This is a genomic window from Acinetobacter sichuanensis (genome assembly GCF_003024515.2).
Lineage (GTDB): Bacteria > Pseudomonadota > Gammaproteobacteria > Pseudomonadales > Moraxellaceae > Acinetobacter > Acinetobacter sichuanensis.
Window position 1 is genome coordinate 1 of record NZ_PYIX02000034.1, and the last position, 49977, is coordinate 49977.

General features: G+C 38.3%; 45 protein-coding genes, 2 tRNA genes and 1 riboswitch. Of the genes, 17 read left to right on the top strand and 30 right to left on the bottom strand.

What is annotated here, in order from left to right; translation table 11 throughout:
• Positions 1-77 precede the first annotated feature (77 nt).
• A complete protein-coding gene (locus tag C9E89_RS16460) occupies positions 78-515 on the top strand; it encodes a hypothetical protein (protein WP_107009471.1) in 438 nt (145 codons plus the stop codon).
• A gap of 19 nt (positions 516-534) precedes the next feature.
• On the opposite strand, the gene C9E89_RS16465 is transcribed toward C9E89_RS16460, so the two are convergent.
• From C9E89_RS16465 to C9E89_RS16495, 7 genes are all read right to left on the bottom strand, one after another.
• Positions 535-795, bottom strand: coding sequence for a hypothetical protein (locus tag C9E89_RS16465; RefSeq protein WP_107009470.1), 261 nt, complete (start codon positions 793-795; stop codon positions 535-537).
• Entirely contained in the window at positions 779-1144 is a 366-nt protein-coding gene (locus C9E89_RS16470; RefSeq protein ID WP_107009469.1) for a YkgJ family cysteine cluster protein, read from the bottom strand. Before C9E89_RS16470 ends, C9E89_RS16465 begins: the two co-directional genes overlap by 17 nt.
• A gap of 224 nt (positions 1145-1368) precedes the next feature.
• Positions 1369-2166, bottom strand: coding sequence for an oxygen-binding di-iron domain-containing protein (locus C9E89_RS16475; protein ID WP_107009468.1), 798 nt, complete (start codon positions 2164-2166; stop codon positions 1369-1371).
• 176 nt (positions 2167-2342) lie between these two features.
• Complete coding sequence (locus C9E89_RS16480) at positions 2343-2921, bottom strand: TMEM165/GDT1 family protein (protein ID WP_107009467.1); 579 nt, start codon at positions 2919-2921, stop codon at positions 2343-2345.
• Positions 2922-3009: 88 nt separating this feature from the next.
• Positions 3010-3153: riboswitch (yybP-ykoY riboswitch) on the bottom strand.
• Between the two features lie 123 nt (positions 3154-3276).
• Entirely contained in the window at positions 3277-5229 is a 1953-nt protein-coding gene (locus C9E89_RS16485) for a 2-oxo acid dehydrogenase subunit E2 (protein ID WP_107009466.1), read from the bottom strand.
• Positions 5230-5231: 2 nt separating this feature from the next.
• Positions 5232-7934 carry a pyruvate dehydrogenase (acetyl-transferring), homodimeric type gene (gene aceE / locus C9E89_RS16490; protein WP_107009465.1) on the bottom strand — a complete coding sequence of 901 codons (2703 nt, stop codon included), beginning with the start codon at positions 7932-7934 and terminating at the stop codon, positions 5232-5234.
• Between the two features lie 238 nt (positions 7935-8172).
• On the bottom strand, positions 8173-8901 hold the full coding sequence (locus C9E89_RS16495; RefSeq protein ID WP_107009464.1) for a M23 family metallopeptidase: 729 nt from the start codon (positions 8899-8901) through the stop codon (positions 8173-8175).
• A 106-nt stretch (positions 8902-9007) separates the two neighbouring features.
• On the opposite strand from C9E89_RS16495, the gene C9E89_RS16500 reads away from it, so the two are divergent.
• Positions 9008-9448, top strand: coding sequence for a DUF721 domain-containing protein (locus C9E89_RS16500; RefSeq protein WP_107009463.1), 441 nt, complete (start codon positions 9008-9010; stop codon positions 9446-9448).
• 97 nt (positions 9449-9545) lie between these two features.
• On the opposite strand, the gene lpxC is transcribed toward C9E89_RS16500, so the two are convergent.
• The 7 genes from lpxC to murG all read right to left on the bottom strand — a co-directional run bounded on the left by lpxC (position 9546) and on the right by murG (position 17683).
• Positions 9546-10448: a UDP-3-O-acyl-N-acetylglucosamine deacetylase gene (lpxC, locus tag C9E89_RS16505; protein ID WP_107009462.1), complete on the bottom strand. Its 903-nt coding sequence runs from the start codon at positions 10446-10448 to the stop codon at positions 9546-9548.
• A 125-nt stretch (positions 10449-10573) separates the two neighbouring features.
• Entirely contained in the window at positions 10574-11755 is a 1182-nt protein-coding gene (gene ftsZ / locus C9E89_RS16510; RefSeq protein ID WP_107009461.1) for a cell division protein FtsZ, read from the bottom strand.
• Between the two features lie 163 nt (positions 11756-11918).
• On the bottom strand, positions 11919-13181 hold the full coding sequence (ftsA, locus tag C9E89_RS16515) for a cell division protein FtsA (RefSeq protein WP_107009460.1): 1263 nt from the start codon (positions 13179-13181) through the stop codon (positions 11919-11921).
• Positions 13182-13244: 63 nt separating this feature from the next.
• Positions 13245-14099, bottom strand: coding sequence for a cell division protein FtsQ/DivIB (locus C9E89_RS16520; RefSeq protein WP_107009459.1), 855 nt, complete (start codon positions 14097-14099; stop codon positions 13245-13247).
• 4 nt (positions 14100-14103) lie between these two features.
• Positions 14104-15033, bottom strand: coding sequence for a D-alanine--D-alanine ligase (locus C9E89_RS16525; protein WP_107009458.1), 930 nt, complete (start codon positions 15031-15033; stop codon positions 14104-14106).
• Positions 15034-15123: 90 nt separating this feature from the next.
• Positions 15124-16572 (bottom strand): UDP-N-acetylmuramate--L-alanine ligase, encoded by a 1449-nt coding sequence (murC, locus tag C9E89_RS16530; protein ID WP_107009457.1) that lies wholly within the window; start codon positions 16570-16572, stop codon positions 15124-15126.
• A gap of 13 nt (positions 16573-16585) precedes the next feature.
• The gene (gene murG, locus C9E89_RS16535) at positions 16586-17683 is read right to left on the bottom strand and encodes an undecaprenyldiphospho-muramoylpentapeptide beta-N-acetylglucosaminyltransferase (RefSeq protein WP_107009456.1); all 1098 of its coding nucleotides are present in this window, start codon (positions 17681-17683) and stop codon (positions 16586-16588) included.
• A gap of 355 nt (positions 17684-18038) precedes the next feature.
• On the opposite strand from murG, the gene C9E89_RS16540 reads away from it, so the two are divergent.
• Positions 18039-19232: an MFS transporter gene (locus tag C9E89_RS16540; protein WP_107009455.1), complete on the top strand. Its 1194-nt coding sequence runs from the start codon at positions 18039-18041 to the stop codon at positions 19230-19232.
• Positions 19233-19307: 75 nt separating this feature from the next.
• Here the strand turns inward: C9E89_RS16540 and gshB are convergent, their stop codons facing one another.
• Positions 19308-20246, bottom strand: a complete 939-nt coding sequence (gshB, locus tag C9E89_RS16545; protein ID WP_107009454.1) for a glutathione synthase — start codon at positions 20244-20246, stop codon at positions 19308-19310.
• A gap of 115 nt (positions 20247-20361) precedes the next feature.
• Here gshB and C9E89_RS16550 point away from each other — a divergent pair, with 115 nt between their 5' ends.
• Entirely contained in the window at positions 20362-20592 is a 231-nt protein-coding gene (locus C9E89_RS16550) for a DUF3565 domain-containing protein (protein ID WP_107009453.1), read from the top strand.
• 59 nt (positions 20593-20651) lie between these two features.
• Here the strand turns inward: C9E89_RS16550 and C9E89_RS16555 are convergent, their stop codons facing one another.
• A complete protein-coding gene (locus C9E89_RS16555) occupies positions 20652-22100 on the bottom strand; it encodes an NAD-dependent succinate-semialdehyde dehydrogenase (protein WP_107009452.1) in 1449 nt (482 codons plus the stop codon).
• Positions 22097-23380 (bottom strand): 4-aminobutyrate--2-oxoglutarate transaminase, encoded by a 1284-nt coding sequence (gene gabT / locus C9E89_RS16560; RefSeq protein ID WP_107009451.1) that lies wholly within the window; start codon positions 23378-23380, stop codon positions 22097-22099. Before gabT ends, C9E89_RS16555 begins: the two co-directional genes overlap by 4 nt.
• 411 nt (positions 23381-23791) lie before the next feature.
• Between gabT and C9E89_RS16565 the strand changes: the two genes are divergently transcribed.
• From C9E89_RS16565 to pdxR, 7 genes are all read left to right on the top strand, one after another.
• The gene (locus C9E89_RS16565) at positions 23792-25222 is read left to right on the top strand and encodes a gamma-aminobutyraldehyde dehydrogenase (protein ID WP_107009450.1); all 1431 of its coding nucleotides are present in this window, start codon (positions 23792-23794) and stop codon (positions 25220-25222) included.
• Positions 25223-25406: 184 nt separating this feature from the next.
• On the top strand, positions 25407-26177 hold the full coding sequence (locus tag C9E89_RS16570; protein WP_107009449.1) for a nuclear transport factor 2 family protein: 771 nt from the start codon (positions 25407-25409) through the stop codon (positions 26175-26177).
• 57 nt (positions 26178-26234) lie between these two features.
• Positions 26235-26954, top strand: coding sequence for a FadR/GntR family transcriptional regulator (locus tag C9E89_RS16575; protein WP_107009448.1), 720 nt, complete (start codon positions 26235-26237; stop codon positions 26952-26954).
• 63 nt (positions 26955-27017) lie between these two features.
• Positions 27018-27722, top strand: coding sequence for a cache domain-containing protein (locus C9E89_RS16580; protein ID WP_107009447.1), 705 nt, complete (start codon positions 27018-27020; stop codon positions 27720-27722).
• 171 nt (positions 27723-27893) lie between these two features.
• Entirely contained in the window at positions 27894-29225 is a 1332-nt protein-coding gene (locus C9E89_RS16585; RefSeq protein WP_107009446.1) for an APC family permease, read from the top strand.
• Between the two features lie 21 nt (positions 29226-29246).
• On the top strand, positions 29247-30695 hold the full coding sequence (locus C9E89_RS16590; RefSeq protein ID WP_107009445.1) for an NAD(P)/FAD-dependent oxidoreductase: 1449 nt from the start codon (positions 29247-29249) through the stop codon (positions 30693-30695).
• A 182-nt stretch (positions 30696-30877) separates the two neighbouring features.
• On the top strand, positions 30878-32371 hold the full coding sequence (pdxR, locus tag C9E89_RS16595) for a MocR-like pyridoxine biosynthesis transcription factor PdxR (protein ID WP_107009444.1): 1494 nt from the start codon (positions 30878-30880) through the stop codon (positions 32369-32371).
• Positions 32372-32432: 61 nt separating this feature from the next.
• Here the strand turns inward: pdxR and C9E89_RS16600 are convergent, their stop codons facing one another.
• Entirely contained in the window at positions 32433-33860 is a 1428-nt protein-coding gene (locus C9E89_RS16600) for an amino acid permease (protein WP_107009443.1), read from the bottom strand.
• A gap of 639 nt (positions 33861-34499) precedes the next feature.
• Positions 34500-36068 carry a glutamine-hydrolyzing GMP synthase gene (gene guaA, locus C9E89_RS16605; RefSeq protein ID WP_107009442.1) on the bottom strand — a complete coding sequence of 523 codons (1569 nt, stop codon included), beginning with the start codon at positions 36066-36068 and terminating at the stop codon, positions 34500-34502.
• A gap of 192 nt (positions 36069-36260) precedes the next feature.
• On the opposite strand from guaA, the gene C9E89_RS16610 reads away from it, so the two are divergent.
• Entirely contained in the window at positions 36261-36743 is a 483-nt protein-coding gene (locus tag C9E89_RS16610) for a hypothetical protein (protein WP_107009441.1), read from the top strand.
• Positions 36744-36801: 58 nt separating this feature from the next.
• Here C9E89_RS16610 and C9E89_RS16615 read toward each other — a convergent pair whose 3' ends face one another.
• Positions 36802-37218 (bottom strand): DoxX family protein, encoded by a 417-nt coding sequence (locus C9E89_RS16615; protein WP_107009440.1) that lies wholly within the window; start codon positions 37216-37218, stop codon positions 36802-36804.
• Between the two features lie 195 nt (positions 37219-37413).
• Between C9E89_RS16615 and C9E89_RS16620 the strand changes: the two genes are divergently transcribed.
• The gene (locus C9E89_RS16620; RefSeq protein ID WP_107009439.1) at positions 37414-38052 is read left to right on the top strand and encodes a DedA family protein; all 639 of its coding nucleotides are present in this window, start codon (positions 37414-37416) and stop codon (positions 38050-38052) included.
• On the opposite strand, the gene C9E89_RS16625 is transcribed toward C9E89_RS16620, so the two are convergent.
• The 5 genes from C9E89_RS16625 to C9E89_RS16645 form a co-directional block, all read right to left on the bottom strand.
• On the bottom strand, positions 38049-38639 hold the full coding sequence (locus C9E89_RS16625; RefSeq protein ID WP_107009438.1) for a LysE family translocator: 591 nt from the start codon (positions 38637-38639) through the stop codon (positions 38049-38051). The two genes, C9E89_RS16620 and C9E89_RS16625, sit on opposite strands and share 4 nt — an antisense overlap.
• 211 nt (positions 38640-38850) lie before the next feature.
• The gene (locus C9E89_RS16630) at positions 38851-39258 is read right to left on the bottom strand and encodes a hypothetical protein (RefSeq protein ID WP_107009437.1); all 408 of its coding nucleotides are present in this window, start codon (positions 39256-39258) and stop codon (positions 38851-38853) included.
• Positions 39259-39272: 14 nt separating this feature from the next.
• Positions 39273-40109, bottom strand: coding sequence for a ParA family protein (locus tag C9E89_RS16635; RefSeq protein WP_107009436.1), 837 nt, complete (start codon positions 40107-40109; stop codon positions 39273-39275).
• Positions 40110-40190: 81 nt separating this feature from the next.
• Entirely contained in the window at positions 40191-40583 is a 393-nt protein-coding gene (locus C9E89_RS16640) for a SirB2 family protein (protein WP_107009435.1), read from the bottom strand.
• Positions 40584-40591: 8 nt separating this feature from the next.
• A complete protein-coding gene (locus C9E89_RS16645) occupies positions 40592-40900 on the bottom strand; it encodes a BolA family protein (protein ID WP_107009434.1) in 309 nt (102 codons plus the stop codon).
• Between the two features lie 239 nt (positions 40901-41139).
• Here C9E89_RS16645 and C9E89_RS16650 point away from each other — a divergent pair.
• A tRNA-Gly gene (locus tag C9E89_RS16650) sits at positions 41140-41212 on the top strand.
• A 47-nt stretch (positions 41213-41259) separates the two neighbouring features.
• Positions 41260-41335 (top strand) — tRNA-Gly (locus C9E89_RS16655).
• A 330-nt stretch (positions 41336-41665) separates the two neighbouring features.
• On the opposite strand, the gene C9E89_RS16660 is transcribed toward C9E89_RS16655, so the two are convergent.
• Positions 41666-42850: an acyl-CoA dehydrogenase family protein gene (locus tag C9E89_RS16660; RefSeq protein WP_107009433.1), complete on the bottom strand. Its 1185-nt coding sequence runs from the start codon at positions 42848-42850 to the stop codon at positions 41666-41668.
• A 188-nt stretch (positions 42851-43038) separates the two neighbouring features.
• Here C9E89_RS16660 and C9E89_RS16665 point away from each other — a divergent pair, with 188 nt between their 5' ends.
• Positions 43039-43614, top strand: coding sequence for a hypothetical protein (locus C9E89_RS16665; protein WP_107009432.1), 576 nt, complete (start codon positions 43039-43041; stop codon positions 43612-43614).
• 66 nt (positions 43615-43680) lie between these two features.
• Here C9E89_RS16665 and acs read toward each other — a convergent pair whose 3' ends face one another.
• Positions 43681-45630 carry an acetate--CoA ligase gene (gene acs / locus C9E89_RS16670; RefSeq protein WP_107009431.1) on the bottom strand — a complete coding sequence of 650 codons (1950 nt, stop codon included), beginning with the start codon at positions 45628-45630 and terminating at the stop codon, positions 43681-43683.
• A gap of 532 nt (positions 45631-46162) precedes the next feature.
• On the opposite strand from acs, the gene C9E89_RS16675 reads away from it, so the two are divergent.
• Complete coding sequence (locus tag C9E89_RS16675) at positions 46163-47146, top strand: mechanosensitive ion channel family protein (protein WP_107009430.1); 984 nt, start codon at positions 46163-46165, stop codon at positions 47144-47146.
• On the opposite strand, the gene C9E89_RS16680 is transcribed toward C9E89_RS16675, so the two are convergent.
• From C9E89_RS16680 to C9E89_RS16690, 3 genes are all read right to left on the bottom strand, one after another.
• Entirely contained in the window at positions 47120-47833 is a 714-nt protein-coding gene (locus C9E89_RS16680) for a 16S rRNA (uracil(1498)-N(3))-methyltransferase (RefSeq protein WP_107009429.1), read from the bottom strand. The two genes, C9E89_RS16675 and C9E89_RS16680, sit on opposite strands and share 27 nt — an antisense overlap.
• 86 nt (positions 47834-47919) lie before the next feature.
• On the bottom strand, positions 47920-49200 hold the full coding sequence (locus tag C9E89_RS16685; RefSeq protein ID WP_107009428.1) for a 3-deoxy-D-manno-octulosonic acid transferase: 1281 nt from the start codon (positions 49198-49200) through the stop codon (positions 47920-47922).
• Positions 49201-49337: 137 nt separating this feature from the next.
• Positions 49338-49976, bottom strand: coding sequence for a glutathione S-transferase family protein (locus tag C9E89_RS16690; RefSeq protein WP_107009427.1), 639 nt, complete (start codon positions 49974-49976; stop codon positions 49338-49340).
• Between the last annotated feature and the right edge of the window lies 1 nt (position 49977).

Consider the following 49977-nt stretch of genomic DNA (forward strand, 5'->3'; position numbering starts at 1 on the left):
CATCTATTGTGAAAAAAAATTTAACTCTTATACTGTGCAAAAATTCAAAATAAATAATCTCAAGAGGTAAATTATAAATGCGTAATAATATTGCACTTTTAATATTTATTTTTTCACTTCCCGCAATCGGTCTGTATGGTTTATATATTGTTCTTGAAACTTATAGTTTATTTATACCCGATATATTTTTCTCAAATGGAAAAACCCCAATACTTAGTTCTCCTATTTCATCTATCTTCAAACTTTTTGTACATTTTTGTGGGATTGCAACGTGGATCTTGATTATTCCGATGGTAAAAACATGGTGCAATAACACTATTGTTAATAGAAAAATACTAACGATATTTACTGCAACACTATGCATCGGTTTATCACCGTTTTATCCCTACATGTATTCTGAATGGAGTGCTGGTCTAATTATTGCTATGCCTACAATTATCTTTGGTATCTATCTAATTACTTGGCATATGAATGATCATACTAATGAAAAAAATCCTCCCTCATCAATAATCTAAATACTCAATGTTATTCACATTACAAAAAAACTGACCCATTGAAAACAGAAAACAGTTTACTTTTAAGCACATAGGCACATGCCACTTCATACCTTTTGGAATCATAAAGAATGAGCCTTAAATCAACAAAACGATATTGAACATTCAATATTTTAGCTGTTTCTATTTCACTCATTAACCGATTATTTTTTGCTAAGGCAAAGTCACTGGTCAAATACACATCATCTGCAAGCAAATTAAAAGTCATCAAAAGACCTAATCCTTTAACAAACTTGGTCATAACCATCATCATTACTTGGTAATACAGGTTCAATTTCAACCAATGGAATTAAACCATGTGCAGAACGTGCTTTATTACACTGTGCATCACCTGCTTGAACTTCTTTACAGCTTGAACTGCGTTGTTCATACATTGTGCAACTCACTTGTTGCCCAATTTCACCTGACAACATCACACAACGTGGATTTTTTTGATTGGTACCTTTCATACATGAATAGACAGGCGTTAATTCATCTACCACGCCTTCAGGCATAATTTCACCTTCTGCCCAATAAAATGAAACCCTGAAAAAGGCGCAACACGCCCCACAGCTTAAGCACGCATCCTGTGCTGAGATTTGAGACAACATATTTTTAAAATTCTCGCGGTCAAAAAAACCTCCTTCATTTTTTAGTCATGAAAGAGGTTTCAAAAAATAAATCAGAGTTTTTACAACACATCAAAAAGTGGCGATCTATCCCGTTTTAAACAAATATAGATCACAACTCAAATGAGGAAAAAATCCATTGTGTAATACAAATCCTAATTATTTTTTTTCTTCAACTCAATATTTTTTTCTAATTTTTTGTTCATTTATTGTGGGTATGAAAATACCATTTCATCCATCAAATCTATGCCACATTGCAAATTTTCAATCCAATCCAAAAACTCATTAATCATCTTTTTACCTACAAAAGGCGTTCCATGTTGCGGCACGATCATTTCAATATCCATTTGACGCACCATTTTCACCCAAAGACGAATCACACGATTTGAACACATATAACGCTGATGAAAACCTTTCATTGTGGGAATATGTGCTGCAAAATTATCAATGGGTTTCGAAGCATCTTTCACCATAGATGCCCCCATATCACCAGAAAATAAAATTTTGGAAATTGGATCATAAAATTGAAAGTTTCCAACCGAATGTAAAAAATGTGCAGGCACAGCAATAATTTGACATTCGCCTAAAGAAATCGCAGCTCCTTGATCAGGTAACTCAACTAAGCGCTCTAACCAACCACCTTTCATACGATCACTCATAAATGCAGAGTTTAAATGTGGTAAAAAACGTGCCCATAATTTTGAAGCAACCACTTTGGCATCGGTATAGACCAACCAACGCGGCATAGAGGTAATAATGTCAGGGTCTTGATGCGATGCCATGACATAATCAAGGTTTTGTAAACGTGTATATTTATTGAGTTCCATGGTGAGTGGAACATAAGTCAAATCACCCCCCGGATCTAAAACCGCAGCACGCTCATGATCAAGAATCAGAAATTGATTGGCTTGTACCCCCTCTCCTTTCACCAAACTGGTAAAACTAATACATTTATGCGTACCGTTATCAAACAGCACTTGCGATGTTGTACGATCCAAAGCCATATCCAACCCCAAAAAATTCTTTAAATAAAATCGTTTTTTAATTTAATATTCACAATATAAGTAGTTTAACAAAGTTACAATACATACACATAAAAATTTTATGGATTTATTTTTATTTTAAATTTTCCAAAAAAAAGCTCAAACTTAATTGAGCTTTTAATCTATTCATTTTTAAATTAGAAGAAATAATGTTGTACCAATGCAGCAACACCAATCACCAAGAAAATTAATGCACCAATTTTATGAATTAATGAAATTGGAAGTTTATCTGCCAATTTATTACCAATAAATACTGCAGGTGCATTCACTAACATAATCCCGATGGTTGTACCTAATGTCACCCAACCAATACTGTCAAAACGCGCAGCTAAAGCAACAGTCGCAATTTGGGTTTTATCGCCAATTTCAGCCAGAAAGAACAACACAAATGTTGCGCCAAAAACACCATATTTTTGCCATTTATTAATACTTTCAGATTCATCATCCAACTCATCTGGAATCAGCATCCAAGCTGCCATCGCAATAAAACCAAGAGAAACAATCCACAACAAAACAGTTGGACTTAAAACAGTGGTAATCCATTGTCCAAGTACAGCAGAAACACCATGATTCACCACAGTTGCTAGAAAAATAGCGATAAGAATCGGTACAGGTTTACGAAAACGTGCAGCAAGTAATAATGCAAGGAGTTGGGTTTTATCACCCATTTCTGATAAGGCAACAACCACTAAAGAAATAAGAAAGGCACTAAACATGTCATATTCTCTGGCTAGCAATATTTACCGATGACTTACCCCTCCTGCTAGCCTAGATGAATAGTTGCCTATTCAATGCAGAGTGATAAATCAAAGGTCTTGCCAACAAAAGAAACTGAATCTTCAGTTAAATTGGTTCTTTGCTATGATGACCATGTTCTGTTGAACAATTATGTTGACCATCACCTATTCACAAAAATGTGAATAGCGGCTACTCCCCAATGAAGTGTATTGCTATATTAATCTGCTTCTGTTTTATTTTCAATGAAATTCAGCTAAAGCGATTTTTCTTGAGTATACCTATAAAAAAACCTTGCCGAAGCAAGGTTTTTTTTATTGATTTTTAAGGCTGAAATTACAGCAAAATATTACGAATATCTGCTAATAGCTTGGTCAATTTGTTAGTAAAACGTGCTGCATCCGCACCATTAATCACACGGTGATCATAAGACAATGACAACGGTAACATCAGTTTTGGATCAAAACCTTCACCATTCCATACAGGTTGCATGGTCGCAGGTGAAATGCCCAAAATTGCCACTTGAGGCCAGTTCACTAACGGTGTAAATGCTGTACCACCAATAGAACCTAAGCTGGTAATAGTAAAGTTCGCACCCTGTAAGTCTTTTGGTGAAAGTTTCTTATCACGGGCTTTTTTACTGAGTTCACCCAGTTCAATCGCAATTTGCTTAATTGATTTTTGATCAGGATTACGCAGCACAGGAACAGTAAGACCGTCAGGTGTTGCAACAGCAATGCCCATATGGATTTCGTTACGTAATACAACTGACTTTTGATCATCCGCCAAATGACCTGCAAAGTATGGTTCTTCTTTCAACAGGAATGCCACCGCTTTAGCAATGAATGCCAAAATCGTCAGGCTGATACCATCTTGTTTAAATTTACCTTTGAGTTCACCACGCCAAGCTTCAAGCTCAGTGATATCTGCCAAGTCAAACTGAGTCACTTGTGGAATGAAATTATTCAATGACAACTGTGGTACAGACACTTGCTGTAAACGAGTCATTGGTGCAATTTCACTGCCACCAAATGCACTAAAGTCTGGTAATGCTGGCAAACCTGAAGCAACAGGAGCAGCCACTGTCTGAGCTGCTTGTGGCGTTGTCAATTTCACTTTCACAAATGCGAAAACGTCTTCCTTCATGACACGTTCATGTGGACCTGAAGCTTTTACTTCCGCTAATACCACACCTAATTCACGTGCAAGTTTACGTACTGCTGGACCTGCATAGACTTTGGAATTGGCTGCATTTTGTTCTTTGCTTAACTTATCTGCGCTGTGTGTTGCTGATGCTGTTTGAACAGGAACAACTGCTTTCTGTGCTTCAACTTTAGCAGGCGCTGCTACAGATGCTTGTGCAACAGGTGCAACAGCTTGACCTTCAGCCTCAATGGTCACTAAAGCAATACCTTCAGATACATTTTGCCCCAAAGTGACATGAATGGCTTTAATGGTACCTGCTGTTGTACTCGGTACTTCTACCGTTGCTTTGTCTGATTCAACCACAATGATGCTTTGGTCTTTCTCAACCTTGTCACCTACTGCAACTAAAATCTCAGCCACCGCTGCTTTATCTACACCCAAGTCAGGAACTGCGATTTCAACAGCACCTTTTGGCGCTGCTGCCACAGGTGCAGCAACTTCAACTTTAGCAGTTTCAACCACAGGAGCCGTAGCTGGTGCAGCCACAACTTCATCTGCGACAGGTGTAGCTGATGCAGTTTTCACTTTCAGTAATACAACACCTTCTTTAACACTATCGCCAACTTGGATGATCACAGCGTCAACAATACCTGCAACAGTACTTGGTACTTCAACAGTCGCTTTGTCTGACTCAACCACCACAATGCTGTCATCTAAAGCAATTTCATCACCAACAGCAACTAAAATTTCAGATACTGTGGCTTTTTCAACACCAATATCAGGCACTTGAACATCAACCACTTGCGAAGATATAGCTGCTACAGGTGTTTCAACAGTTTCTGATTTCACTTCAGCAGCAACGGCTTGTGTTGCTGTTTCTACTGGTGCTGTTTCAGCAACAGGCGCTGCCGTTTGACCTTCAACCGCTAATTCGATCAGCACAGCCCCTTCAGCGACTTCATCGCCTTGCTGAACTAAAATACTTTTCACCACACCTGCTGAAGTGCTTGGCACTTCAACAGAGGCTTTGTCAGATTCTAACAATACAATACTGTCATCGACAGCAATCGTATCACCCACTTTGACCAAAATTTCAGCCACTGTGGCTTTATCTACGCCAATATCAGGAGTCGTAATGTGCATAATTAGTTCTCCTCTTTATAGTCAGCAACAGCATTGACTGAAGGTGTTGCTTGAGGTGCCCAAGCCACAGGACGGTCGGTTTCTAGTTCAAAGCTAACAATTGCATCTTTCACTAAACGAGGATTTACTTCGCCTTCATCGGCAAGTTTCTTCAAGGTTGCGACAACAATATGAGCTGCATCAACACCAAAGTAACTACGTAATTTTGCACGTGTATCAGAACGACCATAACCATCTGTACCTAATGCCACGAATGGGCGGTTATCAGGTAAATATGCACGAACTTGTTCACTATAAGCACGCATATGATCCGTTGCAGATACGATAATACCTTTAGTATCACGTAATTGTTCAGTAATCCATGCTTCCTTCTGTTCTTCAGTCATTGGATGTAAGCGGTTATACTCTTCACATGCCATACCATCACGTGCCAATTCGTTGAAGCTTGTTACACTCCATACGTTTGCATGAATTTGATATTCTTCACGTAAAATTTTCGCTGCTTTAATCACTTCACGTAAAATGACACCTGAACCCATCAACTGCACAATAGCTTTGTCATCTTTTTCAAATAAGTACATACCACGCTTAATGCCTTCTTCGGCATTTGCAGGAATCGCAGGATGTTCGTAGTTTTCATTCATCACAGTTAAGTAATAGAACACACGCTCTTGGTTGACATACATGCGTTTTAAACCATCATGCACAATCACTGCTAACTCATAACCAAAACATGGATCATAAGAAATACAGTTTGGAATCGTGTTCGCCAGAATATGTGAGTGACCATCTTGGTGCTGCAAACCTTCACCGTTCAGCGTTGTACGACCCGCAGTTGCACCAAGTAAGAAACCTTGTGCCTGTGCATCACCTGCCGCCCATGCAATATCACCAATACGTTGGAAACCAAACATTGAGTAATACATATACATTGGAATCATTGGTAAGTTATTGGTTGAATAACTTGTACCCAAAGCAGACCATGCACTCATTGCACCTGCTTCGTTGATCCCCTCTTGTAGCATATGACCGTCTTTAGCTTCACGGTAATGCATTAACTGTTCTTGGTCTTCAGGGGTATATTTTTGACCATGTGCGGCATAAATACCCAATTGGCGGAACATACCTTCTAAACCAAATGTACGTGCTTCATCAGGTACAATTGGAACTACACGGTCTTTAATGGCTTTTTCTTTCAGTAAAGATGAAATCAATCGTACCATTAACATAGTAGTCGATTGTTCTTTACCTGCAGAGCCTTTCAAAACCGCATCAAAAACTGATAATTCAGGAATCGCCAATTGTTCGCTTTCTTTACGACGTGCAGGCAAATAACCACCCAATGCTTCACGACGCGCCTTCATGTATTTTAATTCAGGCGAGTTTTCACTTGGACGATAGAACGGAACTTCTTCAAGTTGCTCATCAGTAAATGGTAAGTTAAAACGGTTACGTACATATTTTAAAGATTCAAGCTGCATCTTTTTAATCTGATGCGTTTTATTCACCGCTTCGATCTCTTCAGATAAACCATAACCTTTCACTGTTTTCGCTAAGATAACAGTTGGTTGACCTTTAGCAGTCATCGCTTCGGCATAAGCTGCATAAACTTTATATGGGTCATGACCACCACGATTGAGATTATCAATATCTTCATCGCTTAAGTTCTTCACCAGTTCTTCTGCTTCAGGGTAGCGACCAAAGAAGTGCGCACGTGTATATGCACCACCTTTTACTTGATAACGCTGATAATCACCATCTACCGCTTCTTCCATAATGGCTTTTAAAGCGCCTGTTTCATCTTTCGCTAATAGCGGATCCCAATGACGACCCCAAACGACTTTGATCACACGCCAACCTGCGCCACGGAACAATGACTCAAGCTCTTGGATAATTTTACCATTACCACGCACAGGACCATCAAGGCGCTGTAAGTTACAGTTCACCACCCAAATAAGATTATCGAGTTTTTCACGACCTGCGAGTGAAATTGCACCTGTACTTTCAGGCTCATCCATTTCACCATCGCCAAGGTAAGCCCAGACTTTACGGTTTTCTTCTTTGATTAAACCACGGTTCATCAAATACTTTTGAATGTGTGCTTGATAGATCGACATGATCGGACCAAGACCCATTGATACTGTCGGGAACTGCCAATAATCAGGCATTAAATACGGATGTGGATATGATGGTAAACCCACGCCATCCACTTCACGACGGAAATTATTTAAATGCTCTTCAGTCAAACGACCTTCTAAGAAAGAACGTGCATAAATACCAGGCGCACAGTGTCCTTGGTAATAAATCATGTCACCACCAAAGTGGTCACTGTTTGCACGGAAGAAATGGTTAAAACCGACATCATAAAGCGTTGCAGAAGAAGCAAAACTTGCCAAGTGACCACCAAGATCATCACCTGTTTTGTTAGCACGTAGCACCATTGCCAATGCATTCCAACGAATGAGCGCACGAATACGGCGCTCCATATCTGCATCGCCTGGCATTGCAGGGGTTTCTTCCACAGGAATGGTATTTAAGTAGGGGGTATTTAATCGCTGAATAGGAACATGCTTAGAAATCGCTTGCTGATAGAGTTTTTCTAATAAGAATGCAGCACGCTCAGTTCCCATATGTTGCAACACAGAATCGAAGGCATCTTGCCACTCTTGTGTTTCTTGAGCGTCGGTATCACCATAATACGCCATATCCCATCTACTCCTTGAACTATTTTCTATATCTTATATGTATCATGTTTTAGGGGTGTTAAGTTATCGTTACAAATGAATGTCGATTGTGAGCATTATTTAGTAACTAAATACTTAGTGACTATTTAACACACAAAGAAACAAAAAACCGCCAATTTAGGCGGTTTTTTATACAATATAGATTTATTTTAATGATAAGCTTTTAGTCTAGAAATACATTTTGCTCATCATGTAAGGCTTAAGGCAGCATTGCTAAATAAGTTGATGGATTGCGACGTTGACCATCTTTTACAACTTCATAATGCAAGTGTGGACCTGTACAACGACCTGTACAGCCGACATTGGCAATATGTTCACCTGCTTGTACTTGATCGCCTACACGAGCAATTAAACGTGAAGCATGTGCATAACGTGTGATATAGCCATTACCATGGTTGATTTCAACATATTGACCATAACCTGTACCCCAACCTGACTTGGTTACAATACCCGGACCAGTCGCATAGATTGGTGTTCCACTTGGTGCAGATAAATCTAAACCTGAATGATTTTCAGCACGTCCACCCATAGTGCGTCCACCATAGTTTGAACTCACGCGCTTCATATCAGGTAGCGGATGTGCAATTAACCATGAATGTTGAGAATTTGCTGAGTAATTTACTCTAGATGAAGATGAAATTGCAGCTGAACCATATTTTTGTGCAATCGTTGCATTGTTGAGTTCAACTGGTTTTTCATTTGATGTACGCAAATGCGGTTGGAATGTTACGCTTCCTGGAATATCCATATCGTCAGGATGAGTATATGAGCCTTGAGATACGGTGGTATGAGATAGCGTCTTAGAAAGTTGCTCTAAGCGATCTGGAGCAGATGTATTAGAAGCATCTAATTGGACTAAATCTGCGAATGCAACCGATGCAGCAGAAGCCGCCAAAGAAAATGCCAATAAAATACGTCGCGAATGCATAAAAACCTCTTTTAACTGTTCTTAATCAAGTTCCTTGAGTGATCTCGTCCTTGATATCTACTGAAACGAGGGCTTAAGATAAGACATAACTATGTAGGAAAAATGTATGTCTGAACCTAAAAATCTCTTTCATCAAACAAGACAACACGTAAAAACAGGAAACTTATCGTTTCTTAAAAAGCAAGTTGCCGAATGGCAAAAACTCACTAAGCTAATCCAACCTTTACTACCTCAACCAGAAGTATGGCAGGTTGTCTGTTATGAACATGGTATTTTGACCATCACCGGTGAAAATCAAGCCATGATTAGTCAACTCGGTTATCTTCAAAAACAATATATTTTTCAATTGTCACAATTAGAAGAATTTCAAAATCTAAAAAAATTGCAAATTAGACTACGTGAAAACACAGAAAAATCGACAATTCCTCAAAAATCTGTTCAATCCCTCACACCAGAAACACAAGAAATGTTGCAACATGCTGCTAGTTTTGTGAACGACGCTAAGCTTAGCCAAGCTTTGTTACGTTTGGCAAGCAATAAAAAGTAAACAATAAAATAAAATATTGGATATTGTATTTACAAAAAGCCAACCGTGTCACATTATTTTACGTTACTTTATAACATTGCCGCTTAAAAGCAAGGACTTATAAGACTTGTACATATTGTATTGGACAGCTTTTCATGTCATCAAATGTTACAATTTCATAACTGCTTGGATCACTTTTAACATTGCGTAAAAGTTGATTATTGAGCGCATGTCCAGATTTATAGCCATCAAATTTCCCAATAATTTGATGACCCAGAAGATATAAATCTCCAACTGCATCTAAAATTTTATGACGGACAAACTCATCAGCAAAACGTAAACCTTCTTCGTTTACGACACCCGTATCATCTAAACCAACAGCATTTTCCAAACTCGCACCTAGAGCTAAATTATGTGATTTTAGATAGTCTAAATCTTTCATAAAACCAAATGTACGCGCTCCACTGACTTCATAAACGAAAGTTTCAGTAGAAAAATCGATGGTTGCTGACTGATATTCTTTAGCAAAAGCAGGATGATCGAAATCAATTTCAAAGTTCAGTTGAAAACCATGATGAGGCGAAAAAATAGCTCTTTTATCATCAATTAATGCTTCAACAGGCTTAAGCATACGAATAAATTTTTTAGGTGCATCTTGCTCAACTAAACCGCCCTGCATAAGCAAGTAAATAAACGGTCCCGCACTCCCATCCATAATTGGGATTTCTGATGCTGATACTTCAATAATGAGGTTATCAATGCCCAAACCAGCAATAGCGCTAGTCACATGCTCAATAGTGCCTACTTTGGCATCTTTTTCGACTAAATTTGAACACATGAATGCTTCTTGGATCAGCATTGCATCTGCCTGAATATCAACAGGCGGATTTAAATCAATACGACGGAACACAATACCCCCATCAGCTACATGAGGTAAAAAGTTAATCATGACTTTCTGCCCGCTATGTAATCCGATTCCACTCGCTTTCACGACTCGTTTCAGGGTACGTTGTTTCAACATGCTAATTCGGTCTTCATTCTCAAATCCGCTATACGTTAGCACATTTAGCCATTGATAAAAAACAAAAAAGGCAGTGAAACTTACTGCCTTTTTCGATCATGATCAGTCTTTATTTGAATTATCAATTATTTACGTTGTTGATTTTTCAAATAATCTTGAATACTCATTGGAGTAGAACGTGGCGATGCACTTGAGTTCGTTGCAGGCGCATCACTGTTTTGACGCTTGCTGATCGCAGGTACATCATCTTCATCAACTGGATTTTGACTGGTTTTTTGCACATTTGCAGCAACATTAACAGAAGCACGACGCTTTACTTCTGCTTCATTGGCATTGCGTGTTAAACCTGTTGCAATCACAGTCACGCGAATTTCATCACGCGCATCTGGATCAAATACTGTACCAAAGAAAACTTCACCTTCATCAAGGTCAACAATCTGATTGACCACATCTGTGATGATCTCAGTTTCACGTAAAGTCACATCTGCGCCACCTGTGATGTTAATTAACACCCCTTTGGCATTCATGATATTTACGTTATCTAATAATGGACTACGAATAGCAAGACGTGCAGCTTCTTCAGCGCGGTCTGGACCACTGCTCTTACCTTCGCCCATCATTGCATAACCACGTGTACTCATCGCAGTTTTTAAATCGGCAAAGTCAAGGTTAATATGACCAGGACGAACAACGAGATCAAAGATACTACGCACAGCGTTTAGTAATACGTCATCTGCTTTACGGTAAGCATCTTGCATAGAGATGTCACCATAAACACTTAATAAACGCTGATTTGGAATAATAATCAATGAGTCTACATGTGCTTCAAGCGCTTCAATGCCCTTTTCAGCCGAACGTTGACGACGACGACCTTCAAAGTTGAATGGTGTTGTGACAACACCAACGGTCAAAATACCCATTTCCTGAGCAATTTCAGCAACAACTGGCGCAGCACCTGTGCCTGTACCACCGCCCATACCAGCGGTAACAAAGACCATGTCTGCACCTTCAAGGTGTTGACGAATCAATTCACGACTTTCTTCAGCAGCAATTTGACCTACATCTGGGTTTGCACCTGCACCCAAACCACGGGTACTTTGTTCACCGAGTTGGATTTTAAATGGCGCATTCATACGATCTAAAGCTTGTTTATCTGTATTTGCACAAACAAACTTTACCCCTTTAATGTCAGACTGCACCATGTGTTGTACGGCATTACCACCGCCACCACCAACACCAAACACAGTAAAACGGGCTTGACCGTTACTATCGGTTTGTTCATCTTCTAAAAATTCAAATGAGGCCATGACCTTTAGATTTCCTACTTAATGTATGGCAGTCACTTAAGCCCGTATACTGCCTTGATCTTCAATAATAAAATTTGTTTTTAGGATGCTGTTCATTGTCAGACTTGTCAAGTACAGGACGACATGCTTACAACTTTTTAACAATATTCCCAAAAAACCACACCTAAAAAATACCTTTTAATTTGTTATTCAACGCGACCCAGCCATTTGCCACACGTTCCCAAACTGAACGATGACTATTAACTTCAGGCTCTTCTACAGCATCTTGCATATCACTTTGGCTGAATAACAATAAACCAGATGCAGTTGCATACATTGAACGACGTAAAGCAGATAAATGTTGGTCATCAGCATAAACATTAACTGTTGGATTACCCAAATGGGCAGAAACACCCAACATTCTACGTGCTAACGTTACCATACCTTCGATTTGACATACATCCCCAGTCAATACCACGCCATGATATAAGCTTTGCAATGCGCCACGTTGTTCTAATTCATGATGAACTAAACTCAAAATTTCTTCGTAACGTGCAATAATAATTTCTGCAAGTTCAATACGACTAATCGTTTGTGGTCCATCAATTGCTTCAAACTGAATCATATGTTCAGGTTTAACTTGATGCAAATCTACACAACCATAGAGTAACTTAATTCGCTCTGCTTCTTCTGTAGTCGTTTGTAATACAGCTGCAATATCTCGCGTCACATTTTCACCACCACGTTGAATGGTATGTGCTAAAACGAGATGCCCTTCTATATAAACTGCAATATTGGTGGTACCTGCGCCAATATCAAGTAAACATACACCATATTCTTTTTCGTCTTTGAGCAAACTACCTTCAGCAGTTGCCAAACACGATACCACCATTTTTTCTACAGAAATATTTGCGCCTTTCATTGCCCGATCTAAGTTTTGCATCGTAGCAATAGGCATCATCATTAATTGATAATGCGCAGTCATACTATGCGCGGTTAGATTAATCGGGTTTTGCACCCATTCAGGCGAATCATCTAACTCAAAACCTAAAGGTACTGCTGTAGCAAGATAATGATCTGCCGTCATATGACTGGCTTTAGCAAGATCTAATGCACGTACAACTTCTGAAGTGGTAATCGTACGTTCTGGGTTTGAAATAGGTGTACGTCCAACTGCATAATGACTTTGTAATTCTGTACTTGGAATAGATACCCATGCAGAATGTACACGGCATTCTGCCATGTCTTCCGCTTCTTGTACGGCTTGTTTAATTGCAGTTATGACTTTTTCTAGGCTGACAATTTTGCCTTTGGTCATACCTTTATTGCGTGCACTAGCCATGCCAATAACCTGAATATTATCAGGGGCATGCACCTTACCTATTAGAACTGAAACTTTATGTGTCCCAATGTCTATCGCAACAACTGAGGGAACAGCTTCACTCATCACTTCGCTACCATTATCTTCATTGTTTATCTTTGGCTCATCGCCTCTTTATAAAGCCATCTATTATGGCTGCACTACTCTTGCATCTGCAACGCTTGGTTCATCGCTCGTTACAACAAAGCCACCATTCAAAATTTTCGGCGACCTTGAATCTTTCCATTGAATTGCAAGACCATTTCGATAACGTAAATCAATCGCAGAAATCGTTGACCAAACAGGTTTTAAATCGGTTTGTGCTAAATGACTTAAACGTTGCAACTTGCTCATCGTCTGATCTTGATCAACAATAATGCGTAAACCCGAATCAAACTGCATAAACCATGTCATACGCTCAGTTAAATACAGTTCTTTTAATCGCAAATTCGCAGGATGAAATAATTGATTTATTTCATTATAACGACGCATCATGACTTTAGATTGGCTGAGTGGACCATGTAAAAGAGGCAAATTGCTATGATTACGCACTTGTACCTCAGTATAAATATCTCCACTGTCACTTAATAATCGCCCCGTTCCCCAACGGGCAATCGCATGACGCGGCATCACTCGAACACGAATTCCATTTGGCCATGCACGTGCAACAACCACTCGATCAACCCATGATACTTCAAGGGCTTTATCTCGGATTTGCTCTAAGTCTGAAGTAAAGTAATTGTCTTTTACAACAGGTGCTAAGTGCTGCGACAATACTTCATTTTCCAGTGCTGATTGAGTACCTACCACTTGCAAGGTTGCAACCTTAGCATCTGTCACAACTTTGTATAAACCAAACAATCCTACACACAATACAAGAAAGGCGATCAGGAGCAACACCCATCCTCCCGCATTGATGAACTTCTCTTTGCGGGTAGGTGGTTTATCATGTATTGATGTAATGGCTGCGCGTTTACGACGCATTGAAGCAGGAAGTTGAGCCATAAACTTAGTGTGCTTGTTCCGTTAAAGTCTGCGCTAAAATCGCTACACACAATTCATCAAAGCTGTAACCCACAGCATTTGCAGCTTTAGGAACAAGAGAATGGCTCGTCATACCTGGTACAGTATTCACTTCTAATAACCAAAAATTGCCTTGCTCATCTAGCATGGCATCAATACGTCCCCAACCGCTTGCACCAACTGCTTGGAACGCACGTAAACAAAGCGCTTGTAGTTGTTTCTCTTCTACATCACTTAAACCACATGGAATACCATATTCCACATCATTACGATTATATTTTGCTTCATAATCATAAAAAGCTACATCAGCAGGTGGTTGTAAACGAATAACAGGAAGAGGCTGACCATTTAAAAATGAAATTGTATATTCACGCCCTGTAATCCACTTTTCAGCCATGACAATAGCATCGTGTACAGTGGCTTTATCAATAGCATCGGCAAGGTCTTCAATTTTTTCAACCTTACTCATGCCCACACTAGAACCTTCATGTACAGGCTTGATGATTAGAGGTAAACCCAGATTTGCAACAATTTCTTCTAAGTCAGAATCTTTTGAAATAATACGATAAGGTGCGGTTGGTAAGTCAGAACCTTGCCAAATTTGCTTGGTTTTAACTTTGTCCATACCAATGGCTGAACCTTGTACACCAGTTCCTGTATAAGGGATGTTTAACCACTCCAAAACACCTTGAATTTGACCATCTTCACCACCACGACCATGCAACACAATAAATGCACGATCATAATTTACAAGTTCTGTCACGCTACGCTCTTGCGGATCAAAAGCTTCTGCATTAACACCTGAACGTAATAATGCTTCTAATACAGCTTTACCACTATCTAATGACACCTCACGCTCAGCGGATTTTCCACCAAGCAATACCGCTACTTTGCCGAATTTAGAAGCATTTGACACGTTTAAATCCTTAAACTTATAAGTTAATCAATAAAATAAATACTGAGCTTCATCTATACAACAGTACAGATGAAGTACCTTACTCAGTCATTATTTTAAATAAAGTTGGTTTTGAGCCAATTCTACCGAAATTGCACCCACGTTACCCGCACCTTGTGTTAATAACAAGTCATTTGCTTGTAACACTTTTTGTATCGCGTTTTGTAAATTACCTTCAACAGGATCAATTAAAATAGGTTCAACTTCACCACGCAAACGAATACTACGTGCTAAAGCACGACTGTCTGCACCCACGATTGGTTTTTCTCCCGCAGGATATACTTCTAAAAGAAGTAGTTGATCGACCTGAGACAGCACATCAACAAAGTCATCAAAACAATCACGTGTACGACTGAAACGATGAGGTTGGAACATCATCACCAAGCGACGCTCTGGATGACTCGCACGTGCCGCTTTAATTGTCGCTTCAACTTCTTTAGGATGATGACCGTAGTCATCAACAAGTTTTACATTACCTTCACCAAGTTCAAATTCACCTTGCACTTGGAAACGACGACCAACACCACTAAAGCTTTCTAAAGCACGTGCAATAGCAGCATCTGAAACACCTTCATCGGTTGCAATACCAATCGCAGCCAAAGCATTTAAGATATTGTGCAAGCCCGGCAAGTTAATGGTTAAACGCAAAGGTTCACGATCTTTACGTAAAACGGTAAAGCTTGATTGCATGCCGATTTGTTCAACATCAATTGCACGAATATCATTGTCTTCATTAAAACCATAAGTTAAAACAGGACGACCGATACGCGGCATAATTTCACGAATATTGGCATCGTCACCGCAGACAACAGCTAAACCATAAAATGGCATTTTTTGTAAAAACTTAACGAAGGTATCTTTTAATACATCAAAGCTACCACCGTAGGTATCCATATGATCTGCATCAATATTCGTTACAATCGCAGCCATTGGTTCTAAGTGTAAAAATGATGCATCTGATTCATCTGCTTCAGCAACGATATAACGACTTGCTCCAAGCGCTGCATTTACACCTGTACGATTTAATAATCCACCAATCACATACGTTGGATCCATATTTTCTTCAGCAAGCATGCAAGTGACTAAGCTGGTTGTTGTCGTTTTACCATGCGTACCTGCAACTGCGATGCCATGACGGTAACGCATCAGCTCACCCAACATTTCAGCACGACGAACGACAGGAATGCGGTTTTCTATTGCTTCTTTAACTTCAAGATTTTCAGGGTCAATGGCAGTTGAAACCACCAATACATTTGCACCTTGAATATTTTTAGCTGTATGCCCGATATAAACCTTAATGCCATTTTCTTCAAGCTGTGCTGTTGTTTTAGATGCCTTAATATCAGAACCTGAAACTTTATAACCTTGGTTTTTCAACACTTCGGCAATACCACACATGCCTGCACCACCGATACCCACAAAATGGATATGTTTAATACGGCGCATTTCAGGGATTTTAATGAGGCTTTTTGCTTTATCAGCTGGGCTTGTTGGAGACATAATCAACTCTAACTTACAAATCTTGAATTAAACCAACCACACGCTGAGTTGCGTCAGGTTGGGCTTGTTGACGAGCTTTAACCGCCATTTCCATCAATAATTGGCGATTCATCAACGGCGTTAATAAATCCTTTAACGAATCAGGTGTCATGGTGGCTTGCGGGCAAATTTTAGCAGCACCAATTTTCTCTAAAAAACGAGCATTTGCTGTTTGATGATCATCTACTGCACTTGGTAAAGGAACAAAAACTGCGGCTACACCTGCAGTTGCAACTTCAGTTACAGTCAGCGCACCTGCACGACAAATAATTAAATCAGCGTCACTATATGCTTTTGCCATATCTTCAATGAATGGCTGGACTTCAACATGCAAATTTTCAGGTAAATTTACATATAAAGCTTGTGTTGTTTCTTGCTTGTTTTGACCACATTGATGAAAAACATGAAGTGGAACATTGAGCTGTTTTAAAGCGTGTGGCACACACTCATTTAAAGCTTGTGCACCTAATGAACCACCCACAATAAGAATACGAATAGGTTCACTTGAATTTTCACGTTCTTTGTAACGATAAGTTGGGTTGTAAATTGCGGTAATTTCTTTACGTACAGGATTACCTGTAGTCACAATTTTTTCAGATGCAGGAAAGGTATTTGGAAATGCCTGACATACTTTTTTTGCCACACGTGAAAGTTGTGTATTGGTAAAGCCTGCAACCGCATTTTGCTCATGAATAATGACAGGAATACCCAATAAGCGTGCAGCCAAACCACCCGGACCTGCAACATAACCCCCAAAGCCTGCAACAGCATCAACTTTAAGTTGTTTCATATGACGCATTGCGCTTAAGGTCGCTTTTAAAATTTTAAAAGGTGCTGCTAATTTACGGACAAGACCATTGCCACGCACACCTTGAATATCGATTTGATAAATTGGAATATCATGTTGTTTTAATAAACGATTTTCCATTCCTGTCGGGGTTGCTAACCATGAGACTTGGCACCCTTGTTGTTGCAACTCTTTAGCGACCGCTAAGGCTGGAAATACATGCCCACCTGTACCTGCTGCCATCATCATGACATGTTTAGGTGTAGTTTGTTGAGGTTTGCTCACAGTCTAATTCTTCAATACCAAAAAATAAAATTTAACGAGTCTTTAAGCAGACAATTGTAATCACAAACCATGAGAGGGAAAAGTTTATTTACTTTTTTTCGCCTGACACTTCATTGTTTTTTTCTACTGATTTGAAAGTTTAAACTAGTTTTGTTATTAATCTATCAGAAAATACTTATTTTTGTACAATTTATATATTTTAAATAGAGATTCCTGTATGCCTTAAGTATTTATTGTATCTTTCTCTTTATATGAAAAATTTATCTATAAACTTAAAATTGTTTTTATAGAAATATATTTTATTCTCTTTATACTCAAATTTTACTTAAAAATTATTCATGGAAGAATAGACATCGTGACACAACATACTTCACGACATGATCTTTGGATTATTGCAGCAGGATATTTGGCTGCGGTTTATGTTGGTAAACTCTCCCCGATTATCCCTATTTTACAAAAACAACTTGATCTAAATCTTGCCCAAGCAGGACTCGCTTTATCTTTAGTACAAGCGGCAGGTATGTTATTTGCGTTATGTTTAGGAAGTTTTAGTGAGAAAGTTGGACTTAAACAGTGTTTTATTGCAGGTTTAGTGATTTTAGGTTGTGCAAGTTTAAGTGGTGTTTTTATTAGTTCATTATTCAGTTTATTTTTCTTTAGATTTTTTGAAGGAATTGGCTTTTTATTGATTACCCTCACTGCCCCTGCAATTTTAAAAAGAATCTGTGATCCACAAAAAATGAATGTAAAAATGGGCATCTGGGGGTCTTATATGGGACTCGGTGTAGGAATTGCCATGCTCAGCATTCCGTTATTATTACAGTACTTTTCTTGGCAGCATATTTGGTTTGGTTTAGGACTGCTCTGTTTAGGCTTTGCCGCAATTGTGCAAGTTTTACTTCATCTTCCACATACACATTCAACACAGACCTCATCATTATCATTTTTAAGTGTTGTTAAAATGACACTGCGTCACGCACCTGTTGTCTGTTTAGCCATCATTTTTGCTGCTTATACCAGTCAATGGCTGACCGTCATTGGTTTTTTACCGAGTATTTATCTCAATGCAAAAATTGATTTTCAAGTTGCAGGGATATTAACAGCTCTTGTTTCTATTTCTAATATTGCAGGAACATTGGCTGCAGGTGGACTTTTGCATCATGGTATTACTGCCAAAAAACTCATCATTACAGGTTTTTTGACCATGTGTACGATGTGTTTCGTTATGTTCGTATTCAATCAATATTTACCATTTCCAATTCAATATTTAAGTGTCATTATTTTTTCTGCTGTAGGCGGGCTGATTCCTGCAACCGTTTTTGCAATTACTTTAAATTACGCACCTCATCCGAATGCAATTGCAGCAAGTGTCGGTTTAGTATTACAAATCTCAGCTTTTGGACAATTTATATTGCCACCTCTGAGTGGAATGCTCGTTTCATATACACATAATTGGAGCAATATTGTCTGGATTACCACAGCTTTGTCTTTACTTGGCATAGGTGCAGTTTGGCAGTTATTTAAAGCGCACCCCTTAAAAATACAATAAATGTGATTTAAAAATTTCAGACATATTAAAAAAACACCAGCTTGATGCTGGTGTTTGCAAACCGACTTAAAACGATTAACGTCCTGCTTCTAGGACAGCAAATAAGTCATCAGCAATTGAGGTGCCAAATTGTGTATCAATTTCTCGAATACACGTTGGGCTGGTGACATTAATTTCAGTGACATAATTGCCAATCACATCTAAACCAACAAAAACTAAGCCTTTTTCTTTTAAAAATGGACCCACTTTTGCTGCAATCGCTTTGTCATTTTCAGTCAATGGTCGAGCTTCACCTAAACCACCTGCTGCCAAGTTACCACGCACTTCTCCATTTTGTGGAATACGTGCCAAGCAATATGGAACAGCTTCGCCATTGATCATGAGAATACGTTTATCACCGTCAACAATTTCAGGAATATAGCGCTGAGCCATGATCGGTTGTGTACCGTTATTTGTTAAAATTTCAATGGTTGAACCAATATTTACCCCATCTTGGTATAAACGAAAAATACCCATTCCACCCATACCATCTAAAGGTTTAACAATCACATCACCATGTTCTTTTAAGAATTCACGAATCAGGCTTTGTTGTGACGTCACTAAAGTTGGCACTTGTAGCTCAGGGAACTGAGTTGCAAATAGTTTCTCGTTACAGTCACGTAGGCTTTGTGGCTTATTAATAATCCATGCACCTTCACGCTCTGCTTGTTCTAAAATATAAGTGGTATAAACAAAGTTCATATCAAATGGTGGATCTTTACGCATCAAAATCACATCATAATCAGCCAAAGATTGCTTTTGTTTTTCACCCAATTCGTAATAGTGGTTGTAATCTTCAAATACTGTTAAAGGATGAATTAAACCAAACGCTTTACCTTGATCAATATATAAATCTTGCTGTAATGCATAGCCGAGTTCATGCCCACGTCGTGATGCTGCCCATAACATTGCCATGGTTGAATCTTTTTTGAGATTTACATTTTCAATCGGGTCCATCACTACAAGTACACGCATATTGCTGCTCTTTTTCAATGTTTAATGGTTTTAGTATAGCGGAGATTTTTCTTGCATTTCCCTGATTTTTGGTAAACCTTTAACTGATATTGTGCTAAATGTTTTGGGGAATATCATGCAACAAGCCATGATTGCTTTTCATATTGACCATGAAGGTCATTGGGTGGCTGATCTTGCTTGCGGTCATACGCAACATGTTCGTCATACGCCACCTTGGCAAAATCGTCCGTGGGTGATGACTGAACAAGGACGTAATGAAAAGATCGGCATGATGTTGCAGTGTAAAGAATGCGATTTACAACAAACGTCTGCTGAAAATATTTTAAATCCTCCCAATAAAATATAAAAATACCCAATAAGCAATATCACACTTATTGGGTTTAATCTGTCATGAATAATGCTGACTTACTCAGACAAATCAACACATAAATATTTCATTTCTAGATAATCATCAATGCCGTATTTAGAACCTTCACGCCCCAAACCTGACTGTTTAATCCCACCAAAAGGAGCTACTTCTATAGAAATCATTCCTGTGTTGACTCCCACCATGCCATACTCTAGTGCTTCACCCACTCGCCATTGACGTGATGCATTTTGTGTAAATAAATAAGCAGCCAAGCCAAATTCAGTATCATTTGCCATTTGCACAGCATCTTGTTCTGTTTTAAACGAAAATAATGGTGCTAAGGGTCCAAAAGTTTCTTCACGTGCAACACGCATCTCTTGTGTGACACCCGTTAAAACTGTGGGTTCAAAGAACGTATTACTTTCACTTAAGCGCTTACCGCCTGTGGCAAGCGTCGCCCCTTTTGCTAGTGCGTCTTGAATGTGTGACTCAACTTTGGCAACTGCAGCTTCATCAACCAATGGACCTTGCGTCGTCCCCTCGATTCGACCATCGCCAACTTTCAGTTTATTTACTTCTTCTATTACACGTTGTGCAACAGCATCATAAATACCCTCTTGAATATAGACACGATTAGCGCAGACACAGGTTTGTCCACTATTACGGAACTTACTTGCCAAAATCCCTTTCACTGCTTGCTCAATATTGGCATCATCAAACACAATGACAGGTGCATTTCCACCCAGTTCTAGAGACAGTTTTTTAATGGTTGGCGCACATTGTTCCGCCAAAATACGCCCAACTTCTGTTGACCCTGTAAACGTAAGTTTACGAACAATATCACTTTCACACAGTGTTTTACCGACTGCGACTGAGTCACCACTCAATGTAATCATCACATCGGATGGTAAACCTGCCTGTATTGCCAAGACTTGTAAAGCATAGGCACTTAGTGGTGTTTGTTCCGCAGGTTTGATGAGCATTGAACAACCTGCTGCAATTGCAGGTGCGATTTTACGTGTAATCATTGCCGCAGGAAAATTCCATGGTGTAATCGCAGCCGTCACACCAATGGGCTGTTTGATCACCAATAAACGCTGCTGTGCTTGTGGTGATGGTAAAATATCTCCATCTATACGGCGCGCTTGCTCTGCAAACCAACGAATAAATGAAGCTGCTGACCCAATTTCACCACGCGCTTCTGCGAGTGGTTTACCCTGCTCTGCAGTTAAAATCTGTGCTAGATCTTCTTGATGATCTAACATCAAGCGATACCACGCCATCAAAATATCAGCACGTTGTAAGGCTGTGAATTTTTTAAATGCAGCCTGCGCTTGCTCGGAACGTAAAATAAAATGTTCAACAGAAGCACGATCATGCTGCTTGACCCAAGCTAAAGATGTGCCATTGGCAGCATCTTTTACTTCGATATATGCACCTGAAGTCGGCGCTTCAAATGCAATATCAGCATGATTTAATAAATAATGATATTTTTGATCAATCATGCAGGCATATCCTCTTTCTTCGTCGCAATCGCAGCAAAGCCTTCCTTAATAATCTCCAAAGCATTTTGGAACTGTGCATCTGGAATTGTTAAAGGATATAAGAAACGAATCACATTGGCTTTTTTACCACAAGACAATAAAACCAGTTTTTTGCTCATCGCATATTCTTGTACCACTTTGACTTGCTCAGCCGTATTCAGTTCAATCGCAATCATTGAACCTAAACCACGAATATCACGTATAAAACTATGCGTATCACGTAAGTCTTCAAGTACATTGATTAAATGCGCACCAAGTTTATTGGCACGATCACATAATTTTTCTTCTTCAATCACATCAATGACAGCATGTGCAGCGGCAACTGCCAAAGGATTACCCGCATAAGTACCACCTAGTCCACCTGGATTTGGTGCATCCATAAGATCAGCACGCCCCACGACACCAGAAATAGGAAAACCACCACCTAAACTTTTTGCCATTGTAATCAAATCAGCTTTGACGTCTGGATAATGTTCCATTGCAAATAGTTTCCCTGTACGTGCAAAACCTGTTTGAACTTCATCTGCGATCAGTAAAATACCGTGTTGATCACAGATTTGACGTAAACGAATCATCAGTTCTTGTGGTGCAACATTGAAACCACCTTCGCCTTGAACAGGTTCAAGTACAATTGCAGCAACATCATGTGCAGCAATATCTGTACTGAAAATATCTTCTAAACTTTCAATCGCATCATCCACACTGATGCCATTCACTGCAACAGGATAGCGTGCATGAAATACGCCTGAAGGCATTACCCCAAAATCACGCTTATAAGGTGCAGTTTTACCTGTCATTGCCATAGTCATAAAAGTACGACCATGGAATGCACCACCAAAAGTGATTACGCCATGACGCTTAGTTGCTGCACGTGCAATTTTAACTGCATTTTCAACAGCTTCTGCACCTGTAGTAAATAATGCAGCCTTTGCTGGACTTGCAACTGGTGCACGTTCAATAATACGTTCAACCAAAGAAACATAACTTTCATACGGTACAACTTGGTATGCAGTATGCGTAAATTTACCTAATTGTTCAGTGACTGCCGCAATAATTTTCGGATGGCGATGTCCTGTATTTAAAACAGCAATACCACCTGCAAAATCAATATATTCATTGCCTTGAGTGTCCCATAAGGTCGCATTTTCAGCACGCTCAACAAACCATTGACACATCACGCCAACACCACGTGGAGTTGCTGCTAATTTACGGACATTCATTACAGAATCTTGCTGAGCCATATCGTTTACCTCAATCATTATATTCATGGTGTGTACTGTTCATACTTCACGATTTGAAAGTTTTCACAGTGCACTTGATAAATCTAATGTGGCTTGAATTTTTGCATGAAACGAGAGCCAATTTCATATATTAATTAGGTACCAATTTTATTCCTGATGAATCACCAAAATTTCACCTCAAAAATATTTTCTTAAAACCATCTACGACTTTAGTCTAATTTTTTATATTTTTATAATTAAATCAATAATTTTATAAATCATATACTTATATATGTTTTGAATAGTTTTTGTGTTTTTGAGCATTTACCAACACTTTCACACTTTTATTTTTTGCTATTTGACAGTTGAAATAAAACATAATACATATAGTGTTATATGTAATAGTTTAAAGCCAAGGACAAGGAATAAAAAATGTCGAACAATCAACTTAAACACTTTATCAATGGTGAATACATCACCGCACAATGCACAGAATACTTTGACTTGGTCAGCCCAGTAACAGGGCAAGTCTATGCTCAATCACCTAATGCAACTGATGCAGAAGTGGATGCTGCCTATGCAGCTGCAAAAGATGCTGCAAAAATTTGGGGACGCAGTACACCATCAGCACGTCAAAAAGCATTATTAGCTTTGGCTGATGCCATTGAGGCGAATGCAGAACGCTTGATCGAAGCACAGAGCCGTAACACAGGGCAACTCAAACACCTAATTGCTTCTGAAGAAGTTGGCGGATCAGCAGATCAAGTTCGTTTTTTTGCAGGTGCTGCACGTTTACTTGAAGGTACTGCTTCAGGTGAATATCTTGAAGGTTTAACCTCTAGTATCCGTCGTGAACCTGTGGGTGTGGTTGGTCAAGTTACACCATGGAACTATCCACTCATGATGGCAGTCTGGAAAATTGCGCCTGCTTTAGCCGCAGGCAATACAGTTGTACTCAAACCAAGTGATACGACACCTGAAAGCACATTATTACTTGCAGAAATTGCAGCACCATTTTTCCCAAAAGGTGCATTTAATGTGGTCTTAGGACAAGCACAAGTTGGCTCAAAAGTCGTATCACACAAGACCCCTGCTTTGGTTTCAATCACAGGTTCAGTACGTGCAGGTTTACAAGTAGCAGCGTCAGCCGCAGCTAATTTGGCAAAAGCACATTTAGAACTTGGCGGTAAAGCACCTGTTTTAGTTTTTGAAGATGCAGATCTAGAAAAAGCGGTTGAAATGATTGCAATGACAGGCTATTTCAATGCTGGTCAAGACTGTACAGCAGCAACACGCGTCATTGTTGCTGAAACAATTTATGATGAATTTGTCAGCAAATTAGTTGAAGCAGCAAAAAATACACGCTTTGGTGACCCAGATGATCAAGATGCATTATATGGTCCATTGAACAATGCCAATCAACTGCAAAATGTTAAAGCATTTATTGCAAATCTACCTGCACACGCAAAAGTTGAAACAGGTGGCAAACAAGCAGACCGTCAAGGTTTCTATTTTGAACCAACAGTGATCACAGGTTTGCAGCAACATGATGAAGCCATTCAAAATGAAATCTTTGGACCAGTGATTACTGTACAAAAATTTGTGGATGAAGCCGATGCAATTGATAAAGCCAATGATGTCGAATATGGCTTAGCTTCAAGTGTTTGGACGAAAGACCATGCCCGTGCAACTCGTCTTTCTCGTGAGCTTGATTTTGGTACAGTTTGGATCAATACCCACATTCCATTAACCGCAGAAATGCCACATGGCGGCTTCAAAAAATCGGGTTATGGCAAAGATTTGTCAGGTTATGGTTTTGAAGAATATACACGCGTGAAACATGTCATGAGTTCAAATGATTAATACATTGATTGACTCAGGTTTAAGCCTCTATGGCTTAAGCCCTAGATAAATCAGTTTACATCGCATATTAAACCGTTTAAGCCACAGGTTTTACCAATGATCAACACTCCAATATGATCAGCACCATAACAACAGTAAAACCTGTGGCTTTTTTAAAAAGCAATTTTAAGAAATGGATGACAAAATGAATAAACAGGAAATCAAAGACTTAGTCAGCAAAGCACATCATGAATTATTTACTTTGCATGATATCAGTGCATTAGATCGTTATTTTTCAGAAGATTTTATTGAACACTCACCACTGGTTGCAGATGGAATTTCAGGTTTACGCCAACTGGTAGAAGACCGTCCAGAAATGAAACATGAAGCCGTTCGTATTCTTGCTGATGGTGATTTGGTTGCCATTCATGGGCGCTTCCAAGGACTTGATGAACAGCCTTTGGTTGGCTTTGACATTTATCGTGTAGATAATGGTAAAATCGTGGAACATTGGGATGGTTTGGTTTCTGAAGCATCACCAAACGTCAGTGGACGCACGCAATTAGATGGCGAGACTCAAATTTTCCCGAGTGAAAATAATGAAGAAAACCGTGAAATCGTCACATCTTTCTTTAAAAAGACCTTAATTGGTGGGGATTATAACGGTTTCAAAGACTATGCCCAAGGCAACCATTTTTTACAACACAGCCCCGATATTGGTGATGGCATCGAAGCTGTCATCGATTTTTTAAACAAAATCCGCAATGAAGGTCAGGGTTTAGTATACTCAAAAATTCATCGCACAATTGCCGATGGACAGTTTGTTCTCACCCATTCTGAAGGCAGTATTTCTGGCAGTCGACATGCATATTTTGAACTTTGGCGTGTTGAAAATGGTAAAATTGTAGAACTTTGGGATGCAATTCCTGCTGTGCCTGAAGATGAGCATGCTGTTCATTCTTATGGCGTATTTTAAACCCTTTATTTGCTTGTATGAGCTAGGTCAAAGATCTAGCTTTTTAGAGAAACGGCTATGTCAGCATATACGATAATTTTTGCACCCATCGGTCAGGCAACTCGTTCTGAACAAGTTGTTGAGCGCTTGGAAAATGCAATTATCTCTGGATTGCTCAAAAGTAATGAACAACTTCCAAATGAAGCTGATTTAGCGCGCTTAATGGGTGTTTCTCCAATTACTGTACGTGAAGCCTTAAATACTTTACGTGTAAAAGGTTTGATTGACACACGCCGTGGTCGTAATGGTGGCAGTTTTGTCTGTGAACTACCACCAGATTTACTGTTAAATCAGCATCCACTACGCCAAGCATCCAGTGAATTTCTCGCAGATTTAGGTGAATTTCATAGTGCTAATTTTAGCCATAGCGTGTATTTAGCCGCACAGCGCACAACACAATATGAACTCAGTAAAATCCAAGAATTAATTGAACAATTTGCCCAAGCAACTGAGCCTGATACACGTGCCCAATACGATTTACGTTGTTTATTGACCATCACATCCTTTGCTCAATCTGCACGTCTTGCCAATCAAGAACTCATGATTCAAGCAGAATGGGCACCGCTCATTGCTGTACTTTATCAAGATGATGATTTTCATTTCAAAATGATAGAGCAATATCAACAACTCTTATCTTCATTTATCCAAGCCAATGAAGATGATGCGTTAACCCAAGCAAGAAAAATTATTTCCATGCTAACCGATCAAATGCTTCGCTATAAGTTATCAATTCAATAAAACAAAAAACAGATAAACTAAAATAAAGCATTGAAATCAATATGGAATTTAGGAGTTACAGGAATGACCCAAAATCTATATGTCAAAGAGCTTCAGGAGCTACTGAAACAAGTCATTGATGAAACTACATCAACGGCTGAACGTTTGGCAAAACAAGCCAGTCAAATTTGTGCACAGCATCAATTTGAACGAAATAAAGGAATCAAACTTTCAGTTGCAGAACGTACTGCTTTGCAACAGGAAATCAAAATGGCGCTCTATAACAGCAGCTATAGTCAAGGCATGGGATTTGCAAGTTATAGCCCTGAAACACTGGAAGAACAAGACTATTGGACACTTGAATGGTGGTATAAAAAAGAAGGAAAACTGCAACAAGCACAGCTTGAAAATTATCAAAATGCGCAGCGTTTTTTAGATTTCCGCTCATTTGAATGGTTTCAACAACCTGCCCGTAACAATCAACCTTGTTTCTATGGACCTTATGTAGATTATATCTGTAACGGTGCTTACACCATTACCATTGCACATCCTGTCATGTTAAATGAGCAATTTATTGGCGTGATTGCAACTGATGTTTTAGTGTCTGCATTAGAGAAAATTTTGATGCCAAAACTCAAAAATATCAAACAAAAAGCGGTCATTATCAATAACAGTGCTCGTGTGATTAGCTCTAATGATGTCAGTATTCGTATTGGAACTTTACTCAAAAATCAAACTGTACAAGTAAACACTCGCCCCAGTGCCTCACTCCAATTGGTTTTGGTATAACTAAATTTAAATGTGTATTCAACATATTTAAAATTTAAAAACTCGCAATATTAGACCACCAACAACGCTCGTTTAATTTTCTTAACAATCGAGCAAGGGCTTCGTGCAGCCCAAATTTAAGCAAACTTTCTAGGACAGGAAGTAAAAACAAAAATTCAAGGTTGAAATCGCATGGAAAATATTGAAACTTCGGGCAAAAAATTGTCATTGTGGCAAGTCACGATCATCGGGATTGCCTACATGACGCCAATGACTGTTTTTGACACATTTGGTATTGTTTCAGGAATCACCAATGGTCATGTACCACTCGCATATTTATTGGCATTAAGTGCAATGCTACTTACGGCATGGAGCTATGCACGTTTTAGTCGCAACTCTGAAAAATCAGGTTCAGCATATAGTTATACAAGCGAAAGTTTAGGTCCTAAAAGTGGCTTTTTTGTTGGTTGGTGCTCACTGCTCGATTATTTACTTTTACCCTTAATCAATGTGTTATTGGCTGCAATTTACCTCACGGCTCTCATTCCCAGTGTACCTTATTGGGCTTGGGTAATGGTCTCGGCAGGTTTAGTTACATTAGTTAATTGTTTTAGAATCAAAATCCTTGCCAACCTCAGTTTAGTCTTTGTTTTTGCACCTATTATTTTAATGGTTGTTTTTGTATATCTGGTCATACAAGGCATCAGTTCACAGCAAAGTTACCAACATATTTTAACATTAACACCGCTTTGGCATGGACAGCAGGACATTTTACCCTTGATCGCGGGTGCTTCAGTTTTATGTTTTTCATTTTTAGGTTTTGATGCAGTTACGACATTATCAAATGAAACTAAAAATCCAACTAAAACTATTCCACGTGCTGTGATTTTAACCACACTAACAGGCGGAGCAATCTTTTTTACTGCCTCATGGTTTATTCAATTGTATTTTCCGAGCAATATCCAGTTTAAAAATCCTGATGAAGCATTACCAGAAATTGTGTTGTATGTGGGTGGGGCATTATTTCAGTCCATATTTTTATGTGGTCAAATCATGAATACTGTTGCTTCTGGGCTTGCCTCGCATGCCAGTGCATCACGTTTACTCCATATCATGGGACGAGATAATATTTTCCCAAAAAAATATTTTGGTTCAATGCATGCATCATTAGGCACACCTTTTTTCTCCGTTTTATTTGTAGGGCTGATCTCACTCTCCGCGATGTTTTTAGATTTGGCTCAAGTGATTAGCCTGATTAGTTTTGGTGCATTAGTTGCTTTTACTGCGGTAAATTTCTCAGTATTTGTCAAATTTTATATTCGTGATAAGCAACGTAATGGATTTAGAAATAAGTTTCTTAATCTGTTTTTACCTCTTCTCTCTGTCATTTGTATTCTTTGTTTATGGATCAATCTTGATTCATCTTCACTGACTTTTGGTTGTTTCTGGTTAGCGATTGGCATTTTGCTATTTGTCTATAAATTATTGAAAAAACAAAATATTGCTATAAGCAGCGCCTATTAATTTATGTTAAGGAAAGCCCACATGAACACACTTATAAAATCTCAGCACATTGCAAAGCCGCAGCATTTAAAAGATGTAAAATTTAAAGACAGTGCTGCTACACAAATGGGTAAAGAATGGAGTTGGATCAACCCCAAACATAAACAAACTCATGAAAAAATTGGCTCAAACCCTGCAAATTATTATGAAAGTTCACTTGAAGATTGGCATACATTTGAACCATTAAAAGCAGATATTGAATGTGATGTCGTGGTGATTGGTGCAGGTTTACTCGGGTCTTCAACCGCATTACATTTGGCTGAACAAGGCGTCGATACTGTGGTTTTAGAAAAAAATCGTATTGGTGCTGCGGCATCTGGTCGCAATGGTGGGCAACTAACTCCAGGACTTGCTCGCTGGGAAGCAGCAGAAATGGCTGAGCGCTTAGGGTATGAAGATGCTAAAAAATTGTGGCATTTTACATCTACAGAAGCAATGCGTTTAATAGATGATATTTCACAAAAATATGAACTTGATTTAAAACGTAAAAATGGTCATATCACAGCAGCAGTACATGAAGGTCATTTAGTTGCATTAACACAAGGTTCAGATGCACGAAAATATTTAGGTGAAGACCATACACAGATTATTGGTCAACATGAATTACAGGATTATATTAAGTCAGATTATTATACTGGAGGCTTATTAGATAATTTAGGAGGACAAATTCATCCTTTAGCGTTAAATCGAGGCTTAATCTATAGCTTTTGCCAAAATGGTGGCAACGTCTATGAGCAAACTGAAGCCCTTGAAATTGAAGAAAAATCAGATGGAATTTACATCAAAACAGCACAAGCAATCGTAAAAGCTAAAAAATCTGTAGTGCTCGCAGTTCATCATGCCTCATTCAAACTTTTACCTGAACATAAACAAACCACGATTCCATTTTATACTTATGTCAGTACAACTGCACCTTTAGAACTTGATATAAAAGCGTTACTCCCTTTTGAACATCCTGTGTATGACACGCAGTTTCAGATTGACTACTATCGTCCTGTTACAGAAAATCGTTTATTGTTCGGTGGGCAAGGTACAGGTACATGCTGGGGTGCAGAAAAAACATTAAGTTATCTGAAACAACGCATTCATACAGTTTTTCCACAAATTAAAAATTTGGAAATGGATTTTGTTTGGAGTGGAACAACTGATTTAACTGTGAATGGTGCTGTTGATAGCCGTAAATTTCACAATAAATTTCCTATATATGCAGTACATGGTTGGAGCGGACATGGCGTTGCACAAACCGTTCGAATCGGTAAAGCCATCGCAGATGATTTTATAGGACAAAGTGCTGATTTTGAAATGTTAGCAAAAATCCATCATCAAAATATTTTATTGGGACGTAGCTTAGCACCTTTGGTTATTCCAATTGCAAAAAGTGCTTTTGGATTAGGAGCAATGATCAACCCAGGGAAAATGGTTTCATTTTAACCCCCTAAAGTAATCATGAGATGTTTGAAATTTCCCTATAAAATCCTCAAGCATCTCCTTATTTTCTTGTTGATATTTAGACAGATCCTCTAAAAATTACCAAAGTCTTGATCTTTATAAATAACAAATGCTGTATGCTAAATCATGAAAATAAAAGGATTTTTATCAATTGGAGAAACTGTTTGCGTAGTTTATTAGGTGATCATCTTTTACAACGCCTACAACAACAAACTGAGGGCGCATTATATCAACGTGTTTTTCGTTGTTTACGTGATGCCATGATCGAAGATGTACTGCCTCCCAAAACCCGACTACCAGCATCTCGTGATTTGGCACATGAACTTCATGTATCTCGCAATACTATTTTAAATGCTTATGAACAATTACAAGCGCAAGGATATGTTGAAGCATTTACAGGTAGTGGTACGTGGGTGAGTGAAAAATTACCTGAAACTTATCTAAATGTTTCAAGTAATGAAAGCTCAATCAAAGCTCAGAATTCTTATGAGTTAAAAAACTTATCTAAACGTGGCATGAATTTTTTTGAAAATGCCGCTGCATCGCCAAATCAATGGGGAGCATTTGTACCGGGTGTACCCGATGTCACTGAATTTCCTCATGCTGAATTTAGTAAAATATTATTACGACTCAATCGACAACCAAGTGTTAACAATTTAATTTATACCAATGAAGGGGGTTGCTTAGAGTTAAAACAAGCACTGGTTGAATATTTACGTGTTGCTCGCTCAGTCAAATGCGATACCGATCAGATTTTAATTACAGAAGGTATTCATCAAGCCGTTGATTTTATTTCTAGAGTCTTATGCGATGTTGGTGATCACGTTTGGGTTGAAGATCCAGGATATTGGGGAGCACGAAATATATTAACCATGAATGGTTTAAATATTCACCCAATGGCAGTAGATCATGAAGGTATTATCCCTGACCCTACAGCCCCTGTACCCAAACTCATTTTTGTTACACCATCACATCAATATCCTTTAGGTTCACATTTAAGTTTGTCACGGCGTCGCCAATTATTAGATTTAGCGCGTGTACATCGCAGCTGGATCATCGAAGATGACTATGACAGTGAGTTTCGTTTTGAAGGTCAACCCTTTCCCTCATTACAAGGTTTAGAAGAAAATACACCTGTGATTTATATGGGAACATTCAGTAAAACTATTTATCCTGCATTACGTGTCGGTTATATGGTCGTACCCAAAAGCCTCGTTTCAGGTCTAAAAACCATTTCTGCTGAGCTATATCGGGGGGGACATATGCTTACCCAACAAGCATTGGCTGAGTTTATTCAAATGGGACACTATGCTGCACATATTCGACGTATGCGACTCCTCTATACCAAGCGACGTGCATTTTTAATCGAGTTAATTGAACGTTATTTAGGTTCAAACTTTGTGCATGAATATAGCCATGAAGCAGGTTTACATCTGGTGTTAAAACTACCTGATCATGCAGATGATGTTGCTATTGGTCAAATTGCGCTGACACGCGGTGTAAAAGTACGACCTCTTTCTCAATATTTTATACAAAATCAAAATGCGACTCGTGGATTACTCCTAGGGTTTGCTTGTGTTGCTGAAAAAGAAATGCTGATGGCATTTAGTGTGCTCAGACAATGCTTAAAAGAACACGCCATATTGCCTGAAAATTAAAGTAAAAAGACTTCTTTTATTACAGTGAAAAAGAAGTCTTTTAACTAAAAAAACGAGAATATTAATTAAATCTACGTTTCAACTGAGGAACTGCCACATGCTTATTTTTCGCCGCGCGTACCTGAACAATAACACCTATCAACATCACCAATGCAGCCGCAGCCCCTGTTGATAAGACCAAAATTCGATATTGTTCAATAAAAGTCATCGCGATCAAAGACAGACTAATAAAAACAATCACCACATAACTTAACCATGGAAATAACCACATTTTCAGTTTAACTTCCTGCCCTTCATGCTGCATTTTATAACGTAATTTGACTTGGGAAATCGCGATGACCAAATAAACCAACATGGCAATCATCCCTGTTGTATTCATTAAAATATCTAAAATTTCTCTAGGTTTTAATGCATCGAAAAAGTTCATACAAGCAATGGCAAATGCCATAACGCAGGAAGCAAATACAGCAAAAATAGGCATTCCATTCGCACGCGTTTTTTGGAAAATTTGTGGAGCATCACCCCGTTTTGACAATGAATACAACATCCGAGAAGCAGTATAATGACCTGATACAAAACAGCTACTTACTGAAGTTAACACCACAAAATTCATCACCCATTGCGCACCAGGTACACCTAAAATTTCAAAGGTACGTCGATAAGCACCATAACCTGTTTGACTTAAAAGTGGATCATTCCACGGCACAATACACACGATTAAAAAAATTGAGCCAATATAAAAAAGACAAATTCGCCAAACAACAGACTTGATGGCACGCTTGGTTTGTTCAACAGGATTTTTCGACTCTGATGCTGCAATCGTAACGATTTCTGCACCTAAAAAGGAAAACATGACTCCTAATAATGCAACAATGATGGGTCCCATACCATTGGGCATAAAACCGCCATGCCCTGTCAAATTCTGGATTGCATTGACTTCAGCCATAGGTAAAAGTTTCACAACCGCCAAAATACCCAAAATAATAAATACAAAAATAGCGATGACTTTAATTAAAGCAAACCAAAACTCAACTTCACCATATTTACTCACTTGCATAAAATTTATAAAAATCAAACCAATGGTCATCGCCAATGTAAATACATTGACACTAATATAGGGAAACCAATCATGCAAAATAATTCCTGCAACATACGCCTCCCACGCCATCAATAAAACCCAAAACCACCAATATAACCAACCGATCGTAAAACCCGCCCAACGTCCAATTGCACGTTCTGCATAAGTTGAAAAAGAACCTGTGTCTGGAGATGTTGCCGCCATTTCACCCAGCATGCGCATAATAAAAACAACCAATGCGCCACCAGCGAGATAAGCTAAAATCACAGCGGGTCCTGCTGCTGCAATAATGCTACCAGAGCCCACAAATAACGCTGCACCTATCACACCTGCAAGCGACATCATAGTGAGATGCCGTGTTTTTAAAGAGGCACTGAGCTCATTTGATGACTCATTCTTATTGATTTGCATATTTGATTCATTCCATGAATAATTTCTTAAGTAACTGACATAGATAAATATTTATAAAATTCCAACATCCAAATTTGGAAAATAAATATCAAACCTACTCTTTTTTGCTTAAATTTTTTGTTTTACTCCTCAATCCCTCAAGTACAAAAAATATTCAATCCTTAATTTCTTATGTTTCAGGTCAGATCCAGCATCAGATCAATCTCATTCAGATTAGAACGGCTATTTTTGTAAAATAAAAAATCATATATTTTTCTATATTTCACAATAATTTGAAGCTCATAAAAACCAACTCAAAACAATAAAATCAATGATTTAAAAATATTTACACTACGGTTTTTAAACTCAAAATTAAATTCTAAATCACAAGAATTTTAATTCTTCTATCAACTATTTTTCTTTACTTGGATAATGTCTGCTCAATACAGTTTCTTTTCGAGTACCGCTTTCACTACAATTTAGGGTACCAATTTTGATATAGAGAATTTTTTAGATGGGCAAATGTTGATGGGCTCTGCTCAAAATATGCTGTTTCAGATAATTTTTTAGACTCTAGATTTGTTATATTTTAACGCTCATAAAAAATGGGCTAAGTCCAAAGACTTAACCCATTTGAGAAATTATTTAATCGCTAAATAATTATTCCCATTCAATTGTCGCTGGTGGCTTGCTTGATACGTCATAAACAACACGAGAAACGTCAGCGATTTCATTCATGATACGAGTTGAGATTTTATCAACTAAATCATAAGGAAGGTGTGCAAAACGAGCTGTCATAAAGTCAACAGTTTCAACCGCACGAAGTGCAATTACCCATGCATAACGACGACCATCACCCACTACACCAACTGATTTAACTGGTTGGAATACTGCAAATGCTTGAGCAGTTTTGTCATACCAACCGCTTGCACGAAGCTCTTGCATAAAGATGTCATCAGCTAAACGAAGAATGTCAGCATATTCTTTTTTCACTTCACCAAGAATACGAACACCTAAACCTGGACCTGGGAATGGGTGACGATAAAGCATCTCATGTGGTAAACCTAAAGTTGTACCCAAACGACGCACTTCATCTTTAAACAAGTCACGGATTGGCTCAACCAATTCAAATGCTAAATCTTCAGGTAAACCACCCACGTTGTGGTGTGATTTAATCACGTGTGCTTTACCATTTTTAGTTGCAGCAGATTCGATCACGTCAGGGTAAATCGTACCTTGAGCAAGGAAGTTCACGCCATCAAGTTTACGTGCTTCTTCAGCAAATACTTCGATGAACTCACGACCAATGATTTTACGTTTTTTCTCAGGATCAACTTCGCCTGCAAGTGCAGTTAAGAAACGCTCTTCAGCGTCGGCACGGATCACACGGATGCCCATGTTTTTCGCAAACATGTCCATCACTTGCTCGCCTTCGTTCAAACGAAGTAAACCATTGTCCACAAATACACATGTCAATTGATCGCCAATCGCACGGTGTAACAGTGCAGCCACAACAGATGAATCCACACCACCTGAAAGACCTAATAATACTTTTTGATCACCAATTTGCTCACGTAATTGTTCTACACGTAAGTCGATGATGTTTTCAGAATTCCACAGGTTACGACAACCACAGATGCCATGAACGAAGTTAGACAGAATCTCGGCACCTTTGGCAGTGTGCGTGACTTCTGGGTGGAACTGGATCCCATAGAAACGACGGCTTTCATCAGACACCATCGCAAATGGACAGCTTGGCGTGCTTGCAGTCACCTGGAAACCTTCAGGAATACGTGTCACTTTGTCGCCGTGGCTCATCCACACTTTCAGCTGATCTTTAGAATCTTCAAGATCACCAATCAGTTTGTCACGAACCTGAATATTAACTTCAGCATAACCAAACTCATGCACATCACCTGGCTCTACTTTACCGCCAAGTTGCTCTGACATGGTTTGTAAACCATAGCAAATGCCCAATACTGGTACGCCTAAATTAAAGACGATTTCTGGCGCACGTGGACTGCCTTCTTCATGCACACTTTCAGGACCGCCTGAAAGAATGATCCCGTTCGGGTTAAATGCACGGATGTCTTCTTCTGACATATCAAACGCATACATTTCAGAATAAACACCAGCTTCACGAACACGGCGTGCAATCAATTGGCTATATTGAGAACCGAAATCCAGAATGAGGATACGATCTTCAGTAATTTGAGTATTGGTCGTCATGGATATACAACTATGCAGGCAAATGGATTTAAGCGCCATATTCTAACATTTTTCAGCGCAGGACGCACACCCTTCCATCAAGTTGACACAATTTTCAAAAGTAAAATGACTTATTTTTAAATTATAATGCGTTTAAAGATTTTAAACTTTTTTCCACATCTCTAAACGATCTCAATTTCAGCTCAAAATAATATGTTCCATATCACAAAAGAAATACTCAAAATTCAAAATACCCATTTTTTTAAAAATATGGGGCATGCAAATTTTACAGATCAATCTATTGTTTTCATTAAAAATATTGAAAGTGCTTTTATATATCCTCAAGAATCAGACTTTAAAAATATCTATCACCAAGTCAAATGGCTTCCAACAAGTCTAAGTGAAACTGACCCTTTTTATACGATGACTCAAAAACCTCCTGAATCAATTATTATTTTAAGAAAACAAATCACTCAAGCCTTAATGCAATCTATTCGAACCGTTGATCCTCAATTATTTAAATATGACCAGTATGATTTTCAATATGCCGCAAAAAATGCATTGTGTTTTGCTTTTCGCCAAGCATTGATTGAAAAATATTATGGACTAGGACAACACTGGGAAAAAATCACTGAACTTTACTATTTAGGTCATTGGGTCATTGGATATAAAACTGATCAATATATTGTCATTTAAACATCAAAATCTAAAAAAGCCAGATTGATTTCTGGCTTTAAACTCACTGTATTAATCTTTATTTTTCAATCAGATGATCAAGACTGATTTTTCCCGCACCATGTAACATTAGCAAGAATAAACCACCTGCCATAGCAAAGTTTTTCATCAAATTAATCGCATCTTCTGCACCACTATGAAAGATAAAAGCTGTAATTAAACTAAATAGAGCTAATCCCATCGCAGCAAAACGCGCTTGAAAACCCAATAACAAGGCTAAACCACCACCAAATTCAACCAAAATCGTCAAAGGTAACATAGCGCCAGGAACACCCATAGACTCCATATAACCTACGGTTGCGCTATACGCAGTAATTTTCCCCCAGCCCGCCATAATAAAGATATATGCCATGAACGCACGTGCAATGAGTGTAAGTAACGCTTCGGCTGATGTTTGATTGACTACATTTTTTACAACAACGTTTGGATTAAACATGAGAACACCAATTTTTTATTTCATATTGAAGATGATGTTATGTTAGAGCCGTACTAAATTTGAATAAATATGTCATTATTCAACCCATCGTATCAAAAACAGAACAATAATAAATGCATTTATTTACTTTTTAATACTGACTTTCCCGTCTCACACTGCTAGGATTTGTGCACAATTTGACTTAGCTTTCACCTCATGAATCTCATTGATTTTATTTTACATGTTGATCAACATTTATTTGAATTTATAACAAATTATGGTTATTGGGTTTATGGAATTTTATTCCTAATTATTTTTGTCGAAACAGGCTTAGTGGTGATGCCCTTCCTGCCTGGCGACAGTTTACTTTTTGCTGCAGGTGCTTTAGCAGCTTCAACAGGTGCAATGGATCCTGTATTGCTGGTCATCTTACTTTTTATTGCAGCCGTGCTGGGTGACACTTTAAATTATCATATCGGTAAATATATTGGACCTCGTGTCTTTGAAATTGAATCACGCTTTATCAACAAAGAACATTTGATTAAAACCTCACAATTCTTTGAAAAACATGGCGGAAAAACCATTATTTTTGCTCGTTTCATTCCTTTTGCACGAACTTTTGCACCTTTTGTTGCAGGTGCAGGAAGCATGAATTATAAGTATTTTTTAACTTATAATGTAGTTGGCGCATTATGTTGGGTGGGTTCATTTATTACATTGGGTTATTTATTTGGTGGACACCCATTAGTCAAAGATAATTTTACACATTTAGTCTTTGGTATCATTATCTTAAGTATTTTGCCGGGTATTATTGGTTATATTCGCCATAAATTTTTTAACAAAGATAAAGCTTAAAAAAAACGAACCACAACAGGCAACATACATAAGACTAAAAATAGCGCTGATCCTTTATACCATTGGTCAGCGCGAATGCCTTTCATATTTCCAGCTAAAACCTTGCGTCCCCAATACATCCAAAATACTGCACAAGGAATGAGGCATAAACTAAAAATCCCCATCACTAAAAAGTAATGTGCAAAAGAGTCCCATGTTTCTACAGGAAAAATACCTGCGGCAAATAAGATCGTTTTAGGGTTTTTTAAAGTTGAAATAAAGAGCTGCGATGGTGTTAATGCCTTACGTGATAAACCATGGCTTTCTAAATGAGATGTTTTCCATAAATGGAAAGCGAGCCAAAAAACGTATAAAGCACTTGCTAAATGTAAAAGATCTATCAGCATTGGCCAAATGGGTAAACTCAGATGAACCAATAACGCCCAAATACTAATGCCATATAAATAACCTAAAAGCTCCGCAGGAACCAAGGTAAATGTCTTACCAAATCCTTGTTGATATGCTGAATTTGCTAATAATGCATTGGTTGGACCTGGAATCAAAAGTACAGCTAACATTGCAGCAATAAACAGCCAATTTTCAATCATATAGCCAATAGAAATCGAGGAAACAGGCGCACACCTTAAACGAAAACCTAAAAATATGACAAGTTTTTAATACAATTCCATATGTGATTTTAAAGTTATTTTTCAATAATTTACATTCTAAGTATTTATTTTTTATAAAATTAATAATGAAATATTTAGTTAAAAATAAATTGAGATTTCCAGTATCTAGACTGAAAACCTCATAAAAAAATTACTTTTTCACTTCTTGACGTTTTGGCACATAAGGACAATTTTTAAACTGTGCAGCTTGTGAAATCGCATCTTGCTGACCATAAAGATTTGCTAATTCAGAATTTTTTGTATTCGAAGACTGTCCCATATTGAGTGAAATAGAAGGTCCAAATCCCCAGCCGCCGCGTCCCCAACCACCGCCAAGCCCAACACCCACGCCCATTCCTGTACGTTTAGCAGGCTGTACACCATTATTAATATACTGCTGAATGCGCTGAAACTCAGAGTTAAGCTGTGCGCAATTCATTGCCTGATATTGTGTAGGCGATACATAACTTGGTTTTACAGTCGTTGCACAAGCAGTCAAAACAGGTAAACCAATGATGAGTGTTGCCCACTTCACTGCATTTAAATAGCTAAGTTTCATCCTATATCTCGATCTTATTTTTGCTCAATCTCATTGAACAATGATTGATATGCCTGCGTCAATTTATGATCTGTTGCAAAATAGATAAGCGGTAGATTTTTATGATGTGACTCTTTCATTAAAACCGAAGGTGGCAGCATATGATTTAAAACAGGTAAATTTTCATCTTTTAACTGTTGCACCACTTCACGTGGTAGTTTTGCTTGCGCTTGGAATTGATTGACAACAATACCTTCTATTTCCAAACGATCATTGTGATCATCTTGAGTTTCGATGACATTTTCAATCAAAGTTTGTAATGCACGTTTTGAAAAAACATCGCAGTCAAATGGAATCAGAACACGATCAGCCGCAATTAACGCAGATAAGGTAAAAAAGTTAAATGCTGGCGGTGTATCAATAAAAATTCGCTCATATTGCCCAACAAGCGTCTGCAAAGAGTCACGTAGCTTATAAATTTTATGTTTTGCTTCTAAAGCATGCTCTAAACCGCCCAAAGTCGGGCTTGCAGGCAATACATCTAAGTTTGGAAATGGCGAACGATGGATATATTGATCAAAGCCTTTATTTTTTGATTTTAAAATTGAACCAATTGCATTGCCCAGTAAGCCTTTTTGTTGATTATTTCCAAGAACATCATTAAAAAAACTTTCAATATTAGGTTCAAGTGCTGTTTTATCTGCGGAATACGTTGCGTCATCACCTAATAAATATTGACTCGAATTTGCTTGAGGATCTAAATCAATCACTAAAGTTTTTAGACCTGAATGCGCACTCATTGCAGCCAAATTTACTGCAATACTCGACTTACCCACCCCACCTTTTTGATTAAATACCACACGTGTAAGCATAATTTCCTCAAATTCATTCTTTTTTGACTTGTATGCAGTTTAACCTAGACTCCATACAAGTAGGAAATAAATGTCTAACAATCAACCAAAAACAGGCTTAATAATAATCAATGAAATAATCGCAACAAAAGCGATGATACCTATCATTAATCCTGCTCGACGCTGTGCCAATAAAATAGAATCATCTTTTTTATACACTTTAATCTGCGATGACAATAACACTAAAAATAGTACAATTTTTGCGTAAAACCAAGGTTGTACTTGGAATTTATTCATCACCAATAAAGCAACACCCGTCACCACCAACAAGGTATAAGACAAATGCTGCATAGCCACAAAACCAACATGACCTTTTGGATTAGGTTGTTGATTTTGCGTACCAATAAATAAAGTGGATGCACGTAATACAAATATCAGCATAGCTAAAGCTGCACTCGACATATGGACAATTTTAACAACCAAATGGATATCCATAATTTACCTTATGCTTTAGGTGCATGTGCACATTCAGGGCTTGCAGGTGCTTGTCCTTGCCATTCATTTGGTACATAAGCATGAATTGCGAGTGCATGAATTTTTCCTGGATTTAATAATTCTGCTGCCAAGGCATATACTTTTTGATGGCGTTGTACCAAACGTAAGCCCTCAAAGGCAGCACTCACAATAATGACTTTAAAATGAGATTCTTTACCTGGAAAATATCCACCATGTCCTGCTGACTCATTAATAACCTCTAAATGAGTAGGTTCTAAGGTTGTTAATTTTTCAATCAATTGCTTTTCAAGACTCATTTTCATGACCTTTACAAATTTCTTTAATTTTAAGTATAGCGGATAATTATTTTTTTGTTATGAACCTGCTTTAAAGCCTTAAATATCTGCTGAAAACTTTTAAAAATAGCGTAAATATATGGCAAAAATTTGATATCTAAACTAAAAAATAAAAAAATTGTGTTAATTTTATGCAATCAGCACGTTTTATAATAAAAAATTGTTGACCCTGATTTTTCTTAATGTATTATAAGCCCCATGCGGGAATAGCTCAGTTGGTAGAGCATAACCTTGCCAAGGTTGGGGTCGGGAGTTCGAGTCTCCTTTCCCGCTCAAAATTTTTTCATTCGGTTTTTTATTTAAAAAATTGGATAGACTCCGCGGGAATAGCTCAGTTGGTAGAGCATAACCTTGCCAAGGTTGGGGTCGGGAGTTCGAGTCTCCTTTCCCGCTCCAGATTCAAGAAGCCCTCATCGAAAGATGGGGGCTTTTTTATTGTTGATTTATAATAGTTTTTATCAAATCTATCCTCAATAAGTGTATTAACCCCCAATTAAACGACACTCACAATTAAGACCTAGGCATAGAACTAGAGTTAAGGAGTGTCTTATGGAACGTTTTAAAGTTATTACATCAGTTCAATGTCGCAGATGGTACAGAAGTGTTCAATTCATGACAAAAATATGTGTGTCATTGCAGGGCATTTAGCTTGAAGGCTATGCGAAAACACACGTAAAACTTGGTCAAAAAGAGCATGCATATGAAATTTCTAACAATCTCAAAAAGCTAAGAATAAAAACTCGGAGTAGGTACTTTAGTTGTTAACACCCACTCACCAACCTCTTGATACTTATAATCAATCGGGTCATGTAAGGTCTGGGTACGCACATTGCGCCAAAAACGGTCTAAATTTAGTTTGGCGGTCGTGGCTCTTGCACCCATCACCTGGAAAATATTTTGCGTCACAAATAACGACGTATTGGTCGCAGCAATTTTTGCTGTGGCAATCGCAATAGACACTTCACCACGCTGTTCCGCATTCAAACTTTCGCCAATGTCCCAAGCTTCTTGTAGTTTTTCAACTGCTTTATTTGCCAATAAACGCACACCCTCAAGCTGTACATAAAACTCCGCAAAATGTTTTTGAGTAAATGGATCATTCACCGCATGTTCAGCCAATGATTTTGACCACGCTTTTTGACTCTGCACAGTTTCTTTAGCAGTTTCAAAAGCACCTTCAGCCACGCCTAAAAATAAATGCACAAAAATCAATTGTGCAATCAAAGGACGTAAACTCGAATACGGTGTACTGAGTGGTCCTGGATTTAATAACAGCTCATCTTTAGAAATTTTGACTTGTTCAAAATGACTGTTACCACTATCCGTTTGGCGCTGCCCCATATTGTTCCAGTCACCTAAAAAGCTCACACCTTCACGTGCTGTTGGAATGACACCAATCAATAATTTTCCAGCCTCATTAAACCCTGAACACAGTAAAATATCAGAATCAATTGAACCTGAGCAAAAGCTTTTATCACCATGAAAAATAAATTCATTTTCAGAAATTTGTTGTGCTGTAGTACGTTGGTCTAAAGGGTTTAAAGTATTTCCCCAAAACAGGTTTTCTTTCGCGGTTTGCTCAAACCATTTTGCATATTGCTCAGGCTGTGAAAACAACTGAACTGTGGCAATCAGTAAATGATGGAAACCATAAACATGTGCTATAGAACTATCCACTTGAGCAATCGTTTGAATGGTTTGGAAAATGGTTTTCCAATCTGCACCTTGTCCGCCATATTGCTGAGGAATAGATAGCCCCAACAAGCCACTTTGACGAATCAAATCACGCTCAACTTTTGGATTGCCTCCAACTTTATCTCGTTCAGCAGCCGTTTTTGCAAATTGTACTGCTAGATTTTTTGCGATGTCTAAAGGAGATAAATTTAAAGTGTGTTGAGGTGCATTCATCATGATTACCTATATTTATATTATTTTTAGCTTAGCAAAGCTGGTTTTGTTTGGTTATCTGAATAAATGCTGTTCTTATCTTTAAAAATAAATTCAGCTCAAAACGAAAGACTTTTTCATCAAAAAATATCAGTATTCATACGTTTTTATCACTATACTCAGCCCATAAAAAACCTTTTTGGACAATAATAATGACATATTCTTATCAATGGTTCAGTGCTCCCAAAGAAATCAGTATCGTATGCCCTGTATGCCAAAAAGAAGCACTATTTCAATTTGCATCTGTCTTTCATGTTGAAAAAAAACAAGACCGAATATTTTTTGAGACTCATCCCGCTTTTGAAACGACCACTGTGTATGACTCTTATACCTATACCCATAAATTTTGTGTCATTTTTTATCCTGCCTTAAACTCCAATCCAGAACTTAAAAATTTTTTGGAATGTCATAAAGGTTTAGATAACTCTGTCTCTCATCTGATAAAAGATAAAGGCGTTGTCTTTTGTCCATCATGCCTGCTCAAACGTAAACATATCTTAAATTGGCCACAAGAAGCTTATTATTGTATTGATTATAAAGGTCAATTGCTTTGGGCATTTCATCGTCCTGCCTTTGTTTCAATTTATGATTATATTCAGGCTAAAATTCGAGATCGTCATGTTGCAGGACATTTTATCTATTTGTTGCATATTCCCAGTCATTTTTTAACGCAACATGCACGCGCCGAAGTGAGTAAAAAAATGCGTCGTTTATTGCTCAGGGTATAAACCACGATCAGACTTCACGATAAAAAATACCGCCCCTGTGGAGCGGCATCATTTTATTTTCAATTGTTATGAAGCATGTTGTGATTTTACTTCTTCAATCAACTGATCCACCACGGCTGGATCAGCCAAGGTTGAAGTATCACCTAAACTATCCAGTTCATTGGCTGCAATCTTACGCAAAATGCGACGCATGATTTTTCCTGAACGGGTTTTCGGTAATGAAGGTGCCCAATAAATCGCATCGGGAGTTGCCACAGGTCCCATCACTTTACGAACCCAACTCACCAATTCTTTACGCAATGCCTCAGTCTCCTGAGCACCTGCCTGTAAGGTGACATAGGCTGCAACACCTTGCCCTTTAATGTCATGTGGCATACCGACCACAGCAGCTTCTGCAACCAGCTCATGAGCAACCAAAGCACTTTCAATTTCAGCCGTTCCTAAGCGATGTCCTGAAACATTCAGTACATCATCGACACGTCCTGTAATCCAATAGTAACCGTCTTTGTCACGACGTGCGCCATCGCCCGTAAAGTAACTGCCAGGATAAGTCGAGAAATACGCTTCAATAAAACGCTCAGGATCACCCCAAATCGTTCGCATCTGACCCGGCCACGAATCCTTGATAATTAAATTGCCTTCTGCCTCACCCTCAATTTCATTTCCTTCGGCATCCACTAAAGCGGGTTGTACCCCAAACAATGGACGTGTTGCTGAACCAGGTTTAACAGCTGTAGCACCTGGTAAAGGTGAGATTAAAATTCCCCCTGTTTCAGTCTGCCACCATGTATCCACAATTGGGCAACGGCTTTCACCTACAACAGTGTAGTACCAGTTCCATGCTTCAGGATTGATCGGCTCTCCCACGGTACCCAGTAAACGTAAACTACTGCGGTCACTTTCACGGACAAAAGCATCCCCCTCACGCATCATGGCGCGAATAGCCGTGGGTGCAGTATAAAGAATGGTAATGTTATGTTTATCGACAATATGCCCTGTCCGTGCCCATGTTGGATATTGTGGAATCCCTTCTGACATGACTGTAGTGGTACCATTGGACAATGGTCCATAAAGCACATAGGAATGCCCTGTAATCCAGCCAATATCTGCTGTACACCAGAACACATCATTCTGTTTAATATCAAATACTTCACGGAAAGTCAGATTAGCATAGGTCAGATATCCACCTGTGGTATGCAACACCCCTTTTGGTTTTCCTGTCGAACCTGAGGTATACAGAATAAATAATGGATCTTCTGCATTCATGGGTTCAGGTGGGCAAATATCGGTGACCGTCATGATTTCCATGTGATACCACAGATCACGGCCTTCCTTCATCTCAATTGGATGCCCAGTACGATGCACCACAATCGTATTTTGCACTGAGGATGTACCCTCTAATTTGAGTGCCGCATCGACATTTTCCTTGAGTGGAATGGTTTTACCACCACGCATGCCCTGATCCGCCGTGATCACCAATTTCGCCTGACTGTCATCGATTCGGCTTGCTAACGAGTCTGGTGAGAAACCACCAAAGACTACACAATGCACCGCACCAATACGGGTACATGCCAGCATAGCAATCGCCGCTTCAGGAATCATGGGCATATACAACACCACACGATCCCCTTTGCCGATACCATTTTTCTTTAAAACATTGGCAAAGCGGCAGACCTCATCATGTAATTCTTCAAAAGAAATAATTTTATGCCGTGAAGGATGATCACCTTCCCAGATAATGGCAGGTTTAAGTGGATGCTCTTTTAAATGACGATCCAAACAATTGGCACTGACATTTAGTTCGCCATCTGCAAACCATTCGATTTTAAAATTTTCAGGATCATAGCTAGTATCTTTGACCTTGGTAAAAGGTTTGATCCAGTCCAGTTTTTTTGCTGCTTCAGCCCAAAACTCGTTGGGATGATCTACTGACTGTTGATAACGCTCGAAATACTGCTGTTCATTGGTTCTTGCTGTTTTTACAAATTGTTCTGGTACAGGATATATTTCTTTCATATTCTACTTCCTAGTTTGTCATCTCGTCTCGAGAGTTATGCTTACGTTCTTGATTTTATTCCTTGCATACAATCAGTATTACGATAGCGCATTTCTCATCACAATTGTGCTTTGGTCGTAGACGTGGGATTCACTTTATCCATCAGATTTATACAAATCATTTGCAAAAACATCCAAAAAATCAGTATTAATGCTCTTTTTTGATCTTATAATTTATTCAATAACATGTGTGTATTTTTCAAATTATTACATTTTTACCGAATTTTATTTTAAAGGATAATAGTTCATTATCTTTTAAATTTTTAGCATTTGTATAAATACACAAAATGTGAACCGATCATCACTGATGATCAATATCGTTGAATCATGGAAAAGTAAAGCTTTGGCTACTCTTCATGACATGATTCAACAAAGTGCTGCATATTTTAACGAAACACAACTGTAGTTTGACTCATGGTCAAAGCTATGCTTGATTTAGTTTATTTTGTCGAACTTTAAAACAAAATAACTTAACTTTTAATTGGATTTTATCGTGGCTGAAGATACACCTACGCTCAGTGAAGTCGCCCAAGACACCACTCAACTTTTACACAATGCAAGTGAAAAAACTGCAAAAACAGTGATCGAACACACTGCAAAATACAATGATGCTTATAGTACGATTGATAAATTTGTCGATGGTTTTTGGGAACGCGTCCCCTATTTATGTATCGCCTTAGTCGTTCTGCTGATTTTCTGGGTATTATCAAAAATATTTAAACTTTTTGTCCGTAAAACTTTAGAAAATCGTTCATATACACGACAAAACTTGGTCTTAGTTTTAAATCGTGTTGGTAGTACATTTATTATTTTCTTTGGCTTCCTCATTGCAATGGTCATTGCTATTCCTGGTTTTACTCCAGGTCAACTGATGAGTGCCCTCGGAATTGGTTCGGTTGCAATTGGTTTTGCTTTTAAAGATATTTTCCAAAATATGCTATCGGGGATTCTCATTTTACTGGGTGAACCATTTAAAATTGGTGATGATATTATTGTCAATAATATGGAAGGTACGGTTGAGGATATTCAAATTCGTGCAACTTTCCTGCGCTCACCTGATGGTCGTCGTATTGTGATCCCAAATGCAACAGTTTATACCAGTGCAGTAACTGTCAATACAGCCTATCCACGTCGTCGTTGTGAGTTTATTGTGGGGATTGGTTATGAAGATAATGTTCAGGCAGCCAAAGATATTATTTTAAAAATTTTAGATCGTGATCAAACTATTCTCAGTCAACCTTCTTTTAGTGTAAATGTCACAGCACTTGCAGATTTTTCGATTAATCTTAAAGTGCAATGGTGGGTTAATACCTCTGAAACCAGTACTTCAGCTTCTATTAGCCAAGTACAAGAAGAAGTTATCGAATCCTTTGCCGAACATAATATTTCAATTCCTTATCCAGTACAGGAAGTGAAAGTTTATCGTGGTGAAACAGATCCAGAAGAAAACTCAGGTCGTGCTAAACAAACGACCTAAGACATAAGGAATCACCGTTTCTGTTCGAATAATTCGGTTGCCTAAGCTTACAGCTTGGCAGCCATTTTTTATAAGTAAATCAATTTCATAGGGGATAAAACCACCTTCAGGACCAATAATCACTGTGCATGGATGCTCAATCGCAAAAGGCATTTTTTCCTCGGTATAAGGATGTGCCACAAAAGCAGGACTTTGTTCACTGATCAATGTCGGTAAAACATCTTCAACAAAAGGCTTAAAGCGTTTATATAACTCAATTTTTGGTGCAATGGTGTCACCCGCCTGTTCTAAGCCCAAAGTCACATAATGATCAAGCTGTTGTAAAAATGGGGTTTGCCAATAACTTTTATCCACTCGATAGCTATGAATCAAAATCAATCGCTCCACCCCCAAAGTGACTGCATCCATAATTAAACGGCGTAATACTTTTGGTCGTGGTAATGCCACAATTAAGGTTACGGGTAATTTTTCAGGAATATGATCTTCTTTAAGTGGTTTAACTTTAATGATATTTTCAGAAATTTCAACAATTTGTGTTAAATAACGTTTTCCACCACGAATACCTATTTTTAAGGAGTCTCCGACTTGAACAGCAAGATGTGTATGTAAATGTTCAATTTGTCTTTGAGCTGTGATTGACCACAATTCCGACTGAGTTTGTCTTGGGTCTAATAAAACGATATTCATAAAATGGTTAATTCATTCATACAATCAAAATGGTGAGCGCATATTTAGCAGATTCATTTATAAATCTAGATTTATAAATCATCGACTTATAAATAATGATCAATCACTGCCAAATGCTTTTGTAAAGATCCCATATTTTTCTGCATCACAGTTGCTGCATGTTGACTCAATTGTTGAGCAAATTCTGGTTCATCAATACATTGTAATAATAGCTGTACAACTTGTTCAGCATTTTGCCCAACTTTGACAGCATCTGCTTGTAAAAATTCATCAACAATACTTTGAAAATTAAAATAATTTTTTCCAATGATCGTGGGTACATTTAACGCCATTGGCTCTAAAATATTATGCCCACCGCCTGGCTCATTTAATGAACCACCAACAAAACAAGTTTGGCTTAAAGCATACCACAACCATAATTCGCCCATACTGTCTGCCAAATAGACCTGTGTATCGGGTTGAATTTTTTCACTTAGACTTCGACGTTGCGTATTTAAATTCAAATTTTTTGTGATCGTAAATACATCATCAAAACGCTCAGGATGACGTGGAACAACAATACACAACAACTCTGGTCGTTGTTTTAAATAAGGCATCAAAGCGCTTAACAAATTCTGTTCTTCAGGTGCATGTGTACTGGCAAGTGTAATAATTTTACGTTGCTTCAATTGCCATTCACACATTAGTTCTTGAGCATGTTGTAAATGTAGCAATGGTGCAGAAATATCAAATTTAATACTTCCTACAACATTCACACTTTGTTTTGCTAAACCCAATTCAATAAATCTTTGCTGTGTAGCTAAATCTTGCGCCAACAAATGATCTAATTTTTGCAACATTGGACGCGTTAAACTTGGAACTTTGGCATAGGCTTTCGCTGATTTTTCTGAAAGTCTGGCATTAATTAAAATACAAGGGACTTGGAAATTTTTAGCTTGATCGATTAAATTTGGCCATAACTCTGTTTCAACCAACGCTAAAAGTTTAGGTTGGTATTTTTGGTAAAATTCAGCAACTAAATCTTTTTGGTCAGCAGGTAAATACACTGCTTGAAATAAAGCCTCAAAAGGTGGCTTTAAAAATAATGACTTAGCTCGTGCTTGTCCTGTTTTAGTGGTATTTGTCACTAAAACAGCATGTCCATTTTTTAAATAATGCTCAATCAGTGGTTGAGCAGCATTGGTTTCACCCACCGAAACGGCATGAAACCAAATCGCTTGCCGATTTTTAACAGGCTGAAAAGGACCAAAACGTTCCAAACACTCTTGTTGGTACTGTGCTATATCGGTAGCACGTTTTTTAATTCGCCACTGATACAAAGGTTTGACGATTGCAAGTGCTGCGTTATACCAAAAAGGAGTAGCCAATCAAAAATTCTCATATTGGGATCAGTCGGCAAATATAACAGAGCGATCACAGCTTGTTAATCAACAATCGTGTAGAGAATTGCATCAAGTTTTAAAGCATAAGTTTTTAAATCATGCATTGATTAAATCATTAAGCTTCAACTTTCTTGTTGTGCAGCCTCAATCCACGCTTTCACAGCACCAACATTCAAAATAGTTTGCATATAATTTTGACTACTTTCACTGACAGGTAGCCCATAACTTTTAAAACGCATAACAACAGGTGCATAAAATGCATCAACAATTGTAAATTCATTGCCACATAAAAAGCCTTTTGGATATTCACGTTTCGACCAAATTTCCTCAATACGTTTTATATCTGCTTGTAAGTCTGCATTTTCATGAAAAAGTTGTTGTCCAAGTTGAGTAAAATCTTGGGTGATATTCATCGGACATAAACTACGTAAAGCCATAAAACCACTATGCATTTCTGCACAAACTGCTCGTGCATAAGCACGTGTTTTTATATCCTGTGTCCATAAATGGCGCTCAGGAAAAAGCTCTGCCAAATACTCACAAATTGCCAATGAATCCCAAACAATCAAATCCTGATGTTTTAAAACAGGGACTTTACCTACAGGTGTAATTTTGGCTAAGGTTTGTTTGAAATTTTGTTCAGGCAAAAAGTCATCATACGGCACTAAGTGTTCAGTAAATGGGATCTGAAAATGTTGCAGTACTAGCCACGCTCGCATCGACCAAGTTGAGTAATTTTTATTACCGATGTATAAATCCATC

Coding starts and splice junctions, on each gene's coding strand:
- C9E89_RS16460 (WP_107009471.1), top strand. CDS start 78: ATGCGTAATAATATTGCACTTTTAATATTTATTTTTTCACTTCCCGCA.
- C9E89_RS16465 (WP_107009470.1), bottom strand. CDS start 795: ATGACCAAGTTTGTTAAAGGATTAGGTCTTTTGATGACTTTTAATTTG.
- C9E89_RS16470 (WP_107009469.1), bottom strand. CDS start 1,144: ATGTTGTCTCAAATCTCAGCACAGGATGCGTGCTTAAGCTGTGGGGCG.
- C9E89_RS16475 (WP_107009468.1), bottom strand. CDS start 2,166: ATGGCTTTGGATCGTACAACATCGCAAGTGCTGTTTGATAACGGTACG.
- C9E89_RS16480 (WP_107009467.1), bottom strand. CDS start 2,921: ATGTTTAGTGCCTTTCTTATTTCTTTAGTGGTTGTTGCCTTATCAGAA.
- C9E89_RS16485 (WP_107009466.1), bottom strand. CDS start 5,229: ATGCACATTACGACTCCTGATATTGGCGTAGATAAAGCCACAGTGGCT.
- aceE (WP_107009465.1), bottom strand. CDS start 7,934: ATGGCGTATTATGGTGATACCGACGCTCAAGAAACACAAGAGTGGCAA.
- C9E89_RS16495 (WP_107009464.1), bottom strand. CDS start 8,901: ATGCATTCGCGACGTATTTTATTGGCATTTTCTTTGGCGGCTTCTGCT.
- C9E89_RS16500 (WP_107009463.1), top strand. CDS start 9,008: ATGTCTGAACCTAAAAATCTCTTTCATCAAACAAGACAACACGTAAAA.
- lpxC (WP_107009462.1), bottom strand. CDS start 10,448: ATGTTGAAACAACGTACCCTGAAACGAGTCGTGAAAGCGAGTGGAATC.
- ftsZ (WP_107009461.1), bottom strand. CDS start 11,755: ATGGCCTCATTTGAATTTTTAGAAGATGAACAAACCGATAGTAACGGT.
- ftsA (WP_107009460.1), bottom strand. CDS start 13,181: ATGAGTGAAGCTGTTCCCTCAGTTGTTGCGATAGACATTGGGACACAT.
- C9E89_RS16520 (WP_107009459.1), bottom strand. CDS start 14,099: ATGGCTCAACTTCCTGCTTCAATGCGTCGTAAACGCGCAGCCATTACA.
- murC (WP_107009457.1), bottom strand. CDS start 16,572: ATGTCTCCAACAAGCCCAGCTGATAAAGCAAAAAGCCTCATTAAAATC.
- gshB (WP_107009454.1), bottom strand. CDS start 20,246: ATGCGTGTACTTGTAGTGATGGACCCGATTGAAAATGTAAATCTCAAA.
- C9E89_RS16550 (WP_107009453.1), top strand. CDS start 20,362: ATGCAACAAGCCATGATTGCTTTTCATATTGACCATGAAGGTCATTGG.
- C9E89_RS16555 (WP_107009452.1), bottom strand. CDS start 22,100: ATGATTGATCAAAAATATCATTATTTATTAAATCATGCTGATATTGCA.
- gabT (WP_107009451.1), bottom strand. CDS start 23,380: ATGGCTCAGCAAGATTCTGTAATGAATGTCCGTAAATTAGCAGCAACT.
- C9E89_RS16565 (WP_107009450.1), top strand. CDS start 23,792: ATGTCGAACAATCAACTTAAACACTTTATCAATGGTGAATACATCACC.
- C9E89_RS16570 (WP_107009449.1), top strand. CDS start 25,407: ATGAATAAACAGGAAATCAAAGACTTAGTCAGCAAAGCACATCATGAA.
- C9E89_RS16575 (WP_107009448.1), top strand. CDS start 26,235: ATGTCAGCATATACGATAATTTTTGCACCCATCGGTCAGGCAACTCGT.
- C9E89_RS16580 (WP_107009447.1), top strand. CDS start 27,018: ATGACCCAAAATCTATATGTCAAAGAGCTTCAGGAGCTACTGAAACAA.
- C9E89_RS16585 (WP_107009446.1), top strand. CDS start 27,894: ATGGAAAATATTGAAACTTCGGGCAAAAAATTGTCATTGTGGCAAGTC.
- C9E89_RS16590 (WP_107009445.1), top strand. CDS start 29,247: ATGAACACACTTATAAAATCTCAGCACATTGCAAAGCCGCAGCATTTA.
- C9E89_RS16600 (WP_107009443.1), bottom strand. CDS start 33,860: ATGCAAATCAATAAGAATGAGTCATCAAATGAGCTCAGTGCCTCTTTA.
- guaA (WP_107009442.1), bottom strand. CDS start 36,068: ATGACGACCAATACTCAAATTACTGAAGATCGTATCCTCATTCTGGAT.
- C9E89_RS16610 (WP_107009441.1), top strand. CDS start 36,261: ATGTTCCATATCACAAAAGAAATACTCAAAATTCAAAATACCCATTTT.
- C9E89_RS16615 (WP_107009440.1), bottom strand. CDS start 37,218: ATGTTTAATCCAAACGTTGTTGTAAAAAATGTAGTCAATCAAACATCA.
- C9E89_RS16620 (WP_107009439.1), top strand. CDS start 37,414: ATGAATCTCATTGATTTTATTTTACATGTTGATCAACATTTATTTGAA.
- C9E89_RS16625 (WP_107009438.1), bottom strand. CDS start 38,639: ATGATTGAAAATTGGCTGTTTATTGCTGCAATGTTAGCTGTACTTTTG.
- C9E89_RS16630 (WP_107009437.1), bottom strand. CDS start 39,258: ATGAAACTTAGCTATTTAAATGCAGTGAAGTGGGCAACACTCATCATT.
- C9E89_RS16635 (WP_107009436.1), bottom strand. CDS start 40,109: ATGCTTACACGTGTGGTATTTAATCAAAAAGGTGGGGTGGGTAAGTCG.
- C9E89_RS16640 (WP_107009435.1), bottom strand. CDS start 40,583: ATGGATATCCATTTGGTTGTTAAAATTGTCCATATGTCGAGTGCAGCT.
- C9E89_RS16645 (WP_107009434.1), bottom strand. CDS start 40,900: ATGAGTCTTGAAAAGCAATTGATTGAAAAATTAACAACCTTAGAACCT.
- C9E89_RS16660 (WP_107009433.1), bottom strand. CDS start 42,850: ATGATGAATGCACCTCAACACACTTTAAATTTATCTCCTTTAGACATC.
- C9E89_RS16665 (WP_107009432.1), top strand. CDS start 43,039: ATGACATATTCTTATCAATGGTTCAGTGCTCCCAAAGAAATCAGTATC.
- acs (WP_107009431.1), bottom strand. CDS start 45,630: ATGAAAGAAATATATCCTGTACCAGAACAATTTGTAAAAACAGCAAGA.
- C9E89_RS16680 (WP_107009429.1), bottom strand. CDS start 47,833: ATGAATATCGTTTTATTAGACCCAAGACAAACTCAGTCGGAATTGTGG.
- C9E89_RS16690 (WP_107009427.1), bottom strand. CDS start 49,976: ATGGATTTATACATCGGTAATAAAAATTACTCAACTTGGTCGATGCGA.